At 54.8% G+C, this 52,911-nt stretch carries 74 protein-coding genes and 1 pseudogene; 5 read left to right on the plus strand and 70 right to left on the minus strand.

Annotation, left to right across the window (positions count from 1 at the left end):
• Positions 1-123: 123 nt before the first annotated feature.
• The 62 genes from H8Z83_RS15510 to H8Z83_RS15810 all read right to left on the minus strand — a co-directional run bounded on the left by H8Z83_RS15510 (position 124) and on the right by H8Z83_RS15810 (position 41,807).
• Positions 124-1,041 carry a DUF4314 domain-containing protein gene (locus H8Z83_RS15510; RefSeq protein ID WP_187015970.1) on the minus strand — a complete coding sequence of 306 codons (918 nt, stop codon included), beginning with the start codon at positions 1,039-1,041 and terminating at the stop codon, positions 124-126.
• Entirely contained in the window at positions 1,041-2,066 is a 1,026-nt protein-coding gene (locus H8Z83_RS15515) for an LPD28 domain-containing protein (RefSeq protein WP_187015900.1), read from the minus strand. Before H8Z83_RS15515 ends, H8Z83_RS15510 begins: the two co-directional genes overlap by 1 nt.
• A gap of 59 nt (positions 2,067-2,125) precedes the next feature.
• Positions 2,126-3,049, minus strand: coding sequence for a DUF6329 domain-containing protein (locus H8Z83_RS15520; protein WP_187015901.1), 924 nt, complete (start codon positions 3,047-3,049; stop codon positions 2,126-2,128).
• On the minus strand, positions 3,046-4,230 hold the full coding sequence (locus H8Z83_RS15525; protein ID WP_187015902.1) for an antirestriction protein ArdA: 1,185 nt from the start codon (positions 4,228-4,230) through the stop codon (positions 3,046-3,048). The genes H8Z83_RS15520 and H8Z83_RS15525 overlap by 4 nt, the downstream gene beginning before the upstream one ends.
• Positions 4,208-4,444: a hypothetical protein gene (locus tag H8Z83_RS15530; protein WP_187015903.1), complete on the minus strand. Its 237-nt coding sequence runs from the start codon at positions 4,442-4,444 to the stop codon at positions 4,208-4,210. Before H8Z83_RS15530 ends, H8Z83_RS15525 begins: the two co-directional genes overlap by 23 nt.
• Positions 4,445-4,499: 55 nt before the next feature.
• Positions 4,500-5,177 (minus strand): hypothetical protein, encoded by a 678-nt coding sequence (locus tag H8Z83_RS15535; protein WP_187015904.1) that lies wholly within the window; start codon positions 5,175-5,177, stop codon positions 4,500-4,502.
• A 766-nt stretch (positions 5,178-5,943) separates the two neighbouring features.
• Positions 5,944-6,363 (minus strand): YcbK family protein, encoded by a 420-nt coding sequence (locus H8Z83_RS15540; protein WP_187015905.1) that lies wholly within the window; start codon positions 6,361-6,363, stop codon positions 5,944-5,946.
• A 2-nt stretch (positions 6,364-6,365) separates the two neighbouring features.
• A complete protein-coding gene (locus H8Z83_RS15545) occupies positions 6,366-7,067 on the minus strand; it encodes a phosphodiester glycosidase family protein (RefSeq protein WP_187015906.1) in 702 nt (233 codons plus the stop codon).
• On the minus strand, positions 7,060-7,383 hold the full coding sequence (locus tag H8Z83_RS15550; RefSeq protein ID WP_187015907.1) for a hypothetical protein: 324 nt from the start codon (positions 7,381-7,383) through the stop codon (positions 7,060-7,062). The genes H8Z83_RS15545 and H8Z83_RS15550 overlap by 8 nt, the downstream gene beginning before the upstream one ends.
• Before the next feature lie 44 nt (positions 7,384-7,427).
• Complete coding sequence (locus H8Z83_RS15555) at positions 7,428-7,919, minus strand: phage holin family protein (protein WP_187015908.1); 492 nt, start codon at positions 7,917-7,919, stop codon at positions 7,428-7,430.
• A 72-nt stretch (positions 7,920-7,991) separates the two neighbouring features.
• Positions 7,992-8,585 carry a hypothetical protein gene (locus H8Z83_RS15560; protein ID WP_187015909.1) on the minus strand — a complete coding sequence of 198 codons (594 nt, stop codon included), beginning with the start codon at positions 8,583-8,585 and terminating at the stop codon, positions 7,992-7,994.
• Positions 8,582-9,430 carry a hypothetical protein gene (locus H8Z83_RS15565; protein WP_187015910.1) on the minus strand — a complete coding sequence of 283 codons (849 nt, stop codon included), beginning with the start codon at positions 9,428-9,430 and terminating at the stop codon, positions 8,582-8,584. The genes H8Z83_RS15560 and H8Z83_RS15565 overlap by 4 nt, the downstream gene beginning before the upstream one ends.
• 3 nt (positions 9,431-9,433) lie before the next feature.
• Entirely contained in the window at positions 9,434-10,897 is a 1,464-nt protein-coding gene (locus H8Z83_RS15570) for a hypothetical protein (RefSeq protein WP_187015911.1), read from the minus strand.
• A complete protein-coding gene (locus H8Z83_RS15575; protein ID WP_187015912.1) occupies positions 10,894-11,292 on the minus strand; it encodes a hypothetical protein in 399 nt (132 codons plus the stop codon). The genes H8Z83_RS15570 and H8Z83_RS15575 overlap by 4 nt, the downstream gene beginning before the upstream one ends.
• A 1-nt stretch (position 11,293) precedes the next feature.
• A complete protein-coding gene (locus H8Z83_RS15580; protein ID WP_187015913.1) occupies positions 11,294-13,579 on the minus strand; it encodes a phage tail protein in 2,286 nt (761 codons plus the stop codon).
• 9 nt (positions 13,580-13,588) lie between these two features.
• Positions 13,589-14,146, minus strand: coding sequence for a Gp15 family bacteriophage protein (locus H8Z83_RS15585; RefSeq protein WP_187015914.1), 558 nt, complete (start codon positions 14,144-14,146; stop codon positions 13,589-13,591).
• Between the two features lie 12 nt (positions 14,147-14,158).
• Positions 14,159-14,575, minus strand: a complete 417-nt coding sequence (locus H8Z83_RS15590) for a hypothetical protein (RefSeq protein WP_187015915.1) — start codon at positions 14,573-14,575, stop codon at positions 14,159-14,161.
• Between the two features lie 18 nt (positions 14,576-14,593).
• Entirely contained in the window at positions 14,594-15,112 is a 519-nt protein-coding gene (locus H8Z83_RS15595; protein WP_187015916.1) for a hypothetical protein, read from the minus strand.
• The gene (locus H8Z83_RS15600; protein WP_187015917.1) at positions 15,100-15,558 is read right to left on the minus strand and encodes a hypothetical protein; all 459 of its coding nucleotides are present in this window, start codon (positions 15,556-15,558) and stop codon (positions 15,100-15,102) included. Before H8Z83_RS15600 ends, H8Z83_RS15595 begins: the two co-directional genes overlap by 13 nt.
• Positions 15,555-16,025 carry a minor capsid protein gene (locus tag H8Z83_RS15605; protein ID WP_187015918.1) on the minus strand — a complete coding sequence of 157 codons (471 nt, stop codon included), beginning with the start codon at positions 16,023-16,025 and terminating at the stop codon, positions 15,555-15,557. Before H8Z83_RS15605 ends, H8Z83_RS15600 begins: the two co-directional genes overlap by 4 nt.
• A 1-nt stretch (position 16,026) precedes the next feature.
• A complete protein-coding gene (locus tag H8Z83_RS15610; protein WP_187015919.1) occupies positions 16,027-16,401 on the minus strand; it encodes a DUF6751 family protein in 375 nt (124 codons plus the stop codon).
• Complete coding sequence (locus H8Z83_RS15615; protein ID WP_187015920.1) at positions 16,401-16,763, minus strand: head-tail connector protein; 363 nt, start codon at positions 16,761-16,763, stop codon at positions 16,401-16,403. Before H8Z83_RS15615 ends, H8Z83_RS15610 begins: the two co-directional genes overlap by 1 nt.
• Before the next feature lie 14 nt (positions 16,764-16,777).
• On the minus strand, positions 16,778-16,948 hold the full coding sequence (locus H8Z83_RS15620) for a C2H2-type zinc finger protein (protein ID WP_187015921.1): 171 nt from the start codon (positions 16,946-16,948) through the stop codon (positions 16,778-16,780).
• Between the two features lie 12 nt (positions 16,949-16,960).
• Positions 16,961-17,845: a hypothetical protein gene (locus H8Z83_RS15625; protein WP_187015922.1), complete on the minus strand. Its 885-nt coding sequence runs from the start codon at positions 17,843-17,845 to the stop codon at positions 16,961-16,963.
• Positions 17,846-17,873: 28 nt separating this feature from the next.
• A complete protein-coding gene (locus tag H8Z83_RS15630; protein ID WP_187015923.1) occupies positions 17,874-18,437 on the minus strand; it encodes a phage scaffolding protein in 564 nt (187 codons plus the stop codon).
• A gap of 217 nt (positions 18,438-18,654) precedes the next feature.
• A complete protein-coding gene (locus tag H8Z83_RS15635; RefSeq protein ID WP_187015924.1) occupies positions 18,655-20,403 on the minus strand; it encodes a phage minor capsid protein in 1,749 nt (582 codons plus the stop codon).
• Positions 20,403-21,791, minus strand: coding sequence for a phage portal protein (locus tag H8Z83_RS15640; protein WP_187015925.1), 1,389 nt, complete (start codon positions 21,789-21,791; stop codon positions 20,403-20,405). The genes H8Z83_RS15635 and H8Z83_RS15640 overlap by 1 nt, the downstream gene beginning before the upstream one ends.
• Positions 21,788-21,997 (minus strand): hypothetical protein, encoded by a 210-nt coding sequence (locus H8Z83_RS15645; protein ID WP_187015926.1) that lies wholly within the window; start codon positions 21,995-21,997, stop codon positions 21,788-21,790. The genes H8Z83_RS15640 and H8Z83_RS15645 overlap by 4 nt, the downstream gene beginning before the upstream one ends.
• Complete coding sequence (locus H8Z83_RS15650) at positions 21,994-23,244, minus strand: PBSX family phage terminase large subunit (protein WP_366464439.1); 1,251 nt, start codon at positions 23,242-23,244, stop codon at positions 21,994-21,996. The genes H8Z83_RS15645 and H8Z83_RS15650 overlap by 4 nt, the downstream gene beginning before the upstream one ends.
• Entirely contained in the window at positions 23,219-23,569 is a 351-nt protein-coding gene (locus H8Z83_RS15655; protein WP_187015928.1) for a hypothetical protein, read from the minus strand. Before H8Z83_RS15655 ends, H8Z83_RS15650 begins: the two co-directional genes overlap by 26 nt.
• 212 nt (positions 23,570-23,781) lie before the next feature.
• Positions 23,782-24,912, minus strand: coding sequence for a hypothetical protein (locus tag H8Z83_RS15660; RefSeq protein WP_187015929.1), 1,131 nt, complete (start codon positions 24,910-24,912; stop codon positions 23,782-23,784).
• Positions 24,902-25,135, minus strand: a complete 234-nt coding sequence (locus tag H8Z83_RS15665) for a hypothetical protein (RefSeq protein ID WP_187015930.1) — start codon at positions 25,133-25,135, stop codon at positions 24,902-24,904. The genes H8Z83_RS15660 and H8Z83_RS15665 overlap by 11 nt, the downstream gene beginning before the upstream one ends.
• 162 nt (positions 25,136-25,297) lie before the next feature.
• Entirely contained in the window at positions 25,298-25,555 is a 258-nt protein-coding gene (locus H8Z83_RS20240) for a sigma factor-like helix-turn-helix DNA-binding protein (protein ID WP_187015931.1), read from the minus strand.
• 9 nt (positions 25,556-25,564) lie between these two features.
• A complete protein-coding gene (locus H8Z83_RS15675) occupies positions 25,565-25,777 on the minus strand; it encodes a hypothetical protein (protein ID WP_187015932.1) in 213 nt (70 codons plus the stop codon).
• Positions 25,758-25,970, minus strand: a complete 213-nt coding sequence (locus H8Z83_RS15680) for a hypothetical protein (protein ID WP_187015933.1) — start codon at positions 25,968-25,970, stop codon at positions 25,758-25,760. The genes H8Z83_RS15675 and H8Z83_RS15680 overlap by 20 nt, the downstream gene beginning before the upstream one ends.
• Complete coding sequence (locus H8Z83_RS15685; protein WP_187015934.1) at positions 25,960-26,238, minus strand: hypothetical protein; 279 nt, start codon at positions 26,236-26,238, stop codon at positions 25,960-25,962. The genes H8Z83_RS15680 and H8Z83_RS15685 overlap by 11 nt, the downstream gene beginning before the upstream one ends.
• 397 nt (positions 26,239-26,635) lie before the next feature.
• Positions 26,636-26,848 carry a hypothetical protein gene (locus H8Z83_RS15690; RefSeq protein WP_187015935.1) on the minus strand — a complete coding sequence of 71 codons (213 nt, stop codon included), beginning with the start codon at positions 26,846-26,848 and terminating at the stop codon, positions 26,636-26,638.
• A gap of 138 nt (positions 26,849-26,986) precedes the next feature.
• Complete coding sequence (locus tag H8Z83_RS15695) at positions 26,987-27,286, minus strand: DUF6378 domain-containing protein (RefSeq protein WP_187015936.1); 300 nt, start codon at positions 27,284-27,286, stop codon at positions 26,987-26,989.
• Positions 27,287-27,296: 10 nt separating this feature from the next.
• Positions 27,297-27,641 (minus strand): hypothetical protein, encoded by a 345-nt coding sequence (locus H8Z83_RS15700; RefSeq protein ID WP_187015937.1) that lies wholly within the window; start codon positions 27,639-27,641, stop codon positions 27,297-27,299.
• A complete protein-coding gene (locus tag H8Z83_RS15705; RefSeq protein ID WP_187015938.1) occupies positions 27,634-28,011 on the minus strand; it encodes a hypothetical protein in 378 nt (125 codons plus the stop codon). The genes H8Z83_RS15700 and H8Z83_RS15705 overlap by 8 nt, the downstream gene beginning before the upstream one ends.
• Positions 27,998-28,540, minus strand: a complete 543-nt coding sequence (locus tag H8Z83_RS15710; RefSeq protein WP_187015939.1) for a hypothetical protein — start codon at positions 28,538-28,540, stop codon at positions 27,998-28,000. Before H8Z83_RS15710 ends, H8Z83_RS15705 begins: the two co-directional genes overlap by 14 nt.
• 10 nt (positions 28,541-28,550) lie before the next feature.
• Entirely contained in the window at positions 28,551-28,757 is a 207-nt protein-coding gene (locus H8Z83_RS15715; RefSeq protein WP_187015940.1) for a hypothetical protein, read from the minus strand.
• Positions 28,758-28,793: 36 nt separating this feature from the next.
• On the minus strand, positions 28,794-29,051 hold the full coding sequence (locus tag H8Z83_RS19700) for a hypothetical protein (RefSeq protein ID WP_243185052.1): 258 nt from the start codon (positions 29,049-29,051) through the stop codon (positions 28,794-28,796).
• 6 nt (positions 29,052-29,057) lie between these two features.
• Entirely contained in the window at positions 29,058-30,101 is a 1,044-nt protein-coding gene (locus tag H8Z83_RS15720; protein ID WP_243185054.1) for a hypothetical protein, read from the minus strand.
• A complete protein-coding gene (locus H8Z83_RS15725; RefSeq protein WP_187015941.1) occupies positions 30,094-30,483 on the minus strand; it encodes a hypothetical protein in 390 nt (129 codons plus the stop codon). The genes H8Z83_RS15720 and H8Z83_RS15725 overlap by 8 nt, the downstream gene beginning before the upstream one ends.
• Positions 30,465-30,824 carry a VRR-NUC domain-containing protein gene (locus H8Z83_RS15730; RefSeq protein ID WP_187015942.1) on the minus strand — a complete coding sequence of 120 codons (360 nt, stop codon included), beginning with the start codon at positions 30,822-30,824 and terminating at the stop codon, positions 30,465-30,467. The genes H8Z83_RS15725 and H8Z83_RS15730 overlap by 19 nt, the downstream gene beginning before the upstream one ends.
• Entirely contained in the window at positions 30,814-30,963 is a 150-nt protein-coding gene (locus H8Z83_RS15735; RefSeq protein ID WP_187015943.1) for a hypothetical protein, read from the minus strand. Before H8Z83_RS15735 ends, H8Z83_RS15730 begins: the two co-directional genes overlap by 11 nt.
• On the minus strand, positions 30,960-32,480 hold the full coding sequence (locus H8Z83_RS15740) for a DEAD/DEAH box helicase (protein ID WP_187015944.1): 1,521 nt from the start codon (positions 32,478-32,480) through the stop codon (positions 30,960-30,962). The genes H8Z83_RS15735 and H8Z83_RS15740 overlap by 4 nt, the downstream gene beginning before the upstream one ends.
• A 303-nt stretch (positions 32,481-32,783) precedes the next feature.
• The gene (locus H8Z83_RS15745; protein WP_187015945.1) at positions 32,784-34,619 is read right to left on the minus strand and encodes a DUF927 domain-containing protein; all 1,836 of its coding nucleotides are present in this window, start codon (positions 34,617-34,619) and stop codon (positions 32,784-32,786) included.
• A gap of 2 nt (positions 34,620-34,621) precedes the next feature.
• A complete protein-coding gene (locus H8Z83_RS15750; RefSeq protein WP_187015946.1) occupies positions 34,622-35,146 on the minus strand; it encodes a CHC2 zinc finger domain-containing protein in 525 nt (174 codons plus the stop codon).
• A complete protein-coding gene (locus H8Z83_RS15755) occupies positions 35,133-35,978 on the minus strand; it encodes a PD-(D/E)XK nuclease-like domain-containing protein (RefSeq protein WP_187015947.1) in 846 nt (281 codons plus the stop codon). The genes H8Z83_RS15750 and H8Z83_RS15755 overlap by 14 nt, the downstream gene beginning before the upstream one ends.
• Positions 35,978-36,691: a hypothetical protein gene (locus tag H8Z83_RS15760; protein ID WP_187015948.1), complete on the minus strand. Its 714-nt coding sequence runs from the start codon at positions 36,689-36,691 to the stop codon at positions 35,978-35,980. The genes H8Z83_RS15755 and H8Z83_RS15760 overlap by 1 nt, the downstream gene beginning before the upstream one ends.
• Positions 36,675-36,917, minus strand: a complete 243-nt coding sequence (locus H8Z83_RS15765) for a hypothetical protein (protein WP_187015949.1) — start codon at positions 36,915-36,917, stop codon at positions 36,675-36,677. Before H8Z83_RS15765 ends, H8Z83_RS15760 begins: the two co-directional genes overlap by 17 nt.
• On the minus strand, positions 36,914-38,347 hold the full coding sequence (locus H8Z83_RS15770; RefSeq protein ID WP_187015950.1) for an AAA family ATPase: 1,434 nt from the start codon (positions 38,345-38,347) through the stop codon (positions 36,914-36,916). The genes H8Z83_RS15765 and H8Z83_RS15770 overlap by 4 nt, the downstream gene beginning before the upstream one ends.
• Before the next feature lie 101 nt (positions 38,348-38,448).
• On the minus strand, positions 38,449-39,183 hold the full coding sequence (locus tag H8Z83_RS15775) for a hypothetical protein (protein WP_187015951.1): 735 nt from the start codon (positions 39,181-39,183) through the stop codon (positions 38,449-38,451).
• Between the two features lie 12 nt (positions 39,184-39,195).
• Positions 39,196-39,555 carry a hypothetical protein gene (locus H8Z83_RS15780; RefSeq protein ID WP_187015952.1) on the minus strand — a complete coding sequence of 120 codons (360 nt, stop codon included), beginning with the start codon at positions 39,553-39,555 and terminating at the stop codon, positions 39,196-39,198.
• 138 nt (positions 39,556-39,693) lie between these two features.
• Positions 39,694-39,906 (minus strand): zf-TFIIB domain-containing protein, encoded by a 213-nt coding sequence (locus H8Z83_RS15785; protein WP_187015953.1) that lies wholly within the window; start codon positions 39,904-39,906, stop codon positions 39,694-39,696.
• A 12-nt stretch (positions 39,907-39,918) separates the two neighbouring features.
• Positions 39,919-40,152: a hypothetical protein gene (locus H8Z83_RS15790; protein ID WP_187015954.1), complete on the minus strand. Its 234-nt coding sequence runs from the start codon at positions 40,150-40,152 to the stop codon at positions 39,919-39,921.
• A gap of 2 nt (positions 40,153-40,154) precedes the next feature.
• Complete coding sequence (locus tag H8Z83_RS15795) at positions 40,155-40,877, minus strand: 3D domain-containing protein (protein ID WP_187015955.1); 723 nt, start codon at positions 40,875-40,877, stop codon at positions 40,155-40,157.
• Positions 40,861-41,250 carry a hypothetical protein gene (locus H8Z83_RS15800; RefSeq protein ID WP_187015956.1) on the minus strand — a complete coding sequence of 130 codons (390 nt, stop codon included), beginning with the start codon at positions 41,248-41,250 and terminating at the stop codon, positions 40,861-40,863. Before H8Z83_RS15800 ends, H8Z83_RS15795 begins: the two co-directional genes overlap by 17 nt.
• Positions 41,247-41,486: a helix-turn-helix domain-containing protein gene (locus H8Z83_RS15805; protein WP_187015957.1), complete on the minus strand. Its 240-nt coding sequence runs from the start codon at positions 41,484-41,486 to the stop codon at positions 41,247-41,249. Before H8Z83_RS15805 ends, H8Z83_RS15800 begins: the two co-directional genes overlap by 4 nt.
• 111 nt (positions 41,487-41,597) lie before the next feature.
• Positions 41,598-41,807 (minus strand): helix-turn-helix domain-containing protein, encoded by a 210-nt coding sequence (locus H8Z83_RS15810; protein WP_207732073.1) that lies wholly within the window; start codon positions 41,805-41,807, stop codon positions 41,598-41,600.
• 174 nt (positions 41,808-41,981) lie between these two features.
• On the opposite strand from H8Z83_RS15810, the gene H8Z83_RS15815 reads away from it, so the two are divergent.
• From H8Z83_RS15815 to H8Z83_RS15825, 3 genes are all read left to right on the plus strand, one after another.
• Positions 41,982-42,860, plus strand: a complete 879-nt coding sequence (locus tag H8Z83_RS15815) for a helix-turn-helix transcriptional regulator (protein WP_187015959.1) — start codon at positions 41,982-41,984, stop codon at positions 42,858-42,860.
• A gap of 50 nt (positions 42,861-42,910) precedes the next feature.
• Entirely contained in the window at positions 42,911-43,747 is an 837-nt protein-coding gene (locus H8Z83_RS19705; RefSeq protein ID WP_243185056.1) for a restriction endonuclease, read from the plus strand.
• A gap of 161 nt (positions 43,748-43,908) precedes the next feature.
• A complete protein-coding gene (locus tag H8Z83_RS15825) occupies positions 43,909-45,018 on the plus strand; it encodes a tyrosine-type recombinase/integrase (protein ID WP_187015960.1) in 1,110 nt (369 codons plus the stop codon).
• 266 nt (positions 45,019-45,284) lie between these two features.
• Here the strand turns inward: H8Z83_RS15825 and H8Z83_RS15830 are convergent, their stop codons facing one another.
• The 5 genes from H8Z83_RS15830 to H8Z83_RS15850 form a co-directional block, all read right to left on the minus strand.
• Positions 45,285-45,659 (minus strand): HEPN domain-containing protein, encoded by a 375-nt coding sequence (locus tag H8Z83_RS15830; RefSeq protein ID WP_187015961.1) that lies wholly within the window; start codon positions 45,657-45,659, stop codon positions 45,285-45,287.
• Entirely contained in the window at positions 45,652-45,948 is a 297-nt protein-coding gene (locus H8Z83_RS15835; protein WP_187015962.1) for a nucleotidyltransferase domain-containing protein, read from the minus strand. Before H8Z83_RS15835 ends, H8Z83_RS15830 begins: the two co-directional genes overlap by 8 nt.
• Positions 45,949-46,041: 93 nt before the next feature.
• Positions 46,042-46,305 (minus strand): DUF6718 family protein, encoded by a 264-nt coding sequence (locus H8Z83_RS15840; protein WP_187015963.1) that lies wholly within the window; start codon positions 46,303-46,305, stop codon positions 46,042-46,044.
• A 91-nt stretch (positions 46,306-46,396) separates the two neighbouring features.
• The gene (locus tag H8Z83_RS15845; RefSeq protein WP_187015964.1) at positions 46,397-47,359 is read right to left on the minus strand and encodes a hypothetical protein; all 963 of its coding nucleotides are present in this window, start codon (positions 47,357-47,359) and stop codon (positions 46,397-46,399) included.
• Positions 47,360-47,371: 12 nt separating this feature from the next.
• Positions 47,372-47,809 (minus strand): DUF4869 domain-containing protein, encoded by a 438-nt coding sequence (locus tag H8Z83_RS15850; RefSeq protein ID WP_187015965.1) that lies wholly within the window; start codon positions 47,807-47,809, stop codon positions 47,372-47,374.
• Positions 47,810-48,115: 306 nt separating this feature from the next.
• On the opposite strand from H8Z83_RS15850, the pseudogene H8Z83_RS15855 reads away from it, so the two are divergent.
• Positions 48,116-48,364: pseudogene (locus H8Z83_RS15855) on the plus strand (winged helix-turn-helix transcriptional regulator); the annotation flags it as partial.
• An 88-nt stretch (positions 48,365-48,452) separates the two neighbouring features.
• On the opposite strand, the gene H8Z83_RS15860 reads toward H8Z83_RS15855, so the two are convergent.
• The 3 genes from H8Z83_RS15860 to H8Z83_RS15870 all read right to left on the minus strand — a co-directional run bounded on the left by H8Z83_RS15860 (position 48,453) and on the right by H8Z83_RS15870 (position 51,038).
• On the minus strand, positions 48,453-49,016 hold the full coding sequence (locus tag H8Z83_RS15860) for a DNA-3-methyladenine glycosylase I (RefSeq protein ID WP_187015966.1): 564 nt from the start codon (positions 49,014-49,016) through the stop codon (positions 48,453-48,455).
• A 200-nt stretch (positions 49,017-49,216) separates the two neighbouring features.
• Complete coding sequence (gene iolG / locus H8Z83_RS15865; RefSeq protein ID WP_187015967.1) at positions 49,217-50,236, minus strand: inositol 2-dehydrogenase; 1,020 nt, start codon at positions 50,234-50,236, stop codon at positions 49,217-49,219.
• Between the two features lie 16 nt (positions 50,237-50,252).
• Entirely contained in the window at positions 50,253-51,038 is a 786-nt protein-coding gene (locus tag H8Z83_RS15870) for a TIM barrel protein (protein ID WP_187015968.1), read from the minus strand.
• A gap of 215 nt (positions 51,039-51,253) precedes the next feature.
• Here H8Z83_RS15870 and H8Z83_RS15875 point away from each other — a divergent pair, with 215 nt between their 5' ends.
• Positions 51,254-52,294, plus strand: a complete 1,041-nt coding sequence (locus H8Z83_RS15875) for a LacI family DNA-binding transcriptional regulator (RefSeq protein WP_187015969.1) — start codon at positions 51,254-51,256, stop codon at positions 52,292-52,294.
• Positions 52,295-52,911 lie beyond the last annotated feature (617 nt).

Consider the following 52,911-nt stretch of genomic DNA (forward strand, 5'->3'; position numbering starts at 1 on the left):
ACCGATGTTATTTGGTTTCTACGAGAATAGATTATCCTGTAACTTTTGTGTATACCCGCGGGGTTTCCTTGTATTCGGGGAAACTCCTCGGATAACAAAACTCACGGGATTAGCTGGCTTATCTTAGAACTGGGATAAGCCGTGCATACTGCCGCACTCCATTGCCAGCCGCTGCTCCCGCGTCACCCCAAGACGCTCATTGTTATAGTCCGCCAGCTCACGATTATGCGTGGGATCGTCCGTGTTCCAATCACTGTGGTAGTAGCCGCTCTCACCGCGCTTGATGCAGATGAGCTCGCCGGTACCGGGGAGCGTGGAGAAGCACAGTTCCGGCAGTCCCTCCGCCAGCTTGGGGGAGAAAAGCTCCTGTTCCGTCTGGATACTCCACTCGTCCGAATTCCAAAAGTGGACATACAATTCGCCGCCGTCATCCACGGAGATCTCCCGCTGCTCAAAGCCCTCGCCCCAGCCGTCCGAGGCCTGTCCAGTGAGGTATTCCTTTAAGGTTTCCAGCTCCGTGTCCGACAATTCCCCGGCGACACGGCATTCCGCCACGCCCCAGAGCTGCCGGTCACGTTCCTCTACGGTGAAGACGGCGGAGCGCACCTTGCGGTCAACGCTGTCGGCTTCATCATACCAATGCATGATGCCGCGCTCGGTTTCCTCCGGCATCCGATTTTTCACCAGCGCCGCCGTGATCTGATCCTGATAGCCGCGCAGCTCACCGCCCTCCAGCAATGTGCTGCTGTCATCGAAATCGCCGTACTCGTTCCGCTCATAGAGATCAGCGGTCAGGGGCATATACAGCTTGAGGGTGGTCAGCTTGGGCGGCAGCACGGTGAAGCTGTCCTCGCCGGGGGCGAGCGGCAGCGTGCGGCCATTGTCCCACTTCATAAAAATTTGTCCTTTATCGTCCACGAAGTCCACCTCGCCCTCCGTGCCGGGAAGAATGGGATGATAAGGGTCCTCCATCGAATTAAGCCGGATGCGGGTGCCGGGGGGATACTGCTCCTTGATAAAATTCACCATTTTTCTGTCCATCACTTTATACCTCCCATTGTCATGCCCTGATCGGGCATTTTTTGATATTCCTCCAACTGACGGGGATTTTCCTCGCCATAAAGGTCAAAGACGATATCGTCCACCTGCTTGCGGACGCTGGGATCGTCGGCTAACACTTCGTAACGGAAGCCTGTGGTCGGGCGGTACGGCAATTCCTCTCGGACGCATTTGAGAAAGGCTTCGGCATCGGTAAACTCCTGTGTATCGCCATTGGCATAGGTAACGCGGCCCACCAGGGGCTTGTCCCGCGCCATGTTCTGCCGTTGGACAGCTAAATCGTAAGCGGTGAGGTAACCATTGTAATCTCCAGGGGACGGGTTGCAGCGCAGGCAGTAGCGGTAGCGCTCCGTTTCCACGATGTAGCCGTAGTTCTGTACATAGCCGCCGTCGATTTTCCCGCCGTGGTCATAGCAAAAACGCTCCATAGCGAAGCGGCTTTTCAGCACATCTTCACGGAGCTTACCAACGATCTGCTGCAACTCCGCTTTGAACGCGGGGCTGTTCAGTTCCTCCGGGCCACGGGGCCACCAGGTATGCCAGAACTCGTTTCCGTTGCGCCCGAAGTCCATGCGGACACAGCCGACAGCGCCAAGGCGCTTATTTTCTTCGGGGTGCTGGGCATAAAATAAGCCCGCCTCCTCCGGGCGGGCAGGTCGGATATGAAATTTCATGTTCTCTGCGGGATAGGGGAGCTGATGTGCTTCGCAGAACTCGCGGAGCGTCATGTCGCCTTCATCGAGAAAACCGAGCTCATCCCGCACATCCAGCCGCCCGGACTTAGGCATCGCCAGCTTTTCCGGCATCAGCACCGAGCCTGCGTGGTTGACCACAACATTTTCTTCCATGTAACACAGCTCGCCGGGATCATCGTCAGAGCCGCGAATGTCATAGCAGTACCAGCCCTTCGGCACGGTATCGCGGGCGATACGCCCGTTGGTGAACAGCGCGGGCTTATCAAATACTTCAATGTGCTGGAATTCCTCTGTTCTTGCGTTTACAGCCATTAGTCTTCCTTCCTTTCCTTTTTGGTAACGGCAAACATACTACACATCTGCTGCAAAGTCTACCGAAACATTTGCTGCCCCTGCCGCTGCTCCGGAAACGGCGGGTCCAAGCGCCGCAGCAGGCCGAACTCTGTTTTTGTCACGCAGTCGTTTTCCATGCAGTCCTGACCGTGTTTCTCAAAATCCATGTAGCCCTCCAGCTCGTAGATGGCTTCATCATCCAGCCCCAGCGTTTCCTGCAATCGCTGCTGACCGTAACCATAAGCACCCTCCGTGATGCGCTGATAGTTGTCCAGATTTCGCAGGAGTTCACAGGCTCCGCGCAGCGTATCCGGCCGCTCGGCCTCCAGCACGGCGGCGTAGGTCAGGAGCATCCCGTCCTTCTGCCAGATGCCCTCCAAGGCTTCCGCAAAATCGTTGTAATCCTCCACGGCGGGGCAATCCGTGTCGCAGATCAGCTCCCCGATGTAAGGCACCTTGAAACGAATATCACAGAGCAGGGCATCCGCGAAAACATCAATATCAAGATAATTTTTCACCGCGTCGAGGTAGTCCTCGTCAGCGGGGAGGACGAGGGTGTAGTCCGGCTTTCCATCGACGCGCAGCGTCATGCGGAGCATTTCATCCCTGCTCTCATCCCGCCAAGGCTCTGCCGGCGAAAGATAGCTGCGGTCGATCCCCATATCCGGCGTCAGCAAGCTGCGGGCGTTGGGGACAAAAGCGCTGTACCGGGCGTAGTTATACCCCTGTGGGTCAACAAGGAAACCGTCCTTTCCCTCCGCGTCGAGGATGAGCAGGCAGTGCCTGGCATCCTCATCGTGCCGGATGGCGTTTTTATTCTCTGCGATGAAATCATAATCAGCCAGCAGTGCGCGGCTGAACAGCCGGAACCGTGGGCTTGGCAGCTCGATGACCTTATCCACGGCACAGGGGTCTGCCTCACACCCGGTCTGCTTACACTTCAGTTCCGCCCGAATGATCATCGTGAAAGCCCTCCCATCTCCATGTGGCTGCTCTGGCTTCCGTTCATCACTTCCTCCATGCTGTAATAGCCCTTGTAGGCAACATAGCCCCGGTCGGTGAACATCCCGTCCTCCTCATTCATGCGCTCCGTGCCGTACTTTTCATAGTCGTAAAAAGCATCGAGGTTTTCGTCATACTCGAAGTGACCGGACTGGCGGATCATGTACTTGCCGTACTCCTGCGGCGTATGCGCACCGGGGGCGAAGTCAAAGAGGTCAAGGCTTTCTGCAAGGTTTTTGATCTGTGCCGCGGACTTTGGCTCTGCCAGCATGACCACAGCGCCCAGCTTTTCCATATCCGCATTTGACAACCCATCCGTCGCCTCTGCCAGTTCGTTGAGGTCGGAGAGCGTTTCGCGCTCCATATCCAACAGGACATCCACCTCATTGGGGAGCTGGCTGTCCTCCAGCCGCAGGCGGACATCGGCGGGATCTGTGATGCCCCCGCGAAGGAGGGCGCGGTCGATCTCCTCCTGCACCATGGGGAGGAACAGCCATGTGATATGCTCTGTGTCCTCCGGCTCGCTTTTGGAGGTCACCGCAACCGTGATGGCATTCGGCTCATAGTAATAGCAAGGGAAGAACCGGCCGTCATAGATTTGCTCTAACTTCATGCCGTTGTCGTAGACCACGCCGTAGGGCGTGATCGTGCCGCTGCCGCTTTCAATGAGCCGCTGTGCCAATTCCTCGCCGTCCAGCGCGTTCAGTTCATCCACACTTGCGCTGCCGCCGTGCAGGTTCATGTAATGGTCGCGGCCGATGGCGGCGAGGTCGGAAAAGTCAGTGATGACCGTGGCTTGCTGGCAGCAGAAGGTCAGGTTGATGAGATCCTTCAGTTCAAAAAGCTCCAGCTTGTGGGCCATGGCCTGAAACTGCGCGGCCTCGCCGGTGTCGAAGCTTTCCAGCCGTTTGGCGAGGTAATTCAGCTCCTCCACGTTGACCGTGAGCATTTCCACTCGCTTGAGAACAGTATAGAAGCTGTCGATCTCCTCCACCTTGCAGTCGGCCTTGACCGCATCGCCGATCTCCAACGCCTTCAGCAGTTCCATGCAGTATGTGTACTGGTCATGCGGAATGGGGAACGGGATGGTCGCCACACCGTATTCCGGGTGGTTGGGACTACTCAAAACTGCGCTCATCATGATCATTGTCCTCCTTTTTTTCGTTGATCTCGTTCATTCGGCTCCGCAGGCAGGTTCCGTCCGCGCCCCAGCAGAGAAAACCGTGGCGGGGATAGGGGCAGTCCTTGCACTCCGGGGAATGGCTGCAAACAGGCTCCGGCAGCGGCTCCTGCTGAAAGCCGGGGATATGCGGAAGAATGAGTTTGAAGTGGATCGTGCCATGAATTTCCATCATCTTTTCCTCCTAAAATAAAAAATGCCGGACATTTCTGTCCGGCCCGCGTGGATACCTATTTCATTGTCATGCCGCTCTGTTCCGGCGCGTCTCGCTGCCGCAGAGCATCCGTGGGCAGCAGTCCGCCGACCTGCTCCATCAACTCCGCCAGTTCCCGATCCCGTCCAAATGAAAGGCTTTCGTCCTGCTCGCGGACGAACGCCAGCGCGCGGTAGATCTCCGCAAGCTGCTCCGGCTCAAAAAGGGCGTCTTTTTGAACAAGCCCGCCGCGCACGGTGAAGTCGCGTTTGGCGGCGTCATAGTCATCCTGAAAATAATGTCCGTGATGGACGCCTTTGCGGTCGAAGTCCCACTCCCAAGTCACGAATTGGACGCCGCGTTCGGTGGGGTGGCCCGCCAGCACTGCGTCACCGAAGTCCGCGAGGATACGGTAGTCACCGGTGAGATCGGTCGCCTTGAGCTGAGGTGCGTATTCCAGAATCGCCATGTATTCCAAAGTCATTTTAGCGGTGTCGATCACCACCTGCAAAGCGTCCTGCGCTCGGATACTGTCCACGTTCTCCTGGCGGTACAGCACGCTGCCCTTGCCGGTGATGCGGCAGAGGCGCCCTTTTTCCCAGCAGACGGGCAGGTGGTGATCCTCGATCGGTTCTACCGTAAAACCGTTCTGCCGCAGCCGAATGGCGGTTTCTTCAAGGAAACGGAGCTGTGCGGGTTCGTTCTGATCGTTCATTGTGAAGTCCTCCTCGTAAGCAAAAAAATAGGCCGGAACATCCTAAAAATGCTCCGGCCGGTTGATATATTAAGTTGTGAAATGAAAAAGGGCGCCTATTTGATGGCTTCGACGAAACCAACAAACAGACACCTGAAAGATCGTATGAAATTTTGAGGAAAAATCGCTCTATTCTGCGCCCGCAAAAAGGGCGCTTCTCAGGATTTTACCTTTGAATCTGTGAAAGGGGGAGTTCGAATCTCCCCAGTTACCAAAATAACGCGAAAATATCTTTTTTTCTGAGTGCGGAATTTGAAAGAAAAAAAGGTGGCAACCCTTTGGTATTCTAAGCGTTGCGCTTAAAATATCCGAATTGTTGCCACCTTATGGTACGCCCGACTGGATTCGAACCAGACGCCGCCTTTTATCGTGGCAAAAAAGTTATTAGATAGTATATAAAATTGCTGTTTTTATTAACTTTTGGTAAATGTTATTTATCCCATATAAAGGGTAAGTGTGTACTTTTGCGTGTACCGCATTCACTTATTCTCAGGCTTTCCGGCCGCCAGGCAAAACCATCCTTCAGCACAATATATACCAGCCTAGCCCCTTGTCAGGCCACCCGAAACGTGATACAATTTTACCGTGTAGAGAAGACGGCGATTGTATCAGTTTTGGCTGATCTATGCGTCAAACACAGGAGAGTGGCATCCGACGACTCGTTGGGTGCCGCTCTTTTTTTCGTAAAAAAACCGCCCCACAGCACTGTGCTGCAGGGCGGTTTCTCTCAGCCGGTCCAGTCGGCCTTGGTCTCCCGCTTATCGAAGTGAAGGAAGCTGCCATATACCCCAACGCCTCCATGGTTAGGGGACACGTTCCGGGCATATCGCTTTAGGTCCTTGATAGAGACTCCCGGCATGTGGATATCCGCAGCGTATCCGTAAAGGTGCTGACTGTGCTTGCTGGCATTTTTCAACGTGCTGTTGTAGGCCACCGTGCGGTAGCCGCTGTTGATAATGAGGGGAATCTCCTTCCCCTTGCCGTGCTCTTGGCTGGCCTGATACCGGATGGACTCCAGATCCCAGGGAAGCTGCTCATGGATCAGCACCACGTCACTGCCATCACGGCAGCGAAACTCTTTCACTTGGAAATGAGGAGTCAGGTACTTGTCCCCATCAGCGGCCAGAGAGTAGACCTTAACATCCATGCCTATTCTCCTTTCAGCTTGTACAGCACCCGAACCAGCTCCGCCCGGGTCACCGGTTTCTCCAGATTGCTGTCCGTCAGCAGCCCCTTGGCCTTGCCCCACGCCAGCGCCGGGTCCTCCGGCTTGGTTGGGGCCGGGGAAGGGTTTGCGGTCTCCGCCTTCCGTTCCCAGAACAGCAGCAGCGTGGGTACCTTCCGAGAGCTTTTGACCTTGCCCTTGGGGAAAATGCCCTGCGTGGAGCCGCCGCCGTCCAGCATGATGGCATCCTCCACCCCCAAGCCCAGCAGCTTATTCTGAAGCTGTTCGCGGGTCAAACTGGTTTTGTCACACCACAGGCAGATTTTCCCATTCGGCATCCAGCCCACAGCCGTCCGGGCGGCAGACCGGGCCACGTCCGGCGTGAGATCCCGGTGTAGTTTGGCCCCCGCTTTCAGGAGAGGGACGCCGGAGAGGAAAGATCCTCCCCGGTCCGTCAACATCTTTGGCAGTCCGTCGGTGCCGATGGAAATGCCCCAATCCTGATAGGCGTCCCGGCTGATAACTTTCCCATCGATCACCGTCCAGCCAACCGGCTGAAATTTGCCGTTGAACAGATAGCCGTTGATGATGTGCGTGCAGCCGGTTTTCACCTTGATCTGCGCCGGGGACAGCTTGCCGCTATTGTGGTAGATCTGTGCTCTCGCGCAGTCAAAAATGTCAGTCATTGACTCTCACCGCGCTCTTGGCATAGCCCAGCTCGTCGTATTCGACCTCAAACTTGCCGCCGGGGATCCACTGGATCTGCTTCGTGCCGGCCAGATCCTCACGGCGGCGCATATCCACGGTACGCTGGGCGTCCTTGGGCTTCTCCTCCGCGGGGATGAAGCCCTCGGCCATCTCGGCCTCAGTCCAGCCCTCCGTGCCGCCGTCAGCGTTCAGATGGAAGTTGGCGCCCGCCTCCTTCAGCAGCTTGTTGATCTCCTCGATGGTCTTGCCGTCCTTCTTGCCCTCGTTGATGATGTCCACATACTTCTTTTCCATGATTTGTTCTCCTTTCAAATTTATGGTTATGTTATAAACCGTTATCAACTGTTTTCGTTTTTGGGGTCGTCCCCCGCAATTTTATCCCCCGCTGCATCCACAGCAGACTTGCCGGCGGCGAGGATCTTCGGCAGCCACGCAGGGACTTTAGCTCCCATATTAACTGCGTGTTCCGCCAGACTGCCCAATTCGCCAATAATGTACCAAACAATCACAAGTGGCCCGATCAGTACCGTATAATCAAAGGGCAATGTGACGCCAGGCAGATTTGCCATCATGGCGCCAATGAGCCAGTCCGCCACCAGCGCAACGCACACGATGACGATCATACCGCCCTTATGCCAAGCTCCCTCCCGGAGCTTTGCGCTGGACCAGCGCCCCTCCTTGCTGGCCACGGCGGATCCAACCAACCAATCTGCCAACATCAGGCACACCCACACAATCACCAGCCAGCCGAACCAGCCCCACAGAGCGGTGAGCGTTGCAATGACGCCGGTGATCACCGTTTTGATGTGCAGTGCGGAGTTATTCTCCATGGGACACCTCCGTTTCTTTGCCCTGGGCAAGCCGGGCCCGTCGAAAAAATCTCTTGCTCATAAAATTCCCCCTTATTTCTTCATATTTTCAAAGGCGTTCCAGTCCATGGCCGCCGCCTCTACATCGCCCCACGTCAGCGCCTTTCCCTCGACGAGCACCCACGTTGCCCCACCGCGGAACGCCATCCGCACCGGCCCCACCGGCGCGAAATCACCCTCCTCGGTGTTGCTGACCTGCAGCACGATCTCGGAATCCAGATCCGCTGACGCCGCAAACCGCAGCCCGTTCAAAATTTCCTGGATCTTAGCCGGCGGCATGAACTCATTTGAGGTATAGGCCAGTGCCAAAGACCCGGGGGCGCTGCTTTCCGTGGACCAGCCTGCCCCTTGGAAGGTCAAGGCACTCAGATCCGCGCCGGAGACCGTGATCTTGATCTTGTTGATCCGGATCGCGGATTCGATGTCGAACCCGTCCCCGGCGCAGCCGGTCTCCGTCAACTCCAGATACCCGTAGCTGCCGATAGGACTCGCGCGGATCTTCCCGCTGAAATACGGAAACAGCAGGATCAAATATTGAAGGTTTTCCTCAATGGCGTTGGCGGCAGTGAAGGTAAGCCGCTTCAGGGTTGCCGGCAGCAATTCCAGCGAATAGGCGTCATCCTTCATCCGGCATCACCCCCCATTGGAATCGGTAGGCTCTCCAGATCCGCCCAGGTCATCCGCGCGTCCTCAACCGCCTGCCAGGTGTAGGCATACGCCTCAAACGCATCCCAGTTGATGATCGCGGACCAATGGATTGTACCGGAGCCAATCTGCGCTGTGGCCCCACTCCGCATAACCGCGGAGACGGACACGGAAACATCGGCGTAATCTGCGGCAGAGCAGAGGAACACCAGCGCGTCCAGGGCATCCTGCAGATCCTGATAGGCCCCCTGCGGCACTGTATACCGCGCCGTAATCTCGGTGTCTGACGGCATCACCGTCCAGCCGGTGCCGGTGACTGTGATGCTGCCCAGCTGATCGCTCTGAGCGGTGACGATGATCTCACGGATACCGTGGGCCACCGTCAGGGTCGTGTAGTCACCCGTACGAACGCTTGCTGCCAACTCCACATAACCAAACCGCGTCCCTGCCCAGACCTCCACAACCTCCCCGGAAGCGCTCTCTACGCCTTTCCAGAACGCCAACAGGTTCTTGACGATCAAGGTCAACTGCTCGTCTGTGGGGATGTCATCCATCCGCCAGGTGGTATCTGTGGTTCCGTCCTTGTGGGTGATGTTGACAGGCGTATAGGTGACCTGGCGGCCGTACTGTTCATACAGCCCCTTCAGGTAAACCATCGCCTTTGTAATGCGATTGCGGTCAGCGGCATTGAAGGCCCCACGCATACCCGCCAGCCATTCCGCTTTTTCGTCTGCGGACATGGCATCAAAGCCTTTATCCCGCAGAGCCCTCCACCGGGCCACATCCGCGGCTGTCCGGTTGGTGATCAGAGATTCTAAAATAGACATATCTCAAACTCCTTTCACCCCGGCGGTATACACGACTGTATTTGACAGCTTGATCTCCATCTTTTCCAGATTGCCGACGGTTCTTCCGCCGCAGTTATCCGGCAGAGATACCCGGTCGCCCAGATGCTCACCCGCAAAGACGACCTTCGCCTTGCCGGTATTCCGCCGCTGGTGGTAATCATAGAGCCGCTGCGCCACCGTCTGAGCCACAGCCGGAGAGACCAAGGTCGCGTCTGTGATTTTCACTACCTTCTGCTTGTCCGTGGCGGTCACGTTCGGGTTCTTCACAGAGTACACGGCCTTGGTGTCGGCATATTTGACACCATTCACCTCAACTCTGCCATTCTCCGCCACCGCGAAGGTGTGGGCCGTAACCTGCACCTCTGTCACAATGGCCGCCGTACTGACTGAGGCACCGAGGAAGGTACGCTCCAGCGGTACCGTTACTTCTTCCGTCCCGGGCGAAAACACCCGCAGCTCCGCCCGGCCATCCGTGGATACGCAGTAGCCCCAAACGAATAGGAGCTGCTGGATCGCCGCGCGGCGGGAGCCGGCCTTCAGGATGCCAGTCACGTTCATGTCCGTGACATCGGCATCAAATTCCACCTCAAAGGGCGCGGCCAGTTCCGCGATCAGCGCCTTCGCACTTTTGCCGCTGTATACGCCGCCGGCAAATGGCATATCGTTCAGCACGCCGATGGCGTCGCAGCACTCGATCGGGTATACCCGGCTGGAGGTGCGCTTATAAGAATCAATGTAGTACACGCCGACCAGTGTGTCATTATTTCTGACCTCGACCGGCTGCTTCAGCTGGAACATGAACTCAATATCGTCCTGGCTATCCAGTGTCCAGCTCAGCTTAGAGCCAGGAAGCTTGGTACTGCTCAGATCGATCTCATTGACCGCCGATGCCTTCCGCAGCTCCGACATACCGAAGGATCGGTGGACACCGAAGATCACATGATCGATCTTGGCATAGCGGTAAGGCAGGTTTGTCTTTTTGAAGGTCAGGATGAGCTTGTTATAGCTCTCCACCCGCTTCTGGCAAAAATACTCCACAGCGTCAGGCGTGAAGTCCTGATCCGCCTTCAGGGTACTCCCTTGGTACCACTTGATGTTGAGTGCCGAGCAGTATCCTCCGGTCGCGGAATCAAAGCGAAAAGAAATGCCGACAGAGGAATACTGCTTGCTGAAGGTAATGGTGATCTGCGGCTCAGAGCCGGCGGCGAAACTGCCGTCAGCGCCGCTCATGGCCTCCGACCAGAACGCCGGGGAGATCTCCGACGCCAGGACAAAGGCCCCATCCATCCCCCACTGGTTCAGTTCCCCCGTGGCAGCCGGCTCCTCCACGGTACCGCTGGGCAGTTGAGCAAGTGCGGATCTGTCCTGCGCTGTCGGCGCGGTCACCGTGGCGTCCAGAGCGGCGCCGGGCGCGACGTCCTTATACAGCAGCGTGGTCTTGCTCATTTGGGAACCACCTGCGCTTCCATTGGGATGAAATTGATTTCAATTTCTCCCCAGTAATTGACCCCGTTGGAGACAGATTCGATGTCCTGTGTGCCGGAAGTGTAATACGCCTCGTAGGAGATGGTGGTCTGGCCGTCCGCCGCCTCCAGCATAACGCTGTCATCTACGGAGTGCTCCACCAGATAAGCCCAAAACTCGTCCAATCCGGCATAGTTACCGCCCCGCCGAAAGACTTTGATCTTGTGGCCAACGTAGGTGCCGATAATATCCCGGATCATGCGGCCGGTCATAACGCGGCCGGCATTATCACCGTCCAGCACGTTGAAATTCCGGCTATAAGCAGAAATCGCGACGTCTGCGTCAAACTCCCTGCCGTTCAGTTTGATATAGCTCATATCAGTAATCCTCCAGACTGACGCCGACACGGTTCGACTCGGACTTGTTCAGCCGATATACGACCTTGCCCAGAATGTCCTCGTCAATGACAAGGTAAGCTGTACTCTGGCCGCTGTACCCGCCTTCAGAGAGTGCCTGCCGGAAGGCCTGAACCATGGTGTCCAGAGGCGTTTCAATGTTCGTGCCCTGCTTCTGATCACCCAGCACCGCCAGAAATTCCTTGTTGGGGGGAATGACTGCGCCGGTAGCCAATCGCGGCAGTTCTACACGAGGCAGAGTGTCAATGGACACGCTGCGTCCGGTGAGCGCGCCGATCAGGGCGAACGCCTTATTCACACCGCGGATAAAAGCGTTGATGCCGTCAATGATAAAGTTAATGCCGCCTTCCAACAGATCCACGATGGTGTTCCAGATACCGCGGAAGATATCCTTGACACCTTCCCACGCCTGCCGCCATTTTCCGGTAAACACGCCGGAGACGAAGGTCACGATGCCAGTCAGGATCTGACCGATGCTGCTGACCAGATTTTTAAGGGTCAGCTTCAAGGTCTCGATCCAGCTATTCAGGGTCGTCCTGATCCACTCGATCAGCCCAGACAGCCGTCCGTTTGTCTGCTCATCCAACCAGGTAAAGAAGGTGTCTACCGCCGTCTGTAAAGCGGTCAGCACCGCCTCAACGATAGTCTGTAGGCCCTGCACCAGAAGCTGGATGCCGTTTATCGTAAGCGTCAGGTCGCCGGTAAAGATACCTTTGAAGAACTCCAGGAACCCCTCCAACAGGAGCTTTATGCCGTCCAGCATGACCTGCCCCTGCCCGAAGGCATTCGTGAACACCAGCAGCAGGCCGGCAATAGCGGCGACCAGCAGGGGGATCCACGAGCCGGTCAGAACAGCGATCCCAAGACCTGATATCAGCAGGCCGGCCACGGTAGACAGCATATTTTCAAAGTTCCAGCCGTTCTTCAGCGCGTCATGCAGGCCGGTGGCGAACAGGGATATCCCGCTGACAACCATCCCGATCCCGGCGCCCAGCTTCCCGAAAGCGATCCAGAGACCGAGCGTTAGCTCTGCGGCGCCTTTCAGCATCTCGAGAAAGTTATCCATGCTGACCCCGTTTTGCCATGCGTCCCACGCGCCCTTCGCCAGATCAATGCCACCGCGGATGGCCACCAATAGGCCGACAAATTTTGTCAGCCCGTCCTTAAAGCCCTTGGAGAGCTTCCACGCCAGCAGCGCAGCACCGATCAGGTTTACCCAGTTCAGGATCTTTTCAAAGTCTGACGCCATGCTGGAGGTGTCAAAAGAGAAATCCGGCTTGGCCGCGGAGCCTCCCCCGCCGCCCGAAGCACTGTTCGACAGCTTATTGATCTCATCGAAGCTGGCCAACGATTTCGACGCTTTCTTTGCGGCGCCACCTGTGGCCTCGATGGCCTCCGCCTCGTCATACATATTCTTGGCCGCGTCCTTCGCCTGCCCGATGGTCTTTCCAAACAGGAGGGACACCATGCCGGCAATCGCGCTCACGATACGGGTGAGGATGTTGACCAATGCTGTGAAAGCCGGGATCAGCACCGACAAAATAGGCTGCGCCAGTGTCAGCAGCGCCCCCTTCAGACGGGCAACCGCAGCCGAAGCCTCACTGTTGGACTGCACTACCTTGCCCATCCAGTCCTTCATGGATCGTAGCGCTGCTGTGATCATCGTAAAAATGAATACTCGCTTGACAAGGCCCTTGACCCGGTCGGAGAATTTCTTGATCCGCTGGTCTGCCTGCTCCACCGCGCTCGCAACAGCGTCGGCGGCAGTGGCCGGCTTGTAAAGCTCCTTAGCTACCTTTCCCGCATGGTCCTTAGCTGTTGCCAGGTCACCATTGATGCGCTTCGCTGCTGTATCAACATCGTCCAGACGGTCGGCAGCATGATCAAACTTGACCTGCAGACCGTCCACCAGCTTCTGTTGCGCGGTAAGCTCCCGCGTTACACCAGCCTGCCGAGCGGCGGCATCCGCATAAGCCTTGACGCTGGCCGGGTCATTGGCGTTCGCACCGGACATTGCGGCTGTTACGCGCTGAGCTTCATCCTGCAGAGCCGCCAATTTTACCTTTGCCTCATCCAGTTGGCCACCCAGCTCGCTGACGCGCCGGGAAATCGGCAGCCGCTTATCGCCGTTCTTCAGGAGCTGCTTCTCCAGTTTTTCGATATCCCGCGTTGTGCGGGTCAGGTCTTTTTCAAGCTCCTTATTATCCAGTTTTGTGCTGTAAGTAATATAACCGTCTGCTCCGGGCATCAAGTCACCTCATTTCTTTCCCAGCCAGGCATTTATAACGGCGTCCTCCGCCGCGGTGAAGTTGGTCTTCAGATCCACCAACTCCCGATTCTCTCTGTATAGCTGCTGATCTGTTTTATCCAGCGGCTTCCCCTTCGCCTTTAGATTGCGGATTCGGACGATCTGCGCGAAGAAGCAATCGCCGATTTCGTAGTATGCGGAAATGAACGTCCACCAGTGCAGGTATTCCAGCTCACGGACTTCTTTGCCCAGCACACGGTTGATGGGGGCCACGATATACCGAAAGTCCTGCCCCCAGTCCATCAGCTTCGGCGTCGGCCGCTGGCCCCGCCTGTCCTCTCCACAGTTAATAAACCAGACGCACTGCTTTGCAGCTTCCTGCCAGTCCTCCACCGGCATATCCTCAAGTTCCGGGTAGAAGATGTAAAGCACTACAGCCGATTTTTCTTCACTGCTCAGCTCCGGATCTGTCAGAGCCTCACAGATATCCAGTATGGCCCGATAGTCGGAACGGATGGAATACTCCCGCCCACCCACAATTACGGTTTTTGGCAAAGTGTATTCCATCCGTTTCTCCTCTCAGCGGTGATATTTCTTCAGGTACTTCTCCACGCGCGGCTTGGACGCCCGGATCTGCTTAGACATTTCTTCCGGCACTGTGTCAATGACCGCCAGAAAGAAGTTCGTCCACAAAGGCAGGCCTTCCGCCATAGCATGGGCGCTGTGACCCTGGAAGACCGCGGCCGCGGCGCCTTCGCCAAACAGCCTGTCAACGCCGTCGGATACTTCCGCGTCACGCTGCCGCACATACTCGAAGAAGGCGGTATTGTTCTCAAACTTCTTATCCTTATCGGTCTCATACCGCTCGGCACATTCCGCGAACAGATCATAGAGAGCCGACACGAAATTAACGTCCGTGGGGTTAAAGCTGATCTGTGCGGCGCCATCATTGACGTCGAAGATTTTTACTCCGATAGGGAAATTCAAAGCATTCACAGGCATCTCCTCCTACTCTCAGGCCGCTTTGGTGAAGGTAACCTCACCGTCAGCAATAGCCGCCGTGCCGGTGGTGCGGGTACCGCCATAGGTCACATCGATAGGCATACCCACATTAGAGCTGCCGCCCAGAGAGGCAGGCTTGACCATGCAGGATTCATACCGCTCCGCGAATACCGCGGTATCCGCCGTGCCGGCGTAAGCATGGACCACCAACAGGTCGTTGTTGGCCATAGCCGCCACATTCTGTTCCTTGATGGACTGGTTCCAGATTTTCACTTGGGCTGCGTCACCGGAGTCCAGCTCACAAGGCTCAAAGCTCTGCGTGATCACAGGCTTCTTCATGGTGGTGTAGATCTCACCGAAGATATCAGTCTTGCTCTCCTCGCTGTAATCGTACTCCATGGAGCTCTCCTCCACGCGCTTGCCGATGGGGCTCCAGACCGGAGCGCTATTGGTCCCGGTATTCAGATACAGGATCAGGAGCTTCCGATCCACGACCTGTCCAGCCGGTGTGTTAAACGTCATATCAGCCATTTATTTTCCCCCTTAAATTTTTTGATGAACTGCACAGACAACTGCACTACATAGACGCCGGTACCTTCACCGTCCGCCTGAAGCAGCGTGCCGTTCTGCGCTGTGATCCGCTCTGCACGGGGGTCATCCCCAAAAACCGGAGCGGCGCCGGTCGCCGACTGCTCCTGCACCCATTCCTGAAGGTCTACGATCCAGTCAGCGTTTTTCGCGGCCCCAACATCATCGTTAGGAGCTTTCTCCAAAACGCAGTACAGGCCGAAATTGTACCGGTTGGTAATGGTAGTATCCCCGACAATATCCCGGCTCCGTCTGACCTCCACCAGACCGTCTGGCATAATGCCGCCGGTACCGGGGATCTTGTCGGTATAGTCCACCTGAAAACCGGAGAGGACGCCGGACTGCGGGAACGCTTCCAACCACTTCCGAACGGTTTCTAAAGCATTCATACCGGGTCACCCCTCCCCTGAACATAGTTCTTGAGATCCGCCAGCATGGCGTCCCCCTCTTTCTCCTGAAGGCGTTTGCCCCAGAATGGGCCAGCTTCTGGGTTCTTCGTGACGGTATACGTCAGATCCTGCTCGGTCGCCTTCAGCTGGTCACCACGCCGCCACCGTGGGCCAACCCCCGGGACCACGCCGGGTCCTTGTCCGGTTTCGGCATTGACCATTACCTTGCCCTCATGCAGGTATCGCGCGTAAGGGACGAAGGTATTGATCTCCGGCCGGCTGACAGGAGACTGTGCCTGCGTCAGCTTGATGGTGGATCCAGTCCGGTACGGCATATACCGCACGATCCGCCGAAGCACATTTGCCGTGTGGAAACGCTGCACATCACCGTTCACAGTCAATCCCTTCCGACGAAGGATCTCCTCCACCGGGCGACTATCCACTTTCACACTGCCAACAATCGCCACATTACCCACCTGCCTCCGTATGGACTACAGCGCCGTTCCAGTATTTTGGATCGACATACCGCACGACTACCAGACCGGGCACCTTTACAGGGATCAGCGCGGCCCATCCCTCGCGGCTGTTGACCTCCGGCCCCTCGCCCAGAAGGACCTTATCACCAACCGCCACCGGCACCGTCTGGCCGGGGATGACCAACAAGAAGCTGTTCACCTCACTGCTGCCGGTCTTATCCACGTTCTCAGTCTTCTTGAAATCCAGGAAGGCGCCGTGAATAACTGTCCGGGTATATGCGGCCGCGCCGTCCCAGTGGTAGACGGTCACCGTCTGATTGCAGAGGCTGTAATCGACCGGGCATTTCCGGCGTCTGAGCGCCCGCATCAGCCCACCCCCCGGCAGATATCCAGATACAGGCAAGCAGCTCTATACAGCGCCTTTGCCTGCCCCTTCTCGGACACATCTACCGCAGTTGCGGCCGCGCTGCCATAGGACGTAGACACGGAGCCAATGGAGGCAGACTGCACCGCTCCAGCATCGCCGCTGACGATCAGATCCACATTATGCAGCGCCTCAGCCATAGCGCAGACGGCCATACCCTCTGCCTGCTCGTCCGGAGCAGTCACAGTATAGATCCGCTTGTAGCGACGGAGTTGATCCGCCGCCCTGGCTTCCAGCTCCGCCCAATCGTCAGCAGGGATGGCGCCGCCATGATAGACGGAACTGTAAAATTCATAATCGACCATAGCGGCGCTCCTCCTTACGCTTCTGTGTCAGCAGCCTCGGGCTGCTTGGCTTCAAGCTGCTCAGCTTCAGTGTGTTTGTCCTTAAGGTGCTTCGCAAAAGCCGCTTCGCTCTTGTAGTTCTTGCCGCAATGTGGGCAGATATAAGCCGGTTCCTCCGGCGGCAGGATCATGCCGACAATACGCATACCCGTTCCTCCTTAGGCCTTGGCCTTATGGTGCAGGTAGATGCCCGCCACCTTGTTCTCGTATACGTCAGCAATGCCGACATTGCGGTAGCCGAACTTATAGGCGTCGGCGCTCTGGTTCTGCTCAGGAGTGATGATCTTGGGCGCCACGTGCTTCTCGAACTGGATAACAGCGGACTTTTCGATGATCATGAAGTTGATATCGCAGCCGTTGGTGGGGTCCTTCACATAGCCGCCGGCCTCTTCGCTGGAGGTCGTACCGTCATACTGATCGATAGCGGTATAGAAACGGCTCTGAGGCACCTTGACGATGCCCGCAAAGGTTTCCAGAACCTCCTTGGATTTGGTGGTATCCAGGTCGCGGATCATGCCGTACAGAGTGGGTGTGATGAACAGATAGCGGTTGTTGGGGTCCACCTCATCCTCGTCCATCTTGTTCACGCCTGCGCGCAAGGCAGTGACGACAGCCGCACCGTCTGCCAGAGTCGCACCGGCAGAGATTTTGGAGATACCAGAAGCGCCGGCATACTGGGCGAAGCGGAAGGCATCCAGTTCCGGACCAACCTTCGTCCGCAGGAACTCACCAGAGAGCTGGCCGAAGGCAATGCCGGCAGTCTCCAGATTATCCATAGTATCCACCTGGAACATGCGGCCACGGTCAAAATTGCACCTGACCGTCTCATTGGTGAGCGTTACATCACCATTCACATAACCGCCGTTGCGGCTGTAATCGGCGAGGCCCTGCATAGAGATCTTGGGGATAATCATCTCGTTGTAGCTTGCGCCCTGACGCACCAGCTCAGGGTTACCATCCAGTACAGAGGTCAGGGAAGCCTGCTTGTAGATCTTATCCAGGATAGGGATAAAAGTCTTAGCCAGAGTAATAGCGTTTGCCATTATGAAAAACTCCTCTCGTTATTGTGTCTCAATCCTTCTCTGGATCGAGTCCGGCGGCTGCCATAATCTTGGCAGTCTCAGCATCATACTTACTGGGAGGAGTGGACCGGCCCGTACCGCCCGCATAGGGAGGCGGTGTGCTGTCATCCTCAAACAGATAGGCGTTATCCTTCTTCAGAGCCTCCAGAGCGTCCTTGATATCCGCGTCCTGATTGGTAGACTTCTTCAGCTTCTCGACATCCAGCAGCGCGGAAATAGCCTTGGCATTGCGGCCCTTGGCGGCGGTGATGGCCTCTTTGATCTTTCCATCAAACGCCATTCCGTTCAGCTTGTCCTGCCACTCCTTGTCTTTGGTGGAGAGTTGGGTATTGAGGGTCTTGATCTTGTCCTGCAGATCCTTCACGTCAACGCCCTCGAACGCCTTCAGGCCATCCTGAGCGGTCTTCAGCTGCTCCTTGATCGCCTCGTAGTCGGCGAAAGGCTTCTTCGCGGACTCGATATCCCGGCCATTCTCCGCCATGATCGTGTCGATCAGATCCTTGCCCAGCGCCTGGTCGCCGATCTTCAGATTTTCCAGAAATTCACGCTTCACTGTTTTCTCCTCTCTCCGCTACGCTTTCGGTACGCGGGTCGCCTCCGCTGCGGTCGGCCTTGATTACGCCTGGCCAGGGCAAATATGAGCACAGGCACAGGCCTGCAATCAACAAAAAGCTCTTGTATTCTATCTGAAAATATGGTATATAATAAGCAAAGATAAAGTCGGTCGTGGCCCCCGAAACCCGCCTTTGGCGGCTGGGCTGCGGTCGGCTTTATTTATTTCTCTGTAGAACCCGAATGATCTTCATATTCCTGACAAGAACCACGGTATCAATGAATTTTGTGTGCGTAGAGCGGAAGAGCGCCTCTGCCTGTTTGTAAATATCTTCTTCACTCAACGGGCAATCCGTAACATCGAGAATGAAATTATCCGCTTGGTCAGCCTGCTTGGCGACAGCATTGTAAATCGTGTTCTTGCTATTGCCACGCAGCGTCTTGAGATCGTATCGCGCGCCGTGGAACAGAAAATCTGGCGTGGGTACGCCCTGAGGCTCATTGACCCTGGGAACCAGATATAGTTCTCCGCCGACTTCTCGCTCAAGAAGCTCGGCGATTTCTTTTTCATGGGCATCGTGATCCAGGACCACATTATGACCATCAACTTTATAGGTTACTCCGTTGAATGTGTACTCCTGCAGTTCTAACACCGGGTGACTGTTTGGCTTGGCATCCGGATACCAGTTGCCCGTAATATCGGTAAATCGTTCAGGCTTGGGCAGCTCCGGAGGTGCAGGAGATTTGGGAGGATCAGGCAGTTCAGGCGGCTCGGGCGGCTTAATCACTTCCGGCGTCAACACCGTGGAGCTTGCCGGTTTTTCCAACAGCAGCTGCTTCATCTGCTTCGGGCCAAAGCCGGACACCTCCAACCGCTCGTCCTCTGTGCGGAGACCAACGCCATCGGAAAAGCTGCGATATTCCTGCTGCAGGAGCACCAGGCGGCTCTTTCGCGGCGCTGCGTCCTCCGGCCCAGCCAGCAGCACACGGCGTTTCTGCGCCCGTATGGCGCGCTCCATGCGGCGCTGCATCTGCGTAGCCTCATAGCCGGTATAATGCCGGCCCTCGAAAGTGACGCCCTTTTCGTTGTCCTGCCGGAACTGCTCCAATTCGGCGGCAGTATACTGCGGACGGGTCACGCCAAGAATGATCGGGCTGGCAACATGGCCGCAGTTCAGCGTGCCGATCCGGCGCACCAGACTGTTATTGAGCGCCTCATAGGCGGCATCGCTGTACTGTAGGCCCTGTATCGGCTCATGATCCGGGGCGCTGTTGGCGTGTGCGGAGATCTCCCAGCCGTTACAGCCGAGGGCGTCGTGGTTCTGCTGGCTGATCTGCTCCGTCATTAGGCCGAGGCCGCCCATGATATTGCGCCGAACCGCCGCTTCCAGCCCGGTGTGTACCCCGGAAGCGTATGCGACAGAAACACCATGCTTTACGATCCCGGAGCAGGCCCGCCGGATCGCGGTGTTGTAATCGGCGGCGCCGGTGAATACCTGCTGAAAGGCGTAGTCTGTGCAGGCCATATACGCCTTCGGTAAAGTCTGATATTGGCCGTATGGATCCATCAGCATGATGGCCTTGGTCTGTGTGATGTTCTTCAGCCCATCACCAGCCAGGGCGACAGCGGCAGACACGATCTGCTGGGTCGCCGGATTCGCGTCAAACGGTATGAGATGCCCCGGATACCTGCTGAGCGTCGTATCATACCCATATCGAGCCGCCGTGCGTAGGAGTTTCCTCGCTTCCCCTCGGGTCACGCCGAGCAGCTGGGCGAGGTCTCGCTCCAGTTCCTTGCGGTCCTTCCCCAGCCATTCAGCACGCCAGGCTTCATAGGCGGCGGTGCTGGTGAGCTTTCCCGCATCCTGTATGCGGCGGGCAATATTCTTCAGAAGGTAGGTGTTGATCGGGTCGATCAGACGCCCCGCAGCGAGGCGGAAACCCTCGATCTGCTCCGGCGTCAGCATTACTCATCCCCCGCCCCTTCCATCGCTTGGATCTCAGGCATATACTTCTCCCGAACCTTCTTCAGATCTGCCTCGGTTTCGATCGGCATATCGAAATACCAGCCGACAGCGATCTCCGGCTTCAGGAGGCCACGGGCCACCATGTCCTTATAGTCAGACCATGTCTGATCCTCGTCATACAAAATCCCATTGCCCCAGCTGATGACCACATCCTTGGCAGGGTCGATATCCGGGCCAGAGTAGATCTTGTACATTCGCCCGAGGACGCCGCACACGCGCAGCGCTTCTCTGGCCGCAGTCTCCCACATGTGCTGGAAGTCGATAATGGTCAGGTTATAGTCTCCGGCACTGCTGGTGATCTCCGTTGCGGTACGTTCAGCGGCCTCCACCTCGGAGAGCAGGCCGCGCTTCAGGCCGATCAAACTCTCCGCATTGCGAAGGTACTCTGTCTTTCTCGCCAAGAAGGACTGCTCTCGCAAGGCCGGCGAGAAGATCGTCATGCCGACGGCGTCCGGGTCATCATCAAGGCCCACAAAGAGGTCATCCGTCAGCCGTTTCTTGCCGTCAGAGCCTGTCCTCAGCAGATCCGCTGACGCCACAATGCGGCTCCGACCATTCTCAAACTCCCGGTTAAGCTGCGCTTCGTTCCGGTTGATGTTATGGATCAAGCCAGCCGCCGGCGCATAGACACTGACGGCGTCCGGGCTGCCATCCACCGTGTTCTCCTGCGGAGCCCGTACCGGGATCAGGCCGATGGAGCCGATACCTGGAAGAACCAACTCCGGCACCAAGTCCGCGTATTTTTCCAAGGCGCCGAGGCTCGTTTCGTACCCAAGGATCTGCGCGGTCTCGGAGCGGTACAGCTTGGTTTCGATAGTCAAATCGCCTTTTGTATCCACACGGCGCCGTTCAAGCAGCGTGTAGTAGCTCCGGCCCTCCACGGTGCGCTCCGCCATGCCGATATCGGTGATCTCATCGCGTTCGTTGCGGCCCAGTGGGATATAGCTGCCACGGGACACCACGGCGAACGTCACGCCCATCCGGCCAAAGACCGGCTTCAGGAAGCACTGGCCACCGATAAGAGCCTGCTGCATAGCTTTGACCTTGACTGCGTCCAGCTCACGCAGAAGGGCGTCGATATACTCAGCCCCCTGCTTTGTCGGCACGGCCTTGTATTCGGAGAAGGTGGTCTTGGTAAGCTTGGCCACCACCGACACCGGGATGCGCTGGCACGGGTCTTCGTCCTGTGTAGGCTCTGTCTGATAGTACAGCTGCGCCCAGTCCTTGATTGCCGCCTGCATCGTGTCGGTTGTAATGTCCTTCACGCCGAAAGCCTGCTCAAAGTTATAAACTTTTCCCTGCTCAAACAGGGCGGAGAAAATACTCACGGCTTAGATACCTCCCGACAGTTGATCACGATCCGGGGCTGGCGGCGCTGCGCGGCCTGAACCCCGTCGATATATGCCTGCAGGCGCTCGATCTCTCTGGCCTGGGCTTTACACTTCTCGCTCAGCAGTTCGTTAGCACGCATCAGATCATCTCTGCACCATGCCGGAAGGAACCGCTCATACAGCCACTTTTTCAGTTTGCTCACTGGCCCCTCCGTTTCCAGATCTTGTTTGTGCCATATCTTACAGCGTCGATGTGATGGTTGGCCGCGTCAGGATAGCCCTGCAGCACCTCGCCCGTCTTTCCATCGCGCTCGTATTCGTATTCAGAAAATTCTTGCGCGGTATCTGGGCACCTGCCCGGGTCTATCACGATAGCGGCCAGCGATTGCAGCCACTTCATGGAGTAGGCGACGCTGCCCGGTCCCTTCTCAGATGCCCGGCAGTTCAGGCCGTAGCTGCGGTAATCGCTGACGGATTTCTCCTCAGCACTATCCGCGATCAGCAGCTCCCCGGCAGGGACCCGGCCCTTAACCAGCGCCGCAGTGTCTGCATTGCTGGTACGGTTGCGGGTCAGCTCGTCAAACAGGTAGAGCGTGCGTCGGGCGGCGTCATAGTGCATCCGGTTCCATGCCCAGGGGTCAGGATACCAGCCCCAGTCCACGCCGTTTGTGACCCGGTCGAACTGCCCGATCTCGGCGTCTGTAATCGCCCGGAGCTGTAGATTTTCAAAGACCTGTGTACCGGAGCCGACCACTTCACCCAGATACTCATGCCGGTACCCGGTAGGATTTGTGTTCTTCAGGTGCTCGGCGTCGGCAATGAAACGCGGGCCGAGCCATTCCGGCGGGGCGGTCAGATAGGTGCTGTGATGGACCATCTGTCCGGGCTTCTTCTCCAGCACGTAACGATTGGCCCAGTTACGCGCCATCGCCGGCGGGTTAAAGCTCTTGAAGGTAAAGCTGAAGGAGCCGCCGCGTAATGTAGACTGCTCCACATTACGGATCTGCTCCGGGCCGTCAAACTGGTCCAATTCCTCGAACCAATCGATGCCAATGTAGCCGAAGGGCACTTTGATAGACTTTACCTTGCCGGGATCGTCCAGACCGAAAAACATGATTTTCTGTCCGGTGGGGAGATATGTGCATTCCATCGGGCTCACCGTGCAGCGGAACTTCCGCGTTAGGCCCAGCTGGGTGATGGCCCACACGATCTGCGTATAGACGGTCGTCCGCAGCGTATTGCCGTATTTACGGAACACACAGGCATGGATCAGCGGATTCTTTAGGAGCAGCAGAACGATTTCAACTGAAACGAAGGAAGACTTACAGCTTCCGCGCCCGCCTTTCTCGACCAGCTCGTTGATCTTGCCGGACTTTACAGCCCGGTGTGATTCCGCGAACGCCGGGGAGATCACGTCAGAGAGTTTACAGGTCGTCAATGATCTGCACACCTCCATCCTCCTCGCCGGCGACCTCACCCAGCAGGTCAATGACCACCTTCGCGGCCTTAGCGTCGCCCATGGTGGCCGCTTCCGTCAGTCCGATGATCATAGCCATCTGGTTATCTACATCTTCCGGATCGACCCCTCGGCGGGCTATTTTATTCCACTTCCGCTTGTCAGACACCGGCAGTGACAGGTAGATATCAGCAGCCTCTTTCAGGCTGCGCTTACGTCGACGCGACGCGCCGGAAGCAATACCGCCAGCACGCCCGTATTCCCTCGCTTCACTCTCGGTTCGCTGGTTGAACGGGATAAGGTTCTTTTCATTTGGCACGTCACCACCTCTCTCAGTCCAAAAACAAAAAGCGGCACGCTGGGCTATCACCCAAACCCAGCGTGCCTTGTAGGAGCCCGATACTATGGCCGCCTCGGTGCCGGGCGACGATCATAAGGAGATGCGATGCCGTCCCCTGATTAGACCATAGTGCGTTATTCGATTGTTGTCTATGCACGCAAGCAAAAAAGTGTTGCATATGCAATGCTTTTTTAACGCTTTTTGCCGAGCCACCCCACAAATGACCCGAAGATCCGGCACAGCCAGTCGAATATAATCTCTTTCTTCGCCCCGCAGACCCGCCTGCGCTCCAGCAAGGCGCTTAGCAGTTTCCCAAAGCGAGGGCCGTCTTTTACAGTCTCGATCCGCGACAAGGATGTATTCACAGGTTCCTTCAGCTTGTGCGGATTCGGAGTCCAATCCAATCTTGGTTCTTCTGTCGGCGTAGGTGGCGGTGTCGGAGCAGGTGGCGGCGGATTCGGGTGTTGAAGGATCTGCGGGGTCACATGAAACTGTTGCTTCAGCGTTTCCTGCCCCCAGCACGGCTGCTTAGGCGTCGGTTCAATTGGCAGCTCGTCCAAATCATTGTTGCCAACATAAAACCGATAGGCGATATCCCCGAGGGCGTACATGCCGGTTATATAGACCCGCACCGCGTCAAAAGAGTCCGCAATGCTCTTTATGGCCCGGTGCAGTGTCCTGCTTACCGTAGATATATTACGATTGATTAGCAGCGCGATCTCTGGGCAAGACAAAAATTCACCGTAGTACAGGTACAGATAGACGATTTGCACCTCGGTCAGGCTTGGAAGAACAGCCTTGAAAATCTCTTTATCGCCTAGGTCTATTTCCATCACTGGGCGGACCGGAAGCTGCGATCGGGCCGCAGCCATTCGAAACGAGGCGGACTCTTGGACACGCGCCCGTGCCCTTCCAAGAGTCCTCGAAACTGAACCTCGGTTCAGTCCAAGTTTCACTGCGATCTGGTTAACTGCCATCCCGGTAGCCCACAGTTCAAATACCCGCCACTGCGTCTCTGTCATCAGGTCTTTGCTTTCCGCCAAAGCCTCCACCATGGCCGCCCGGTAATCAACCCCCTCATCCGTGCCCGCCTGATCCTCCTGCGCCCAGTCCGTAAACTGCTGGTGATCCGTAGCGAGACCAACCTGTACACGCCCGCCCTTGGAGCCGATGCGTTGACCTGGGGTCAAGGCCCGCAGATGGGCGTTGACGTCCATCAGCTCCTCCTCCACCATAAACAGCGCCTCGCTGCCCCCGTCGCAGAGTTCTTTCTTCTGAGCAAGCAGTTCCTTCCGGCGGGCCTTCAGTTCATCAACGGTCATTTATCTTTCCCGCCTTCCACCCCACCGCTGCGTTTTCGGAGAAGCGTGGGACATCGTAGTAGCCCGACAGCAGCCGGGACGTATCCCGAAGCTGGGCAAGGACAACTTGATACGCCTGGATCTCATTCGGCGGCGCGCCTTCTTCCTTCAGCTGCTTGATCTTCAGCTTGATTTTTACGGCTGCCATCCGATATTCCTGGGCCATCTCTGCCATTGTGCTCAAAAAATACACCTCCTCATATGCCTAAAACTACTACCAAAAGTTGTTTTGAAACCGGAACAGAAATTGGTAGTGATTTTGACTGTTTTGACTGTCCCCATCCAGAGGCCACAGATTTAGGTAGTAGTTTGGCATAGTCCCACCGTCTGAGTGTCTGGTATGGGGTCAGTTTTGGCAGTCTGATTTCGAGAATGTCCGTGTGTGCTGGCGACGGATCCAGTAAGCCGTCTCGGCGATTTTCTCGTCTGCCCGGTTGATGGTGCGGGAGACTGTTGAGCGGTTGATGCCATATCGGAGCGCAATCTGCCCCATAGTCTGGCGTGTGTATAACCATGCCTCAAGGAGCTCCCTCTGCCGTTTGGTCAAGTCCACTAAGTTCTTCGTAACTTCGTAGTCTGCCTTGAGATATGCTTTGTTCACCATCCGATTCCCTCACCTCCGGCGCTTATTTGCCATCCTACGCAGATACCGCGTCCGATGGGCTGTGATATAGCCCCTCATATCTTCTTTCTCCTGCTGCGATGGGAGGTTGCTCTGCTCCGCGGCTTTGGCAGCAGCCTGATATTCCGCCCACTTGGAGCAGACTGCCGGATCGTGGCAGCCCGCCTGACGATCCGGGCAGCCCTTACATGGAGGTTGAGCCATCCCCGCCGTCCCTCCGTTCCTCCAGGATCCGTTCGATCTGGTTCAGTTTGATGAGTAGGATCAGCACCACCAGATAGGTGCAGAACAGCACCGTCTTGGCTGTGTTACCCTCATCCGCATACCGGACGGCCCATATTATGTTCATCAGGATCAGGGCCGCATCCACGATCCATCCCAGTACCTTACCGATCATCCTTGTCCCCTCCGTCCATCTTTGCTCCGCAATTAGGGCAGTAAGGTTTGCCGTATTCTTGCGAGAAATTCCGGCAGCGGGTGCACTGCTTCTCATAGTTTCCCGTTTCCAGATTGAACCGGTAAGTGCCCCACCGCCCATACACCACCGGGGCCACGTCGGCGGCGGGCAGGGCCTCAATATACTGCGACGGCTCAAGCCCTTTTGCCCACGCGTGCTTTGCGGCCTTAATCGCCGCACTGCGCTCAATGTATTCAGCCATTTCCATCGATTGCCTCCTCGTTCGTTTCCGCGCCGAAATAGTGCTTCCGCCGTGACCGGCGAAAGGCACCATTTCGGCGCTCGTCTGTTGGGTATACATAGTAGACAGACCGTGCGCCGGGTCTGACAGCTGAAAGCCTTGTGCGGCAATGGGAAGACCCAACAGACAACAGATGCGATATCATCAGCAGATCCATGTCTAAAATTCATGGTCATCTGTTGGGTGTCTTCACCCTAAAAAAGTTGCAGATTCAGCAGAAGCCGGAACATTTTTTACCGTAGGGCTTTATAGCTAAGGTGAAAAACTGCGGCCATATCAACCTAAAAACGCTGTCCTTTCAAAGGTTCTCGTCTTTTTCAGCATATCAGATTTTTAAGCGTCAAAACCGGTGCAAAATCCGATATCAAGAACCGGACGAAAATGCGATATATTTGCCCGGAAGCTGCCTCGGCTCAAAGCGCCACTTTTTGGCGTCATCGCCAATTTTCTGATAAAGCCGTGCCACGGCCAGCATAGGGGTATCTTCGCAGATGTCAAACTGAAATTCCTTCTGGGAGCAGTTCCAGATGCCCCACTTGGCACCCGGTACGCCGCGTTGATACGTTTCACGTCTCATGGTGTATCTCCTTCGCTCCCTCAATGGCTTCCCCCTCCGGCAATGGCATCCAGTTGTGCTCATGCCCGCACCCCAGGCAGGCGAGGCTCCCAATCTCGACTTTCAACCGGCGCAGCGCATTTACGAGTTCTTGATCTCTCATTTGTCTCCGCCGCCTTCCAATTCTCCGCCACATGCAGCGTACCCTGCAAGATCCACCCAGTTGTCCGCCTTGCCATGGCCGGTGGCGATCCGCGCGATTTTGAACAGGCCCATCATGGCGGCCACGTCCGTTGGCAGGATGCAGCAATCTGCATCAGGAGCAATGCATTTCTTCCGCAGATAACTGGCCCAGAGTTCTCCAATCAATTCGAAATTGTTCTCCGGGCTTCCGTAATCCTGCTCGCGGTCACCACAGACGCAGATCTTCGCGCACTTCAAAATTTCCTCTCGATTCATAGCTTAGCTCCTATTTCTTCCGGTTGTAGGTGACCGGTTTGATTTCCGGATAGCGCCGCTCAAACGGATCCATGGGCTGGCGGTTTTTGTACACATCAGCCAGCCGCCGGTCCAAATGTACCTGCAGCACATCGGCGTCCGGATTTTTGTGATTCATGGCACCCAGAAAATGTTTGTAATTTTCACGCCACAGGAGATCTAATTTTACGAGTCGGTCATAGCCCCAGCCAAATTCCTCGTGCAACGTAATTTGCAGGGTCTCCGCCATCAGCTCACAGGTGACCCGCTGGGCATCGTCGATCATTTTTTGCTGGATCGCAGCCTGCTTGGCGAGAAATCCAGATTGCTTACTCATGACTTTTCTCCTTCAGCTTTTCCCGGAAGTAGAGGTTCTCAATGGCGTAGCGCTCCTCAAACGGGCGGATGTTCTCGCCGCAGGCCGCTCGCAGTGCCCGATCCATCTTCTCCTTGGTGTAGACGATTTCCGGATCGTCGACGGCATCATCAACGCACATCTGCGCGTAAGCCATGAAGGTATCCAGGAACGCAGATTCAAAACGAGCGGTCATTTTGGGGCCGAAGTGAAACTCGTTGTGCAGTGCGATCAAGGCTACATCCAAGCACTGCTGCACCGTGAAGCCCTTGATCACATGATTGTCATGCTGAAGCTGCTGGATAGCTTTCTGGGCCTGCAGCAGCTGAACGTAAGTATTAGGTTTCGGCATTGGTTTCCTCCTTCATCTGGGACTCACGGGACGCCACCGCATCAAGTGCGGCCTGGGCATCTTCACGGGCCGCATAACAGTCAGGGATTGGAAATACCGATAGATCAGAGTCAAAATTAACGGCCGTCTCCTCGATATGGTAGGCAAGCGTTCCATCCAGGTCATCATGATCGCCAATGAATGCCGTGACTATTACAGCAGTTCCAGCGAACGCAAGGAACATATAGCCGCCAATATCACAAGGCACATCATCTTCATCCCGCATAAGCACCCACACCGTATCGCCGGCCTGGAATCGTGTGCTCTGCAGGAGTTCTTCGGGCGTGGTTTCCAGTACAGCTGCGGCCATTTTCAGAACGCTTCCTTCGCCGAAAGACTCATCCAACATTGTAATCCGTGCCACAGCCTCGTTGATAATTGCGCATCCGGACACGCCGCAGTTGTGTTCATATCCGCAGCCCATGCAGGCCAGACTTCCGGTCTCCACCTTCAGCCCACGCAGAGCCTTAATCAATTCTTCTATCTTCATGGGCTGCACCTCACAATCCGAGATTCAGGACACGGATCAGATCGCAGCTGTCGCAATGCTTATCCTCCAACTCGTCCTGGTTGGGGCACTCGCGCGGCCAGCGGCAATAGTCATCGCAGAATACCTGTGCGAGCTTTTCTACCTCATCCTGCCAGCATTCACGGTGGAATACGTGGGCTGTCACTACGGTTTTTCCGCAGATTTTACATTTTGCCATCTTGTGTCTCCTTTCGTGGTGAATAAGGATAAATGGTCAGTACCTGCCCCTTGCGCGGAGCACAGCATATTTTCTCTGGGCCTGCTTCTTCCGCATGGCCCGACATTTCGGGCAGAAGATCTGTTCCTTCCGCTCCAGAAACTCCCCGCCGCACATACGGCAGTACTGCGGCTTGATCCGCCGGAACTCCGTGCAGCTGTCACAGTCCGTACACCCTGCGGCGCATCCACCGACATCGTCCCAGTTCTGACACATGAAACGCTGCCAGTACGGGTCATAGCCGAGGTCATTCATCCGCTTTCACAGCAGCGCATCCAGAACTGAGAGATTCTTCCGCACCTCTGTCCGTGTCCGTGAGAGATTGAAGCCCTGCCGCACGGTCGGCTCCGGCGCGCCGAAGCCCCACGGCCCGTCCTTCAGCATGGTGCGGATCTTGTCAGCATCTTCGGTGAGATACGTGAAGTAAACTTTGCCACGGACGGCCTTCTCTGACCTGCCGACCGCCTTGCCGATCACGGGGTAGCTGTCGCCATGCCGGATGCCATCCGCCAACGCCTGATAGTCAGCGTCTGTCCACACGCTCGCCTTTCCATGATTGTCCGCGCGGACTGGACGCTCCTTCAGTCCAAGATCGTTGCACCGGCGGACAATGGCTCCTTCTGAGCGGCGTAGGATTTCAGACAATTCCACATACCCGTACTTGTGCTGCTTCAACAGCATTTTCAGTCGGCTGTCCTCGTCCGGCGTCCAAGGATCTTTCCTTTGCAGGGCGAACGCCTGAAAGTCCTTTTTGCGCTGCTCCGGCACCCAGTCCGGCTCTTTGCCCAGTGCCAGCGGCTCCAGTTTGGAGAAGTCGATGAAGCTCCTGTGCTGCTCCGCCCACTTCCAGAACTCATCCAGGTAAACCACCCGCCATACGCATTTATCAACACGTTTGGTATGGATCGGGAAACCTCTTCGGCGGACCCAGCTCTCCATTTGGTAGCTGTATGACTGGGAATTGTCCGTAAGCGTAAGCATCAGCTGGTTGAAGGTCACATAGTCGCCAGAATCCAGCACCCCGCCAAGACCCAGTCTTTCAGCCCGAACCTTGATCGCCGATACTGTCCGCTCCAGCGTCTTGGCGATGCCGGGGATGGACACCGTGCCCCAATGGTCTTCCAGATACCGTTCTTCTTCCGGCGTCCAAGTCTTCTGCGGGGAGCATCGCAGTTCCCGGCGCTTGGCACGCACAGCGCCCTCCATCCGCTTCAGGGCCGTAGCCATCTCCGCGTCGCTCTGTGTTTTCCAGTGGTCACGGATGTACTGCTCTTCTTCACTTGTCCAACGGCGATAGTCACTCATGGCAGCAAATCCCTTCCATATCAGGCGACGGCAGTCCATCTATTGCGTTACAGAGCCGCAGGGCGTTTTCCGCTGTCGGATCTTTCCGGCAGGCAGTCTTGGCCGCTTCTGTTTCCCGGATAACCCTTGCGTGGTGTTCCGAGAGTTTCCGTTCAAATTCAACAGCACTGGCAGCCCTTTCCCATTGAACCCGGACACGCTGCTTTTCGGCAGCCGCCTGATCCCGCGAGATTGTCTTGTTATAATACAGAAAATAGATATTCCGCAGGCAGGTGTAGGCCATCTGATCCGGCAGGGATAAACCTTCAGGCAGCTCCTCACCGTGCATGGCAGCCTTTTCCCAGGGAAACGTAAATCCTGTGCTCATAACTGCAAATACCATTCCAGGACTGCTACCGCCGCCTGCCAGCCGTGACAGACACGCCACACATAGCCCTGTGCCTGAAGGCGTTCACCCCACCACTCCTGTTCATCGGAAGTGTGTCCGCTCTCCGTTTTCATCTCGATATACAGCCCGTGATACCGTCCCCGAGGTACCGGTAGGCAGAGATCCGGCACGCCGGACTTCACGCCCTGCTGCTTCAGGTGCTTGGCCTCCACAGCATCACGGGTACCGCCATTGGGGATGTGATGGAGCAACGCCAGTTCCGGCCACTGCCGGCGGATAGAAGGCTGCTGGCTCCACTTGATGACATTTGCCTGATGCTGGGCCTCACTTGCCATTCTCTATCACCTCCACGAAGGTCACGGTCTTATTGCTCCGCGGGTCCTTCTCCTTGCCCTGACGGACGGTGTACCCATTCCGGGCGAGGATCACGATGACCTGATCGCGGTCTTCCGCTTTTGATACATACAGCTTCATGCGCCCCTCCGTTTCTTTGGCTCATTCAGAAGCCTGTTCAGGATCTGGCTTGCGTCACCTTTGCTGAGATTGGCGATGTCAAAGCCCTTGCAGCGCTTTTTGATGATTTCCAGCTGCTTCGCCGTTGCGGGAGACTTCCCCCATTTCCGCACGGCCTGCAGATCCCATAGCATCCGGTCATTTTGATGGTCCCGGATCAGCGTAAGGTATGCCCGGTCAAGCGCTTCCTGCATCCCGCAGCGGGAGCCGTTGGGTAGATTTACCATGCCCAAAGCATCCGGGCAGGGGATTGTCATACGCTGCTTATTAGCCAGGGAACACACCAGTGAGCCGTCCGGCATCTTGAACCAGTTAACGTCATGGGTCTGATACTTCATTTCCTGTGCCCACAGATCTACCAGGTGGATGTTCTTCACCCAGCTTTCCGGAGAATCGGAGGCTACCTCAATCTTCTCCGGCAGTTCAAACAGATCTCCCTCGATATCCTTCTCTTTCCGTTTCGGCACATTATCCATGTCGATACCAAGTAAGGAGGGTGCCGTACACAGGGACGCCTTTCCGGTAATGCCCACGCAGTCGATCAGCTCCAGACGCTGCTTTCCCGGATAGAGCCGAAGGCCGCGCCCTACCATCTGAGCATATAGGCTTTCTGACTGCGTCGGCCTCGCCACGATGACCGTTTCCACCCGAGGAATATCGGTGCCCTCGGTGAATACCATGCAGTTGACGATGCAGGGAATCTCGCCGGCAGTAAAAGCATCAATGATGGCGGAACGGTTCTTGGTTTCGCCGGTAACCACCACAGCACCCTGAATCCTCTTGGCAATTTCTTCAGCTTGATGTACACTAACAGCGAAGATCAGCGTGGCGCCCACAGCCATATCTCTGTAAGCCTGTGCAATGGCATCTGCGGTGCCGTCCATGGCCTGATCCAGTTCGCCGGGTGCGTAATCGCCCTGGCGGGTATGAACTGCGGTGATGTCGAACCCAATGTCTACCCGCCGGCAATGGATATCACAGAGATAGCCGTTCTTCACTCCCCAGCGCAGATCTCTCTGGAAGATGATCTTGCTGAAAACCGTATCCAGACGAACCCTGTCACCTCGATTGGGGGTGGCCGTGAAACCAATCAGCTTCTCCGGCCGGAAGTAATCGAAGATCTTCCGGTATGTGCTGGCAGCTGCGTGATGGGCCTCGTCGCAGATAATGAGACGGAAGGCCTCCGGATTGAAGTCGCTCAGACGGCGCGCCAACGTCTGAATGCTGGCACTGACAACCTCCTCGCCGTGGCTGTGCTGCTGGGCACGTTCAATGCCATAGGAGCAGTTGAAGTATTTGCGCGGCTGCTCCACCAGTTCTTCACGGTGGGACAGGATCAGCATTCTCTCCCCGTGCCGGGGGATATTCGCAAAAGTAACTGTTTTTCCGAGGCCTGTTGCCATCTGGGCGAGGAACGCACCAGGCGGCTGCGCCTCGATGGTTTCAATACATTCGGCTTGATATGGCCTTAGTTCCATAATTTTCCTCCAAAAAACGTGGAACTGTGGAACAGTGTGGAACTTGTGTTCCACACTTGAAAGCCTTGTGCCACAACGGATACAGGTCAACCGTGGAACCGTGGAACAAATTTTTCAAAAATTTCCACGAAAATGTGTGTATATAAATTACTCGAACAAACGTACACACACGCACATTCTTATATATGCTGTATTTTCTGTTCCACAGTTCCACACCCCTATAAAAATGATGTTGTAGTCCTTGTGCCGCAACGGTTACAGCCTGTGGAACACTGGTTCCACACATGTTCCTCAAGTTCCACACTACAACGGCAAGTCATTCGGATCTTCCTCGTCATCCAGATCAACTGCGGGCAGCCGCAGGCAAAAACATTCTGTTGGGATGCCATTGATCCGCTTGCCTCTGGTATTTGCCCGTCCACGCGTTTCGATAAGATTCTCCTGCTTCAGATAGGAGATCATGGCCGCAGTCGAGTATCCTGCGTCCTGCAGGATGCGTTCAAAGACAGAGCGAATGATATATGCCCGCCCATCTTCCAATGCGCCCAAGACCTCTATATTGGGGTTCTCCGAGCGGCCGCACAGTTTATTGGAATTCTGCGTAACCCAGTCGCACAGGTACTTATAACCCCTGTCACCGGCAGATACCGCCGCTTTGGATGCCAGGAACTCCGATACCTGCTCAATCGTCAACGGCTGCTGGCCGGAGAATATCCACTGACAGGCCAGCTCGTCCGCCAGGATGATTGCGGCAGCGGCCATGGCCTGTTTCTCCGTGGTGTCACGGTCGCTGAGGATCCGAAACAGTTCCCGGTACCGTTCTGATACCTGATCTATTACGCCTGGCTGATAAAGACGCTCCACAAATTTTCTTCCGGCAAAACCGTAATTCCGCTTCACTGCACCGGAAATCCGCATACCGTCCTTAATAACCGCTTGGGCAGACTTGCATTCAATATCGATAACACGGTTTACTGCGCCGGCACCGCTGGCCGTGCCCGTCAAGGGAGATTCACCCGTAGTCAGGATGCAGTTCCTCCATGTTGGCGTCAGATCCACGCCACCGGAGCGGTTGCCACGGGTTCGGCCAACGCCCTGTGCCAGCTTATAAACATCGAATGTAGTACGGCCTTTGCTGTCCTTAGCGAGCTGAAGCTCATCCAGACAGAATGGCAGATTGTTCAGAAACGCGGCTGTCTTCTCCATGCCGACCACGGTACCGTCAAAGGTCTTGACATAAGCGCCTACAGCAGGGTCTCCCCATACGCTGGCGGCCACCATCAGAGCCACCGTCTTGCCGGTGCCTGAATCAACACCCCATAAATGGACGAAGAATGGGAGACAGTTCAACGGCTCCAGCAGTACCGAGGCGAAGGAAGCCGCCAGGATGATCTTTGCCGTTGTGGACATCTCCCGAACCTCCGCCGCCGTTTCCAGCCATTTTGTTTCAGAGCCCCGGCTCCGGACCGTCTGGAACATCGCCTTGAAATTGACGTCACCGTCAAAAATCAGGCCGTCAACAAAGGGAGAAAAGCCCTCGTCCGGTATGTAGCCGAAGCGTCCGATGCTCTTTTTCTCCGGAATCAGATAATAATTCATGTTTTCCATGTCGGAGATGTACTGAATAAAGGCCCTGGCGTTCTGGCTGGTCACCGCAATGCCGGAGCCAGCCAGCTCCGTGACCTTATTGGAACTGGCCAGCACCGTCTTGCTGACGATGATCTTTCTCCATATGGTACCCTTCCGGAATGCCAGCTGAAGCTTTTCTTCACCCGTGTCAATATTCACCAACCGTTCCACCGGCATGATCGGATGCGGACAGGCAACCTCATCGTTATAGCCGTTCTTCTTAAAAATGCCGCTGTCATCTGCCTCCCAGTCGCCGGCATTGAGCTCCAGCGGCTGGTTCGTGAAGTTGGTAACGTTATCGATATAAATGGTGCCGCTCTGGGCCTTCAGACTTTCCACGTATTTCTTGTACATGGTCTTGAAGCCTTTAAATCCCTTGGAAACGGAATATGCCGCCAGTTCCTCCATCTTGGCCGCATGAGTGAAAGGCTCCTTGTGATACGCATACAGCGCCTCATACGGCGTTGTGGTTAAAAAATCATCTTTTTCGAAGCTCCATTCTTCACTCATAGCTATCTCCCTATATTCTGATCCAGCCACCATTCAAGGACTGGTAGTTTCTTGGCCGCCTCCGCATACAGAGGATGGATGTATCCGACGATATCCGGGGAAAGAAATTTTTGAGCTTCCCATAACTGTCGGTATTCTGCCGCTTTCTCTCGATACAACGCCGCAGCGGCTTCTTTTTCCTGTGCTTCTCGCCGGCGAGCTTCCAGCAGAGCGGATCTCTCTGCCATGCTGGGACGCTCGCCGGTGAGACCAAGCCCAAAATCACAGTTGAGCTTCAGGCACGCTTGCGCGAAACTGAGTCCAAACAGCCGCATTACAAAATCAATCACGCTGCCGCCGGCGCCGCATCCGAAACAATGCCAGCCGGTTTTACTGCCGTCGTAGACTTTCAGGCTTCCGTGGTTGTCTCCGGTATGGAAGGGACACTGGATATAACCGCCGCGATCCGGATGAAAGCCATACAGCTCCACCACCTGACGAGCTGTCAAATGTTCCTTGATCTGTCGGGCCAGATCATTCCCAGGCATCCGCGGCCAGCTCCTTGTAATTCAGGATGGCAGTCAGGTGCTTGGTGGCTTTACAGTAGTCGCAATGCTCGCAGCGGGTCGGTTGAATGCGACCTTCCTTGATTGCCTGGTATCGCGGCGCCCGGTCCTCCACTTCAGCCAGCTTGGCAGCCAAGTCCTCGTCTGCGATGTAAAGGGCCTCCAGATCAGGGGATTCTTCCTTCGTGCCAACTGCCAGAACGAACGGCAGCATATTGCCCTCGATGGCCTGATAGATGGCTCCCTGAATGTCATAGCCATAAAACTCGATGAACGGGATCTTGCAGTGATCCTCGGCCGACCACACATCCGCCATATCCTTCATGGCTTTCTGGTCCACAATGGCCCCATCACAAAAGCCCAGTGCGGCTGCCGTATTAGGGAAACGCTGCACAATGGCTTTGCAGGTGTCGCCATCCAGCAGGCTGTCGATTTTGATTTTGAACGGTACACCGGCAATCTCGCCGGTACGGATGACCTGCTTTTTGCCGGACATCAGAAGCATATACAGCTCATCCGACTGCATACGCACAACTACCTCGGTAGCCCGGAGATATTCAGCCTTCAAGGTACCGTCCCGCTTGAAGATCTCCGGGTGCTGTGCCTGATAAAGGGGCAGCTCACCAGAAAACCATGCGTCAATGTAGCCGCCGACCAGAAGGGCCGTGGAGGAAGGGGGATGGTACTCCCCCTTCAGCTCCGCCAGCGCCGCCGCTTCACATTTCTCGAAAGCCTTAAACTGCGTGGAGCCCATGTAGGCCATGTTCATTTCAGGCGAGTAATAATTCTCAGCCGTAACAACAGGTAGGGCCATCACAGCACCTCCCCGGTCTCCGGATCGACCTGGATGTGCTCAGGATCGAGTTCCTGCTGCATTTCTGCAGCGGTTTCAGCTTCCTGCTGCATTTCTGCAGCGGTTTCAGCTTCCTGCTGCATTTCCGCAGCGGTTTCAGCTTCCTGCTGCGTTTCCGCAGCGGACGCAGCTTCCTTTCGCTTCTGAGCACAAGCCGCGCAGAGGGGAACGCCGTAATGCTTGATGGTATAGCCGGCAAGCCAGCGGGCATCTTTTCCCATGGCCGGTTCAATCGGCTGCTTACAATCCGTGCAGGGCGGTACCGGTTCCTGTTTCTGCACGCGGGGCTTATAGGGCCGGATGCGGATGCCGTCAGTCATACCGCCATCCTGCGGGTCTCGGACATTATGATCCACAAAAAGCTGGATCTGCTTGCCAACCAGCGTGGATGCCTTGGCGTCGCCGAACAGCTTTCGCAGCGTCTTTCGATTGGTCGAATTGACGATCAGCGGCCGGACCTGCATAATGCCCGGCACACGTTCTTCCGTGAAGGAAAGCACGTCCTTGTTCTCTTTTCCACGCTGGAGCGTCACGGATCCATACCAGAGGCCGGCAATCGTGAGTACCGGCTCCACACCGTCATCGATGTCTTCGGCTCCAAGATATTCGGATTCCCGCATCTGGCCCAGGCGCTCATCTCCGGTCAGCTGGCGCAGTCTATCTTTCGTCATCATGATTACATTCCTCCGTTTGATCTGATACTCTTGGAATAGCAGCATCCACGATAGCCATAATAAAACGGCATTCCTCATAACAAATATTGGTATCCGCCTTGATGATGATATCCATGATCTTGGCTGCAGCCTTCATCAGGTTTGCCATTCTATACGGCGGGACATAAAAGCCGGTAGTTGTGAGGAGACGCTCTTTTTCAGCCTGTAAACGTTCCGCAGCAGTCACAGCTCTGTCACCTCCAGCGCATCGGAGTCCGTCACCCGCGTGGCGATCAGCTGGAGGCCCTTCTCCTTGCACTTGGCGTACAGCCGATCCCGGCTCTCCTTATCCAGCCGCTCAGCGCCATCCACAAGGATGATCTGAAGCTGGCCAGGCTTGCTGACAGAAATATCCACGCACAGCTCCAGCAGCTCACCGTCAGACAGGTTCGAGATGGGCAGGCCCCGGATCAGCGGCACGCCGTTTTCCACGGTCAGGCCTTCCACGGGGATCTTGGCGGTTTCAAGGATCTTCGCCGGCAGCTCTCTGGCCAGCTCGATTTTCCGGGTGAACTCAGAGGATTGCTCCGTGAGATCTTCCAGTTCCGCCTGCATGGCTACCATGCGCTGGTACTCGTTGAGGTGCTTCCGCATCTCCTCGGCGGTATCCAGTTCCTGTGAAAGGGCTGTGGTATCCACCGGCTCCCGGCCTGCGTAATCCGCCGCAACGCCCATATCCTTCTCCAGCTTGGCTGCGGCAGTCTCATATTTGGACTGCACCACATCGGCCTTTTCCTGCCGGCGCTGTTCCATGCCGGACAATTTTTCTTCCGTGGCCTTCAGCTCCGCTTTCAGGCGTTCCATCGTGCCGGTCAAGGACGCACGTTCTCTGGCAATATCACTGTCAATGGCAGCCAGATCCATATCCCGCTGCGCTTCCAATCCCCGGAGTTTGGCGTCATAGCCGCTGCGGAATGCCTTTGCCCGCTCAATACGGCTGTTCTGTTCCCGCAGCCGTTCCAGCTCCCGGTATTTCTCTCCGGATGGATAATTGTTCCAGCGGTCATAGTCATAGCCAGATGGAATATCTTTGGCGATATCCGCTATAAAAGCCTGCTTGTTGCGGATATCCCGGTTGATATTCTGCCGAGACTGGAAGTAAATGCCGTTCTCTGCCTGAATATCATTCAGGACTTCCAGAATGTGCTGGCCGTAATCCACACCCTGTGGGATCTCACCGAACTGCTCCTTGATCCAATTCATATCCCACTGAAATTCAATGAGGTTCAGGATCTCCCGGTTTTTCTCCTGACGGGAGAGCTGCGTAAACTTCACCGGATCCAACTGGAGCGGCGTGAAGATCTGGGCCAAGAACTCAGCTGGTCTTGTCTGAAGCATGGAGCCGTCCCGCACCTTCACCGTGCCGGCGGATTTGGCGGGCAGGGCCTTCCGGTCAATGGACAGGCCGGTATTGGTCTCAATGATGATTTCGCCCTCATCGGCGCCCTGGTGAACGATATAGTCCCGGTCAGAACGGTTGGTGAGGGCATAACGGATGGCATCCAGCACAGATGTCTTTCCGCTCCCCTTGGGGCCGGAGATCTCCACGGACTTCCCATCAAGGGTAGTCTCCCGGATGCCAAACAGGTTTTTGATCGTAATTTTTGTGGTTTTCATTGACATTCTCACTTTCTACCCCTATGATAGGGGTGAAGTTGTTCGGCATGGTGCCGATCTGCCCCTGACAGGTGTGCGAGACCTGCCAGGGGCATTTCTTTTTATAGAACAACGTGGACGGAACCTTCAGACACTTCCTGCTCCAGTCTGCCTTCCAGATACTTCTTGATGGTTTCCCGGGCAGTCAGACGCCACATGCCGCCGTCAGCCTCGATGAAGCTGATACCACGGTCGCTGACGCGAATCAAGAAGATGCTCTCCGGCTGCTCGACTTCCTGGAAAGTACGATAGGGCCGGAGCTTCACCAGCGGACGGATCTGCTCGTTGGTCTGGAGTGCTACTCCCTTCTGGGTGGTAATAGTGGTGGCGATCCCGTTATCGTTGTAGATCACCTTGGCTCCCAAAGAGATGTCGCTGACCAACTTCATGGCATAGAGCGTGTCCGGGGTCTCCTGGAAACGGGTGCGGAGGGCGATCTGCGCTTCTTCAAAGCCAAGGGTCACCTTCTGGTCCCAGCCGGGAACGTCTGTGGCGTGTGCTTCATAATAGACCTGCCGGAAGCAGCGCTCGTCATAATCTTTGGACTGGCCGAAGCAGCGGACAGTCTTGCAGTCCGGAACGGCGATGTACAGCGGGGCGTCCATCTCGCTTGCTTCGGTTCTGACCATCGTTACCAGTGCGTCCAGACTGTTCAAGTCCAGCGTATACGGATGGAAGATGGTCGGCAGCAGTTCCTCGATGTTACCGTCGCTGGTAACACAGAATGTGGAGCCGTTGACATTAGTAATGAGCGGCTGCGTGGTCTTCTGGATGTGTTCGATAAATTCTTTCAGCATGGAATGTTCTCCTTACATAGCGGTTTTGACCAGTTTCAACATAGGCGGAGCATCCTGCTCCGTACCGTCTACAGCCATTTGACCGGGAATCTGCGGTACCATTTCAACAATGGTATCTTCATCAGCCACGTACAGGGCCGTGGTCACGGGATTAGTTGCTGCCAGCTTAGATGTGGCCACACAGCTCACAGTAATGTTCTGCCTGGTATCATCAGGTTTGAGCGTGAGGGTAATCGTCAGCTTGCGTGCCGCAGTGGCAGACGTGTTGGGGTCCAGGATGTTATTCAGCAGGCTGGACATCTCATAGTCAGCCCGCTCCTGAATCGCTCCACGCGCCATCTGCAGGATTGATTTTTGGATGCCGGAATCCATAAGACTTCCTCCTTTCTTTCGTAATAAGGGCTCCAGCCCTCTGCCGGACGCCCCGCGGCTAACCTGCTCGGGGCGGCCCGGCAAAAAGAGAGTTGCGGGCGCCGGGAACGCCCGACAGAAGGCTGGATATATACAGGATCATGCGCTGGCTGTTGTTTCCTTTCTGCATGGGCCAATAGCATGAAGCAGATCCTTGACGCTCTGGGCACCGTGAAGATCCGCAATCATGGAATAAATCTTACCGTATCGGTGCGCATAGACAGCGCCACACTGGGGGCAGACATGGGCCGGGTGGCCGTTCAGATCAATGGAGAGGGTAGCATCCTGGCAGCGAGCACAGTACAGCATCATAGGGCATCTCCTTTACGTAATCCGGAAAGATCGATCTCGCAGATCTCGGCGCAGATCCTCAACATCACCACGGAGGGCCGCACAGATCGCGAGCATTTTCGGAAGAGGTACTTTCAGCTTCTTCGCAACATGCGTTGTCAGCAGCACCCAGGCCAAAATAAGGCTTTTCGTATCACCTTTAGCCCGGATAGAAGCGTTCAGGCCACCTGTGGTGATTTCCAAATGCGCCTCTTTAAACTGTTTCATATTCATTCCTCCTGTGCCACCCAGTAGACGGTGGCGGTTTTGACGCCCATCCGCAGGGCCTCGGCATGGCTGCCGACGCACAGATCGATGTGGCGGCCATCAACGCCAGAGCCAGTATCGTCGGCGCGATAGTAATGGATCTCGCCGTCACCATAATCCACCAGCACGTCGGCGCCCAGCGGGATCACGGAAGGATCTACCGCCATGGAGACATAGGGCGTGGCTCTGCGGCCGCTGGCGGTGATGCCATATGCCGGGTGATCAGGGGCCTTCCCGCAACACTGCTGGCAGATGCAGTAATGGGTCACGGTCACGTTATCCAGACGGTGGGCCGACGCGAGCAGCGCCGCCTCGATCAGCTCATTCTCCGGTTCTTCCGGCTCCTGCGCCGGGGTATCATCCCCGGACAGCCGCCCAGTGTCGAAAACGGCAGGCTCGTCCTCCGTGGGAGTGGTAGGCTCCTCGGCGGCCTTGACGGAGATCGCCAGAGCCACGCAGCCGGTCAGTCCCGCAAGGATCAGCGCCAGAATTGCGTTGCGCCGCCATGTCTGAGCGATTGCTTTTGCCTCTCGGGCCCTCCGGTGCGCCTGCCGGGCACGTTTTGCAGAGGCTTCCAGCTCCGCGGCGGCATGGTGCTCCTGCGCCAGCCATACGGTCTGCAGCGCGTCCACGTCGGCCCGGAGCTGGTCAACCTGCCGACGGATCTTCTCAGTTCTTTGACTCATCTCGTCCCCTCACTATCTGCGCCAGTTCGATGTCTGTAAAATTCAGGATACTGTCCAACAGCTCCAGTTCGTCCAGGCGAAAGGGCGTGTCCCCTAATAGATGCCGACTCAGCCATTTGTCTTTGACTCCGAGATCCTTACAGAGCTCTGTTGCCGAGCGATATCCTCTGGCATGATACTTACTTTCGATCATATTCCGGCGGAAGATGTCTTGCGGCCCCGCACGCTTGTCCCATTCGCTCCGCCGGCTTGGCTTTTTGATTGGCTCTTTAATCGGCTTTTTGACCGGCTTGCACCGGACGATCTGCCCGGTCTGCTCGATGTGAACAGTCTGCTCGATCTGCCGGTGGGCCGCATCCGTCTTGGGGCTCATGCGGATCGCCTCCCTCGCTGCGTGGCGGGGTCGGGGAAATAGATGTGCATCTCCTCTGGGCTGATTCGGCAGAGTTCCATGGTTCGGTACATTTCCTCGATATTCCATGCGGTATTACCCTGCATTCTCTGGCTAATCGCGCCAGGGGAGAGGTGCAGCGCATAGGCCAGATCAGTCTGCGATAGCCCTAACTCCCGGAGACGGGCAGACAGTTTTCCGTAGCGTGGTATCTTCATTCGGGCACTTCCTTTCATAGTTTCTGTGGTGGTTAAGAGGCCTGCTTTTTTGCATCTTGGTCGACTGATGGCATGCATGCCTTCAGTTTTACGCTCGCATAAATGCGAGTTTTACTGTAAAAAAATTTGAATTGCCTCTTGCGGCGTCATATTAAGGATTTCCACAAGCTTGTGCATTTGTTCTACCGTAAAAGAAAGGCCATCTGCCTTCATTTTTCTCGAAAAAGTACTACTATCAACGCCGAGTCTTTCGGCAACTTCCTCCTGCGTCATTCCGCACTCCGCAATCTTGCCCTTTAGCTTTGCCATATTCGTACACACAGTTCCACCTCCAATCTCGCATAAATGCGAGTTCATGTGTCTATACTATCTCGACAGGTCTACTTTGTCAATAGCTGATTTCGCATTTTTGCGATTTTTTGTAAGTTTTTTGCAAAAGCATCTTGCGTTTTTGCAAGTTGCGATATATATTAAATTTAGAAGGAGGAATGTTAAATGTCTACAGGACAGAGAATGAAAGCTCGCCGTAAGGAATTAGGGCTATCTGCAGAGTATATTGCTAACCATCTCAATCTTTCACCTGCGACAATTTATAGATACGAAAACGGAGACATTGATAAGGTCCCTGGTGATATACTTGAACCTCTCGCCGCTATTTTGCAAACAACCCCAGCCCATTTAATGGGATGGGACGATTATTCAAACCCAATTGAGTTTACTGTTTCAACAGATGAACTCCAGAAATACTTGACAGAAGAAGATAGCACAAAGCACTTTTTCGATATTACCCACAAAATACGGCCAAAAGCAGGGGCCAAAAGCAGCAAGAAAGCCTTTGCGGAAAATTTACAACACTACATGGATCAAGCAGGCATAGACCAAAATAAGCTCTGCGAAGATCTGAATTTTAAATATTCCACCGTAAGCGGGTGGCTAAGCGCTGAAAAATATCCCCGGATCGACAAAATTGAAATACTATCTCACTACTTTGGCATTAAGAAAGCAGATTTAGTAGAGGACAATAATAAAACTGATAAATTAGGCCGTATATTTGTTGATGTAACAACAGCTCTAAATCTGAATATTCCGGAGATGCAAGAAGATCTCGGAGTTGATCGGAAAACCATTGAGCGCCTGATCATCAACAAGAATACTTTTCTCAAGAAAGAATTTAAACTTCTTGAAGAAACTTACGGTGTTCCAGTTTCTGTATGGGCGGGTGAAAAAACGTTCGGTGCCTGGCTTCATGCACTGCTTCATAGCCAAGAAAATGCAAAAATCTATAAATTATATGCGCAGTTGAATCCCGAGGGACAGGCAAAGGCTGTTGATATGTTGGACGATATGGTATTATCCGGAAAATATAGCACATAAAAAACCGCCCCCGACTGAGAGCCGGAGCGGTGAAAGAGGAGTTTTTGCGTATGAATCGAATGAGGCCTCTGTGCATGTTTTTCTTGATCATGACGGGCTATATACTATTGGCGTACCTCATTTTTCCTGTCGAAGACAATATATGGAAAGTACCAGATTACTACTTGGCGATCTCCGTATTAACATCCAGTGCTTTCGTCGTACTATACGAGCGTTGGCAGAAAAGGCGGAAGCCAAAGCATCTCCCCAACGAGCCTTTGGTTATCAGTGATGAACTGTTGGAGCCCGCCGCAAGCACAGTCATTACTACCGGGCAAGCTTCTATCTCTATGATACAGAGGCGCTTGGGAGTCAGCTACACACGCGGTGCGGAGCTTATGGATCTGCTTGAACAGGTTGGAGTAGTTAGCCCACTCGATAAAAAGAATTCACGTAAAATCTTGCTAACGAGAGAGCAATATAGGCGATATAAGCAAAGCCTTTTTACGCTTTCTAATGTCAGGGCGAGTACTGTAGAGGATGAACTCGCCTGTGTCGATGCTATGGAAGGGCATGACTTTGAACATTGGGGAGCTGATTTGCTCCGGGATCTTGGCTTTACAAAAGTCGAGGTTACACGGGGAAGCGGCGATCAAGGAGTAGATATTCTCGCAGAAAAAGACGGTATTCGTTATGCAGTTCAATGCAAGCGCTATCACAGCCCATTAGGAAACAAGCCCGTTCAGGAGGTCCATGCCGGCAAAGAAATGTATCAGTGTCAGATTGGCGCCGTAATGACAAACCGGTACTTTACCCCTAGTGGCCGAGAAATCGCAGAAAAGACCGGGGTCTTATTATGGGATCGCGACTGGCTGCGAGACGCCATCAACCGACGTCAAATTGGATAAAATAAAAACCGCCCCCGGTGCTACCAACACCGAGGACGGTATGTGCGCAAGCCCCTTAACCACCACAGAAAAGAGAACCAGACAGTGCTACAAAGACACCACCACTGCGCCCTTTTATCTTACCACGAAAGGGCGCTGGTGGCAAGATGAAAGGAGTTTTTATGTCAGAAAGAAAAAATGAGGCCGCATGGATCGAGAGCCGGAGCCGCTGGCAGATCAACGTACAGGACAACGGCATCCGCAAGACCTTCACCAGCGCCCTCGCTGGCCGGCGCGGCAAAGCTGACGCCGAACGGAAGGCAGAGAAGTGGTTGAAGGATCATACAACCTCCGAAAAAACCCGGGTGGATGTGTTCCTGGATCAGTATACCGACTACCTGAAGGAAACCAAGAGCAAGAGCCACGCTTCACAGTACAGTGGTTTTATCCGCCTCTACATCCAGCCCGTCATCGGCGTGTTCCGCATGAACAAGCTTACTGAAGGCGACCTGCAGGCCGTGATTGACCTGGCATATTCCAAGAATAACCTCGCCGATAAGACGCTACGGGATGTCCGGGGCTGTCTCTTGAATTGGCTGAAATGGTGCCGGAAGCGGGGCAAGACCAGTCTGCACCCGGAAGATCTCACTATCCCCGCCGGCGCCAAAAAGTCCGAGAAAAGAATTGTGTCGCCAGACGGCCTGAAAACGCTCTTCTCCTGCAGCACAACGCTGTGGCGCGGGAAACCTACAGAGGACTTCTATATCCACGCTTATCGCTTTGCGGTCCTGACCGGGCTCCGGCCGGGGGAACTGCGTGCGCTGGAGGACAAAAACGATATTCAAGGCACGAGGGTCACTGTCCGGGGCGCTATCAATGTTCACGATGAGGCCACGCAGGGGAAAAATAATAACGCCCGGCGGACCTTCCAGATGTCAAATCTGGCTACAGCTGAGGTTGATGGCCAGAGGGCCATGTTGCGGCAATGTGGAATCGTAACCCCCTATCTGTTCCCTGCTCCGGACGGTGGCCCTATGAAGCATGACCACTTCTATCGTTGTTGGCGGCGTTATTGCACGTCCAATAATATCCCTGTGGTATCGCTCTACGAACTCCGGCACACCTATGTCAGCGTCAACAAAGAGATGCCGGAGGGACTGAAGAAAATGACAATCGGACACAGTCAGGATATGGACACTGAGGGGACCTACGGGCATCAGATGGCCGGAGATTTGGCGAAGGCAGCCGCCTTTACTGAAGAGGCATTTTCTGAGATCATCAAGGCGAAATGAAAAGTGTGTACTTTTGTGTGTACCTGAGCAAAAAAGTCACCCTGTAGCCGTTGTGGCTACAGGGTTTTCTTTGGTACGCCCGACTGGATTCGAACCAGCGGCCTTTAGAGTCGGAGTTATCAGGCCGTCAAGCCGGAAACCGCTACGGCGCAAGGGCTTGGTTGAGATTGCACAAATTTCCGCCATTTTGAAGAAAAGCCTCGGAAGCCTTGCAAGGCAGGGCTTCCGAGGCTTTTCGCGGTAGTAGTCAAATAGTAGTCTGCGCGTTATGCCAGCAACTCCATCAATTTCCTTGCGGCATCCATGCAATCCCGTGCTTCCCCTTCGGACACAGGCATATAAGAGTCAGATGGATAGCGGGTTTCAATATAAAACTGGTTTACATACGCACAGTCTCTGAGGTTACCTTTCAACGGTGCCCCTGCCGCAGTTGCCTTTCTGCACAGAAATACAAGGCTATGTCCATCCAACAATTCGCCTGTCGTTTTGAGCAGCCAGCCCTTCAGCATCTTCTCCATCGCCTGTTGGCAATGAAACGCGACTAAATCGTTACCGCCGTCATGCTCCATTAAGATTTCCGCGCCTCGCAGGTCATGTGCCGCTTTTTCAAACCAGTCCTTATAACGGAGGCTGTCACCCATAAAGTACAACCCCTTCCCTGTTCAGCTTGTGGGCAAAGCTCTGGCTATCTGCCACGCTGTGTTCCCACTCCTCCGGCGTATACAAAAGGAAGTCAATCGGTGTATCAGATTCCGTATCACAATACAAATCTGTCAGCAGTGAGCGCTTATCATTGGTCGACGCAATGATGCAAAGGTCAATATCACTCTTTGCTGTCGCGGTTCCCTTCGCCTGTGAGCCAAACAGCAGGATCTTCTGCGGATCACAGAGCTGGATAACCTGTTCTCGAATCGCGTTTAGCTTTTCCACTGTATCGCCCCCTCACAGCCAATTCTCTATTTGCAGTATAACATGATATTCTCAAAAATAAAACGATTTTTATGGCAGTTTCTTTCAGCCTTCTCAATGCTTTCTGAACACGGGTGCGACTCGGTTCATTTGTGCGACCTTATCGATGAATTCTTTCAAGTCCTCAATGTAGGTATAGGGTGCGTACTCAGAATAAATCTCAGGAGAGTCCAGAATAACAATTTGAACTCCATCCGCTCTCAGCGCCTCCAGTGTGCCAGGTACACAACGCGCCTCATTAAGTGTCTTGCATCGGTAAGCAATGCAGCCCTGTTGATCAAAGATTTTTGCAACGATATATATCTTTTTATCGCCCATCAATATTAATTGTCCTACTACAAAAAAATTCTTTCCCGAAAGCTCTACACTCTAAACTTTTGGTCGAAGATATGACTCACATACAGAACTGTCAGTCTCTTTCCATGGCACTGATCACTTTTCGGATATTCTCGGCCTGTAAATAGAAAGGAGCCAAGCTCTGTTTTCCATAGCGCATATAGTCCCGCTCACTTGTCAGTTGAATCAATAATTCAGTAAAAAACTGCTCCCAACTGAAGTATTTAGCAGAGTCGATATATTCCTCCGGCCTCTCTAAGATATCCGCAAGTTTTGCGTTATGAACGATTCCTGATTTCAAAATCAGCCACTCAAAGGACTCTGGCAAATAAAGCATTACTTGGCTCGGATGCAATTTCAAAAAGCGATAGATTTTTTCCATCTCTGCGCCGAACGCCGCGCCATCCGCAATCACCAAGGTCTTATCATTTGAACGCTCTTCCAAGCAAGCATAAATATTCGATTTCCCATTTGCGGCTTCACAGCGCACATGATATTGCTCCGCGATTTTTGAGAGCATCTGATACCCACTGTTTGAATCCTCGGTCAGAATGCGGTCTGAGCGATCCATCTCACTTGCGGCATGCTCAAGCGTTCCATAGTAGGGATACGCTTTGTTGTAAGTACATTTCTCACGGCGAGTTGTAGTTCGCAGTTCTAAAACCGCTTCTACGCTATACGGCAATTGATATAGGCTTTCTCTTGTGATGAGAACATAGTAATTGCTTGACCCACAAATTGCCTGTGCAAAGGCACGAGAAGAAACGAAAGCATTTCCTTCGTCTACAAAAACGATGCTGTCTTTCATGCGGCTCAACTGACTTTCCCAGTCACGGGAAGTTAAAGTCCGGCATGGCTTATCGCATTGAACAGCAACTCCGCTCTGTGCCCCCAACTCCTCGTAATCTCGCAGCATCCCCAACATGGTTGTTTTTCCTGTTGCGCTATCACCTCGTATCACTGTGATATTTCGCTCCAGCTCCAAGGCAAACTGGACTCTGCGGTTGCGAACAACGATACTATGTTTTCCTTTCATGTCCGCCTCCGCTTATACATATCTCGCTGCAATCGGCAACAACTCTTCCATGTTATGAACGATACTGTTATCATTCAAAACCTTGGCCGTAAATTTTGCCTTATCAAAATCCATAATATGACGCAAGTTGATCGTAACATCTTTTGCTTTTGCCAGTTCAAGAATAAAACGTGCGCAGTTATCTCCGCATGTTGAAGCATTGAACACTTCATCCGGGCAGTTTTTAATAAGCAGCAGAGTTTTTACACCACCGGACAATTCGGTTGGGGGAATAATACCAAGTACAGGACTTTTGATTGCCTGCGCGTCGATCACGTCTGAACCATCCACTTTTTTGATAACTTTTTTTGCAAAGTCATCGAGAATCCAACTGTCTTCATAAGTGTTTTTGAAATAGATCTCAGTATTATAAATTGCAGACGGCATATCTCCAAAATAAATGTTCAACATAGGCTGCAATTCCTCATTTCTAAATATTCTATACAGATTCAAAGCATCTTTAGAATTTGCAAAAAATTGTTTTCTTTAAGCAGATGGATCGTTCGTAGTATAACACAATACGTGCAAAAGTAAAAGTTTAATTCCTATGCTTGCCTGATATTCATTCAAAAATGCCAAATCACGATTTAGTAAATCGTGATTTGGCATTTTCGTATTTCCGCAATCGCAGAGATAAACCGCAATCGGTGATCAAACAGCATTCTATCTCTGTCCAAATGATATTTTTATTCTACCGTTGGCTAAGGCAAATGGAAACTCCAGATCCTTTATGAACTGTGCATCAAGTGTCCCATGCGCTTCGGTGAACTGAAAAAGATGCTAAAGCCAATTACAAATACGGCGCTGACAAATGCTCTCAAAGAGTTGGAAGCCGATGATTTGATACAACGAATCCAGTACAATGAGATGCCCTTGCGAGTTGAATATTTCCTTACTGAGAAAGGTCGTGACCTGCTGCCGGTCTTTTACGCCATTTCCCAATGGGGAATGAAATATATACCATGATCCTAACTATATTAACATCTATTAAAATAAGATTAGCCGGGAGGCATTGGCATTGAGCCAACTTCCCGGCTTTTTTCTTATGCATTTTCTACCGCTGCGAAGACTTCAGAAAGCAAATTGATTCATGAGAGTTGATAACTCCCACCGCCTGCAAATAGGCATAGATGATTATGCTCCCCACAAACTTCATGCCCCGCTTTTTCAAGTCTTTTGAGATGGCATCAGATAATGGTGAGCTGACCTTGTCTACTTCTTGGATGATTTTTTCATCTGTCCAGTGCCATAAGTATCGGTCAAAACTGCCCCACTCTTGCTGTATCTTTTGAAACACTTGTGCGTTGACCACTGCAGCTCGTATTTTCAGCCGGTTACGGATGATTCCAGAGTCCGCTTGCAGAGCCGTCAATTTTTCTTCGCTATAAGATGCCACTTTCCGTAAATCAAACCCGTCAAAAGCACGGCGAAACGCTTCCCGTTTATTTAAGACACATTCCCAGGTGAGGCCTGCCTGAAAATTCTCCAAAATCAACATTTCAAACAGCATATGGTCATTGTGGACCGGTCTGCCCCATTCGTCGTCATGGTATCGCAGATAAGTGGTATTAGCCGGGTTCACCCAATGGCATCGGATCTTTCCATCTGCCCACTGCATTCCTTACTCCGCCTCCAAGAGAAAAATAACTGGCCGGATGCCGTCTGGACATGCAAACACACCAACCCTATCATCTTTCAGCCAAGTGCCAGACGGCTGAACCAATTTCCCCAAGGATATCATGGCTTCGCCGCGCTGTCAAAAGGAAACTTTGCCCTAAGCTCACGGACTGCGCCGCATGTGCGAGATCCGTGGGCTTCTCATCCCTCAATCTCGCTGATCTTCACCGGGCGTCCTTCCTTCATGGACTTGGTGGCGGCCGCCGCGATGAGGATTGGCGCCAGGCCGTCCTCCCCGGTGACCTGCGTCTCCGTGCCGTTGATGACCGCCTCGGCAAAGGCCCTCTGCTCGGCGGCAAAGGCCATGGTGTAGCGATCCCACATGATCTTGTAGCAGGGGCTGGAGGACGTGCCGTCTGCCCCATAATAGGTGGCGTTGTTGGGCGTGTCATTTTCATCCATGACCGCGCCCTCGGAGCCAAAGACCTCCACCCGCTGATCGTATCCATACACTGCCTTGCGACTGTTGTCAATGACGCCCATAGCGCCGTTGGCGAATTTCAGGCTCACAACGGCGGTATCCACATCTCCCGCCTCACCGATGGCGGGATCCACCAGCACCGCACCGTAAGCAAAAACCTCCGTTACCTCGGAACCGGCCAGAAACCGGGCCATGTCGAAATCATGGACCATCATATCGTAGAAAATGCCGCCGGAGACCTTCACATAGTCGATGGTGGGCGGCTCAGGATCCCGGGAGCTGATCTTCACCAGGTTTACTTTGCCCACCTTACCTGCCCGGATGGCCTCGTAAACGGCCCGGTGGTTGTGGTCGAACCGGCGGTTAAAGCCCACTTGAAGCTTGACGCCGGCTTTTTTCGCCGCGGCGATGACCTCCTTGACCCGGTCGATGCGGTAGTCCACCGGTTTCTCCACAAACACGTCCTTGCCCGCCTCGGCCACTTTGATGGCGTACTCCGCGTGGAGATCCGTGGGAGAGCAGACCACCACAGCCTTGATCTCCGGGTCATTCAGGATCACATCCGCGTCCTTGACGATGTTGGGGATCCGCAGACGCCGCAAAAACTCCACCGTTTCTTCGCTCATGTATGGGTCAGCGATGGTCTTGATCTCCATTTCCGGAACGAATTTGGCGATATTTTCCGCGTGGACACGGCCGATGCGGCCCGCTCCAATGATACCGATTTTGATGGTTTTCATAAAGTATTCTCCTTTCTCAATCCGCCATAATGGCCCGGACGGCGGTTTTCGTGTCGGTTTTGGGGAACAGCTCGTAGCCGATGAGGCCCCGGTAGCCCGCCTGCTCCAAGGCGGCGAACACCGCCGGGTAGCGGATCTCCCCGGTGCCCGGCTCGTGACGCCCCGGCGCGTCCGCCACATGGATGTGGCCGAACTGGTCGGCATAGGCGCGGATATGGTCGCACAGGCTGCCCTCGTTGAGCTGCATGTGGTACACATCGTACAGCACCTTCAAGTACGGGGAGCCGATGAGCCGGGTCAGCTCGGCGGCCGTGCGGGTGTGGCGGAGGAAGTTGCCGGGATGGTCTGTGGTGACGTTCAGCGGCTCCAGGTTGATCCGGACGCCGCAAGTTTCCGCCCATTCCGCCGCGATTTTCAGCGTGTCGAACATGGTGCAGAGCTTCACGGCGTCGCTGAGGTCGTCATAGGGGCAAAGGACCCTTCCTCCCTCCCCCAGACCGTTTGAGTGGACCGTGACGGACATTGCCCCTATCTCCATGGCGGCGTCCAGAGAACGCCGCAGAAAGGCCTTGTAGGCCGTTTTCTGGGCCGAGTCGATGAGGGACAGCTCCGCGTCGCCGTTGAAGCCGGAAATGCCGACCCCCGCAGCGTCCGCGGCGGCTCGCACGGCGGCGAGATCCTTGTCGGTCCAGCTCCAGAATTCTACAAAATCGAAGCCGTCGGCTTTGGCGGTGCGAAACCGCTCTAAAAAGGGCAGCTCCGTGTACAGTGTCTCAATGCAGGCGGATTTCTGAAAAATCATAGGCCCCTCCTTCTCGTTCCTTGTGCTTTGCACGTTTGTGTTTACGCACATATATAGCAAGTCAAGCGTCCACCGTCAAGGGCTTTTGGAAAATGAAATATATTTCAGCGGAACACCTGAAATTCCACCGTTTTCTTTTTCAGGATTGACAAGAAGCGGTTCCTGTTTTATGATAAATTGTGCAAAAGCACATCACACACGAACGAGGTGATCTCATGGGTTCCAAACCGACGATACAAACCGTAGCCCAGATGGCTGGAGTCTCCCGCGGCACCGTGGATCGGGTGCTGAACGGAAGAGCGCACGTCCGGGAGGACGTCCGGCTCCGGGTGCTGGAGGCCATCCGCCAAAGCGGATACGTCTCCCCCCGGGATACCCACCAGCGCCAATTCCATCAGGCATACCCCCCTATGAAGTTGGGGGTGCTGCTGCCCAACTGGGAGGGACAGTTCCGAACAGAGGTAGACGAAGGCATTGCTCAGGCCCAAGCGGAATTGGAGAGCACCGGGATCCAGATCCTGATCCGGCGATGTGAAACCGACATCCCCGCAGAGGCGTTGAAACTGCTGGACGAGTTGACGGAGGCAGGTGCTGCCGGTCTGGCGGTCTGCGCCGCCAATGATCCCTCCATCACCGCGCGGATCTCCGCTCTGGCAGATGAGGGGATTCCCTGCGTCACCTTCAACTCGGATCTGCCGGACAGCCGCCGCCTGTGCTTTGTGGGACAGGACATCTACAAGGCAGGCCGGATCGCCGGAGGGCTTATGAGCAGGTGCGTTCCCGCCGGGAGCCAGCTTTTGGCCACGGTGGGCAATTTGAAATTTGACGGTCACCGCCAGCGCTTGGCCGGGTTCCGGGATCGTATCCGGGAGGCGGGCTTCCCCATGGAGGATCTGGTGGTGGCTGAGACCTTCAATGATTATGAGACCACCTTCCGGGTGGTGACGGAGGCCATTGACCGGTATCCCCGGCTGCGGGGTATCTACATGGCGAATCTCAGCGTTTCCGGATGCGCCGCCGCCATTGAACAGGCTGGGAAAAAGGGGGCCATCCGGCTCATCTGCCACGATCTGAACGAAAGCGTCCGTCAACTGCTGCTACGGGGCAGCATCGACTTCACGATCCCTCAAAATCTGCGGCAGCAAGGCTACGGCCCCTTGATCCTCCTGCGGGACGTTCTGCGGCGGAAAGCAGCGCCGGACGCTGCCCGCTTTAATCGTCAAATCGACATTGTCTGTTCGGATAATCTGCCGTAGCATCCGTGGCAGGTCGGGTATGGTTCGCAAAGTTACACCCAAGGGTACGCATATGATGCGGCAGAAGAATGATGGGGTAATGGTGCTTATCTTTTGTCAGAGATGGCAGCTGAAACATACACACTCTACACGCACAAATGCAGAAAGTCCCCAAGCCATTGTGATACAACGGCTTGGGGACTTCAGTTCAGTTGAATATAGGATAATGATCGGGGTTATCAGGCCGTCAAGCCGGAACCTCTTGCAGCGCAAGGCTTTCGAGACTTTTCACGGTAGTAGTCAAATAGTAGTCTGTGCGCCCCGCAGGTCATGATATCTGATGGAGCCGCTCCCGCTTTCAGCATACACGAACCGCATACTTCATGCGATTCCTGTACCGCGTCGATTTGAGCAGTCCCAGCTTTTCAAATTTCAGGACAAAGCTGCGGATCGTCGCATAGAATTTTTATTCCTACCAGCGCCCGGTCCCATTCATCAGAACCGTGCGTCCAGTGAAGTCGCAGTGTGCTCTTTTGATGAATGCCGAGCGTGTACTTCTCTCGATGGGAAAACAAATTACGCTCCCTCGTGTTCCTCCAGCAGATCGGTCATGTTTTTCAAACCGATGCCCAATGTGG

This window comes from Dysosmobacter segnis (genome assembly GCF_014297285.1).
In the GTDB taxonomy this organism is placed as follows: domain Bacteria; phylum Bacillota; class Clostridia; order Oscillospirales; family Oscillospiraceae; genus Oscillibacter; species Oscillibacter segnis.

What these genes read in the sequence shown, in the direction of transcription:
- H8Z83_RS15675 (WP_187015932.1), bottom strand. Translation starts at nt 25,777, where the DNA reads ATGGCTCAACCTCCATGTAAGGGCTGCCCGGATCGTCAGGCGGGCTGC.
- H8Z83_RS15795 (WP_187015955.1), bottom strand. Translation starts at nt 40,877, where the DNA reads ATGAGTCAAAGAACTGAGAAGATCCGTCGGCAGGTTGACCAGCTCCGG.
- H8Z83_RS15760 (WP_187015948.1), bottom strand. Translation starts at nt 36,691, where the DNA reads ATGATGACGAAAGATAGACTGCGCCAGCTGACCGGAGATGAGCGCCTG.
- H8Z83_RS15750 (WP_187015946.1), bottom strand. Translation starts at nt 35,146, where the DNA reads ATGCCTGGGAATGATCTGGCCCGACAGATCAAGGAACATTTGACAGCT.
- H8Z83_RS15510 (WP_187015970.1), bottom strand. Translation starts at nt 1,041, where the DNA reads ATGGACAGAAAAATGGTGAATTTTATCAAGGAGCAGTATCCCCCCGGC.
- H8Z83_RS15580 (WP_187015913.1), bottom strand. Translation starts at nt 13,579, where the DNA reads ATGCCCGGAGCAGACGGTTATATTACTTACAGCACAAAACTGGATAAT.
- H8Z83_RS19700 (WP_243185052.1), bottom strand. Translation starts at nt 29,051, where the DNA reads ATGAATGACCTCGGCTATGACCCGTACTGGCAGCGTTTCATGTGTCAG.
- iolG (WP_187015967.1), bottom strand. Translation starts at nt 50,236, where the DNA reads ATGAAAACCATCAAAATCGGTATCATTGGAGCGGGCCGCATCGGCCGT.
- H8Z83_RS15735 (WP_187015943.1), bottom strand. Translation starts at nt 30,963, where the DNA reads ATGAAGCTGTATGTATCAAAAGCGGAAGACCGCGATCAGGTCATCGTG.
- H8Z83_RS15620 (WP_187015921.1), bottom strand. Translation starts at nt 16,948, where the DNA reads ATGCGTATTGTCGGCATGATCCTGCCGCCGGAGGAACCGGCTTATATC.
- H8Z83_RS15850 (WP_187015965.1), bottom strand. Translation starts at nt 47,809, where the DNA reads ATGTTGAACATTTATTTTGGAGATATGCCGTCTGCAATTTATAATACT.
- H8Z83_RS15860 (WP_187015966.1), bottom strand. Translation starts at nt 49,016, where the DNA reads ATGCAGTGGGCAGATGGAAAGATCCGATGCCATTGGGTGAACCCGGCT.
- H8Z83_RS15730 (WP_187015942.1), bottom strand. Translation starts at nt 30,824, where the DNA reads ATGGCAAGTGAGGCCCAGCATCAGGCAAATGTCATCAAGTGGAGCCAG.
- H8Z83_RS15560 (WP_187015909.1), bottom strand. Translation starts at nt 8,585, where the DNA reads ATGAAGGATGACGCCTATTCGCTGGAATTGCTGCCGGCAACCCTGAAG.
- H8Z83_RS15515 (WP_187015900.1), bottom strand. Translation starts at nt 2,066, where the DNA reads ATGGCTGTAAACGCAAGAACAGAGGAATTCCAGCACATTGAAGTATTT.
- H8Z83_RS15700 (WP_187015937.1), bottom strand. Translation starts at nt 27,641, where the DNA reads ATGAGTAAGCAATCTGGATTTCTCGCCAAGCAGGCTGCGATCCAGCAA.
- H8Z83_RS15830 (WP_187015961.1), bottom strand. Translation starts at nt 45,659, where the DNA reads ATGGGTGACAGCCTCCGTTATAAGGACTGGTTTGAAAAAGCGGCACAT.
- H8Z83_RS15595 (WP_187015916.1), bottom strand. Translation starts at nt 15,112, where the DNA reads ATGGCTGATATGACGTTTAACACACCGGCTGGACAGGTCGTGGATCGG.
- H8Z83_RS15680 (WP_187015933.1), bottom strand. Translation starts at nt 25,970, where the DNA reads ATGATCGGTAAGGTACTGGGATGGATCGTGGATGCGGCCCTGATCCTG.
- H8Z83_RS15725 (WP_187015941.1), bottom strand. Translation starts at nt 30,483, where the DNA reads ATGGTATTTGCAGTTATGAGCACAGGATTTACGTTTCCCTGGGAAAAG.
- H8Z83_RS15740 (WP_187015944.1), bottom strand. Translation starts at nt 32,480, where the DNA reads ATGGAACTAAGGCCATATCAAGCCGAATGTATTGAAACCATCGAGGCG.
- H8Z83_RS15815 (WP_187015959.1), top strand. Translation starts at nt 41,982, where the DNA reads ATGTCTACAGGACAGAGAATGAAAGCTCGCCGTAAGGAATTAGGGCTA.
- H8Z83_RS15800 (WP_187015956.1), bottom strand. Translation starts at nt 41,250, where the DNA reads ATGAGCCCCAAGACGGATGCGGCCCACCGGCAGATCGAGCAGACTGTT.
- H8Z83_RS15755 (WP_187015947.1), bottom strand. Translation starts at nt 35,978, where the DNA reads ATGGCCCTACCTGTTGTTACGGCTGAGAATTATTACTCGCCTGAAATG.
- H8Z83_RS15695 (WP_187015936.1), bottom strand. Translation starts at nt 27,286, where the DNA reads ATGAATCGAGAGGAAATTTTGAAGTGCGCGAAGATCTGCGTCTGTGGT.
- H8Z83_RS15790 (WP_187015954.1), bottom strand. Translation starts at nt 40,152, where the DNA reads ATGAAACAGTTTAAAGAGGCGCATTTGGAAATCACCACAGGTGGCCTG.
- H8Z83_RS15540 (WP_187015905.1), bottom strand. Translation starts at nt 6,363, where the DNA reads ATGGATGTTAAGGTCTACTCTCTGGCCGCTGATGGGGACAAGTACCTG.
- H8Z83_RS15625 (WP_187015922.1), bottom strand. Translation starts at nt 17,845, where the DNA reads ATGGCAAACGCTATTACTCTGGCTAAGACTTTTATCCCTATCCTGGAT.
- H8Z83_RS15840 (WP_187015963.1), bottom strand. Translation starts at nt 46,305, where the DNA reads ATGGGCGATAAAAAGATATATATCGTTGCAAAAATCTTTGATCAACAG.
- H8Z83_RS15575 (WP_187015912.1), bottom strand. Translation starts at nt 11,292, where the DNA reads ATGAGCTATATCAAACTGAACGGCAGGGAGTTTGACGCAGACGTCGCG.
- H8Z83_RS15845 (WP_187015964.1), bottom strand. Translation starts at nt 47,359, where the DNA reads ATGAAAGGAAAACATAGTATCGTTGTTCGCAACCGCAGAGTCCAGTTT.
- H8Z83_RS15600 (WP_187015917.1), bottom strand. Translation starts at nt 15,558, where the DNA reads ATGAATGCTTTAGAAACCGTTCGGAAGTGGTTGGAAGCGTTCCCGCAG.
- H8Z83_RS15535 (WP_187015904.1), bottom strand. Translation starts at nt 5,177, where the DNA reads ATGAACGATCAGAACGAACCCGCACAGCTCCGTTTCCTTGAAGAAACC.
- H8Z83_RS15530 (WP_187015903.1), bottom strand. Translation starts at nt 4,444, where the DNA reads ATGATGGAAATTCATGGCACGATCCACTTCAAACTCATTCTTCCGCAT.
- H8Z83_RS15550 (WP_187015907.1), bottom strand. Translation starts at nt 7,383, where the DNA reads ATGGAAAAGAAGTATGTGGACATCATCAACGAGGGCAAGAAGGACGGC.
- H8Z83_RS15720 (WP_243185054.1), bottom strand. Translation starts at nt 30,101, where the DNA reads ATGAGTGACTATCGCCGTTGGACAAGTGAAGAAGAGCAGTACATCCGT.
- H8Z83_RS15585 (WP_187015914.1), bottom strand. Translation starts at nt 14,146, where the DNA reads ATGGAATACACTTTGCCAAAAACCGTAATTGTGGGTGGGCGGGAGTAT.
- H8Z83_RS15875 (WP_187015969.1), top strand. Translation starts at nt 51,254, where the DNA reads ATGGGTTCCAAACCGACGATACAAACCGTAGCCCAGATGGCTGGAGTC.
- H8Z83_RS15770 (WP_187015950.1), bottom strand. Translation starts at nt 38,347, where the DNA reads ATGAAAACCACAAAAATTACGATCAAAAACCTGTTTGGCATCCGGGAG.
- H8Z83_RS15545 (WP_187015906.1), bottom strand. Translation starts at nt 7,067, where the DNA reads ATGACTGACATTTTTGACTGCGCGAGAGCACAGATCTACCACAATAGC.
- H8Z83_RS15745 (WP_187015945.1), bottom strand. Translation starts at nt 34,619, where the DNA reads ATGAGTGAAGAATGGAGCTTCGAAAAAGATGATTTTTTAACCACAACG.
- H8Z83_RS15525 (WP_187015902.1), bottom strand. Translation starts at nt 4,230, where the DNA reads ATGATGAGCGCAGTTTTGAGTAGTCCCAACCACCCGGAATACGGTGTG.
- H8Z83_RS15870 (WP_187015968.1), bottom strand. Translation starts at nt 51,038, where the DNA reads ATGATTTTTCAGAAATCCGCCTGCATTGAGACACTGTACACGGAGCTG.
- H8Z83_RS15775 (WP_187015951.1), bottom strand. Translation starts at nt 39,183, where the DNA reads ATGCTGAAAGAATTTATCGAACACATCCAGAAGACCACGCAGCCGCTC.
- H8Z83_RS15785 (WP_187015953.1), bottom strand. Translation starts at nt 39,906, where the DNA reads ATGATGCTGTACTGTGCTCGCTGCCAGGATGCTACCCTCTCCATTGAT.
- H8Z83_RS15705 (WP_187015938.1), bottom strand. Translation starts at nt 28,011, where the DNA reads ATGCCGAAACCTAATACTTACGTTCAGCTGCTGCAGGCCCAGAAAGCT.
- H8Z83_RS19705 (WP_243185056.1), top strand. Translation starts at nt 42,911, where the DNA reads ATGAATCGAATGAGGCCTCTGTGCATGTTTTTCTTGATCATGACGGGC.
- H8Z83_RS15520 (WP_187015901.1), bottom strand. Translation starts at nt 3,049, where the DNA reads ATGATCATTCGGGCGGAACTGAAGTGTAAGCAGACCGGGTGTGAGGCA.
- H8Z83_RS15565 (WP_187015910.1), bottom strand. Translation starts at nt 9,430, where the DNA reads ATGTCTATTTTAGAATCTCTGATCACCAACCGGACAGCCGCGGATGTG.
- H8Z83_RS15555 (WP_187015908.1), bottom strand. Translation starts at nt 7,919, where the DNA reads ATGGAGAATAACTCCGCACTGCACATCAAAACGGTGATCACCGGCGTC.
- H8Z83_RS15615 (WP_187015920.1), bottom strand. Translation starts at nt 16,763, where the DNA reads ATGGTCGATTATGAATTTTACAGTTCCGTCTATCATGGCGGCGCCATC.
- H8Z83_RS15635 (WP_187015924.1), bottom strand. Translation starts at nt 20,403, where the DNA reads ATGCTGACGCCGGAGCAGATCGAGGGTTTCCGCCTCGCTGCGGGGCGT.
- H8Z83_RS15780 (WP_187015952.1), bottom strand. Translation starts at nt 39,555, where the DNA reads ATGGATTCCGGCATCCAAAAATCAATCCTGCAGATGGCGCGTGGAGCG.
- H8Z83_RS15715 (WP_187015940.1), bottom strand. Translation starts at nt 28,757, where the DNA reads ATGGCAAAATGTAAAATCTGCGGAAAAACCGTAGTGACAGCCCACGTA.
- H8Z83_RS15805 (WP_187015957.1), bottom strand. Translation starts at nt 41,486, where the DNA reads ATGAAGATACCACGCTACGGAAAACTGTCTGCCCGTCTCCGGGAGTTA.
- H8Z83_RS15610 (WP_187015919.1), bottom strand. Translation starts at nt 16,401, where the DNA reads ATGCGGGCGCTCAGACGCCGGAAATGCCCGGTCGATTACAGCCTCTGC.
- H8Z83_RS15660 (WP_187015929.1), bottom strand. Translation starts at nt 24,912, where the DNA reads ATGACCGTTGATGAACTGAAGGCCCGCCGGAAGGAACTGCTTGCTCAG.
- H8Z83_RS15690 (WP_187015935.1), bottom strand. Translation starts at nt 26,848, where the DNA reads ATGAGACGTGAAACGTATCAACGCGGCGTACCGGGTGCCAAGTGGGGC.
- H8Z83_RS15825 (WP_187015960.1), top strand. Translation starts at nt 43,909, where the DNA reads ATGTCAGAAAGAAAAAATGAGGCCGCATGGATCGAGAGCCGGAGCCGC.
- H8Z83_RS15570 (WP_187015911.1), bottom strand. Translation starts at nt 10,897, where the DNA reads ATGAGCAAGACCACGCTGCTGTATAAGGACGTCGCGCCCGGCGCCGCT.
- H8Z83_RS15710 (WP_187015939.1), bottom strand. Translation starts at nt 28,540, where the DNA reads ATGAAGATAGAAGAATTGATTAAGGCTCTGCGTGGGCTGAAGGTGGAG.
- H8Z83_RS15685 (WP_187015934.1), bottom strand. Translation starts at nt 26,238, where the DNA reads ATGGAAATGGCTGAATACATTGAGCGCAGTGCGGCGATTAAGGCCGCA.
- H8Z83_RS20240 (WP_187015931.1), bottom strand. Translation starts at nt 25,555, where the DNA reads ATGGTGAACAAAGCATATCTCAAGGCAGACTACGAAGTTACGAAGAAC.